Source organism: Neptunomonas sp. ABH4_499 (genome assembly GCF_056160565.1).
The window spans coordinates 1-45315 of sequence record NZ_JBSWXK010000023.1; the positions used below are offsets into that span (position 1 = coordinate 1).

Annotated in this window: 41 protein-coding genes; 14 read left to right on the plus strand and 27 right to left on the minus strand. The window is 49.6% G+C overall.

Annotated elements, in window-relative coordinates; genetic code table 11:
* Window positions 1-400: 400 nt before the first annotated feature.
* The 3 genes from ACXAF9_RS16815 to ACXAF9_RS16825 all read right to left on the minus strand — a co-directional run bounded on the left by ACXAF9_RS16815 (window position 401) and on the right by ACXAF9_RS16825 (window position 2941).
* Window positions 401-796: a hypothetical protein gene (locus ACXAF9_RS16815; RefSeq protein WP_475076194.1), complete on the minus strand. Its 396-nt coding sequence runs from the start codon at window positions 794-796 to the stop codon at window positions 401-403.
* 76 nt (window positions 797-872) lie between these two features.
* Window positions 873-1505, minus strand: a complete 633-nt coding sequence (locus ACXAF9_RS16820; RefSeq protein ID WP_475076197.1) for a response regulator — start codon at window positions 1503-1505, stop codon at window positions 873-875.
* Window positions 1506-1594: 89 nt separating this feature from the next.
* Window positions 1595-2941 carry a cache domain-containing protein gene (locus tag ACXAF9_RS16825; protein WP_475076200.1) on the minus strand — a complete coding sequence of 449 codons (1347 nt, stop codon included), beginning with the start codon at window positions 2939-2941 and terminating at the stop codon, window positions 1595-1597.
* Between the two features lie 155 nt (window positions 2942-3096).
* On the opposite strand from ACXAF9_RS16825, the gene ACXAF9_RS16830 reads away from it, so the two are divergent.
* Complete coding sequence (locus tag ACXAF9_RS16830; RefSeq protein WP_475076203.1) at window positions 3097-3537, plus strand: hypothetical protein; 441 nt, start codon at window positions 3097-3099, stop codon at window positions 3535-3537.
* A 9-nt stretch (window positions 3538-3546) separates the two neighbouring features.
* Here the strand turns inward: ACXAF9_RS16830 and uvrB are convergent, their stop codons facing one another.
* Window positions 3547-5574: an excinuclease ABC subunit UvrB gene (gene uvrB / locus ACXAF9_RS16835; RefSeq protein ID WP_475076205.1), complete on the minus strand. Its 2028-nt coding sequence runs from the start codon at window positions 5572-5574 to the stop codon at window positions 3547-3549.
* 220 nt (window positions 5575-5794) lie between these two features.
* Between uvrB and ACXAF9_RS16840 the strand changes: the two genes are divergently transcribed.
* The gene (locus tag ACXAF9_RS16840; RefSeq protein WP_475076207.1) at window positions 5795-6988 is read left to right on the plus strand and encodes a pyridoxal phosphate-dependent aminotransferase; all 1194 of its coding nucleotides are present in this window, start codon (window positions 5795-5797) and stop codon (window positions 6986-6988) included.
* Between the two features lie 49 nt (window positions 6989-7037).
* A complete protein-coding gene (locus ACXAF9_RS16845; protein WP_475076209.1) occupies window positions 7038-8336 on the plus strand; it encodes a TolC family outer membrane protein in 1299 nt (432 codons plus the stop codon).
* Between the two features lie 58 nt (window positions 8337-8394).
* Here ACXAF9_RS16845 and ACXAF9_RS16850 read toward each other — a convergent pair whose 3' ends face one another.
* From ACXAF9_RS16850 to ACXAF9_RS16890, 9 genes are all read right to left on the minus strand, one after another.
* A complete protein-coding gene (locus ACXAF9_RS16850) occupies window positions 8395-9201 on the minus strand; it encodes a hypothetical protein (protein ID WP_475076211.1) in 807 nt (268 codons plus the stop codon).
* Window positions 9202-9303: 102 nt separating this feature from the next.
* Window positions 9304-9945: a hypothetical protein gene (locus ACXAF9_RS16855; RefSeq protein ID WP_475076214.1), complete on the minus strand. Its 642-nt coding sequence runs from the start codon at window positions 9943-9945 to the stop codon at window positions 9304-9306.
* 2 nt (window positions 9946-9947) lie between these two features.
* Window positions 9948-10514, minus strand: coding sequence for a dCTP deaminase (gene dcd / locus ACXAF9_RS16860; protein WP_475076217.1), 567 nt, complete (start codon window positions 10512-10514; stop codon window positions 9948-9950).
* Window positions 10515-10625: 111 nt separating this feature from the next.
* A complete protein-coding gene (gene apbC / locus ACXAF9_RS16865; RefSeq protein WP_475076219.1) occupies window positions 10626-11474 on the minus strand; it encodes an iron-sulfur cluster carrier protein ApbC in 849 nt (282 codons plus the stop codon).
* A gap of 151 nt (window positions 11475-11625) precedes the next feature.
* Complete coding sequence (locus tag ACXAF9_RS16870; protein WP_475076221.1) at window positions 11626-13122, minus strand: efflux transporter outer membrane subunit; 1497 nt, start codon at window positions 13120-13122, stop codon at window positions 11626-11628.
* 10 nt (window positions 13123-13132) lie between these two features.
* Window positions 13133-14251, minus strand: coding sequence for an ABC transporter permease (locus tag ACXAF9_RS16875; protein WP_475076224.1), 1119 nt, complete (start codon window positions 14249-14251; stop codon window positions 13133-13135).
* A gap of 3 nt (window positions 14252-14254) precedes the next feature.
* Entirely contained in the window at window positions 14255-15400 is a 1146-nt protein-coding gene (locus ACXAF9_RS16880) for an ABC transporter permease (protein WP_475076227.1), read from the minus strand.
* Window positions 15390-17165, minus strand: a complete 1776-nt coding sequence (locus ACXAF9_RS16885) for an ATP-binding cassette domain-containing protein (protein ID WP_475076230.1) — start codon at window positions 17163-17165, stop codon at window positions 15390-15392. Before ACXAF9_RS16885 ends, ACXAF9_RS16880 begins: the two co-directional genes overlap by 11 nt.
* A complete protein-coding gene (locus tag ACXAF9_RS16890; RefSeq protein ID WP_475076232.1) occupies window positions 17158-18156 on the minus strand; it encodes an HlyD family secretion protein in 999 nt (332 codons plus the stop codon). Before ACXAF9_RS16890 ends, ACXAF9_RS16885 begins: the two co-directional genes overlap by 8 nt.
* A 131-nt stretch (window positions 18157-18287) precedes the next feature.
* Between ACXAF9_RS16890 and ACXAF9_RS16895 the strand changes: the two genes are divergently transcribed.
* Window positions 18288-18914: a TetR/AcrR family transcriptional regulator gene (locus tag ACXAF9_RS16895; RefSeq protein ID WP_475076235.1), complete on the plus strand. Its 627-nt coding sequence runs from the start codon at window positions 18288-18290 to the stop codon at window positions 18912-18914.
* A gap of 85 nt (window positions 18915-18999) precedes the next feature.
* On the opposite strand, the gene ACXAF9_RS16900 is transcribed toward ACXAF9_RS16895, so the two are convergent.
* Both ACXAF9_RS16900 and ACXAF9_RS16905 read right to left on the minus strand, forming a co-directional pair.
* Window positions 19000-22470 (minus strand): acyl-[ACP]--phospholipid O-acyltransferase, encoded by a 3471-nt coding sequence (locus ACXAF9_RS16900; protein WP_475076239.1) that lies wholly within the window; start codon window positions 22468-22470, stop codon window positions 19000-19002.
* Window positions 22467-23120 (minus strand): TetR/AcrR family transcriptional regulator, encoded by a 654-nt coding sequence (locus ACXAF9_RS16905; protein WP_475076243.1) that lies wholly within the window; start codon window positions 23118-23120, stop codon window positions 22467-22469. Before ACXAF9_RS16905 ends, ACXAF9_RS16900 begins: the two co-directional genes overlap by 4 nt.
* A gap of 199 nt (window positions 23121-23319) precedes the next feature.
* Between ACXAF9_RS16905 and ACXAF9_RS16910 the strand changes: the two genes are divergently transcribed.
* The 3 genes from ACXAF9_RS16910 to ACXAF9_RS16920 all read left to right on the plus strand — a co-directional run bounded on the left by ACXAF9_RS16910 (window position 23320) and on the right by ACXAF9_RS16920 (window position 27018).
* The gene (locus ACXAF9_RS16910) at window positions 23320-24603 is read left to right on the plus strand and encodes a 2-hydroxycarboxylate transporter family protein (RefSeq protein ID WP_475076246.1); all 1284 of its coding nucleotides are present in this window, start codon (window positions 23320-23322) and stop codon (window positions 24601-24603) included.
* 97 nt (window positions 24604-24700) lie between these two features.
* Window positions 24701-26341: a sensor histidine kinase gene (locus ACXAF9_RS16915; protein ID WP_475076250.1), complete on the plus strand. Its 1641-nt coding sequence runs from the start codon at window positions 24701-24703 to the stop codon at window positions 26339-26341.
* Window positions 26338-27018, plus strand: coding sequence for a response regulator (locus tag ACXAF9_RS16920; RefSeq protein WP_475076252.1), 681 nt, complete (start codon window positions 26338-26340; stop codon window positions 27016-27018). Before ACXAF9_RS16915 ends, ACXAF9_RS16920 begins: the two co-directional genes overlap by 4 nt.
* A gap of 2 nt (window positions 27019-27020) precedes the next feature.
* Here the strand turns inward: ACXAF9_RS16920 and trmA are convergent, their stop codons facing one another.
* Entirely contained in the window at window positions 27021-28112 is a 1092-nt protein-coding gene (trmA, locus tag ACXAF9_RS16925; RefSeq protein WP_475076256.1) for a tRNA (uridine(54)-C5)-methyltransferase TrmA, read from the minus strand.
* Between the two features lie 88 nt (window positions 28113-28200).
* On the minus strand, window positions 28201-29439 hold the full coding sequence (locus ACXAF9_RS16930; RefSeq protein ID WP_475076258.1) for an HDOD domain-containing protein: 1239 nt from the start codon (window positions 29437-29439) through the stop codon (window positions 28201-28203).
* Window positions 29440-29600: 161 nt separating this feature from the next.
* Between ACXAF9_RS16930 and metG the strand changes: the two genes are divergently transcribed.
* The 6 genes from metG (at window position 29601) to ACXAF9_RS16960 (ending at window position 36708) form a co-directional block, all read left to right on the plus strand.
* Complete coding sequence (metG, locus tag ACXAF9_RS16935) at window positions 29601-31631, plus strand: methionine--tRNA ligase (RefSeq protein WP_475076262.1); 2031 nt, start codon at window positions 29601-29603, stop codon at window positions 31629-31631.
* Window positions 31632-32033: 402 nt separating this feature from the next.
* A complete protein-coding gene (locus ACXAF9_RS16940; RefSeq protein WP_475076264.1) occupies window positions 32034-33050 on the plus strand; it encodes an amino acid ABC transporter substrate-binding protein in 1017 nt (338 codons plus the stop codon).
* A gap of 105 nt (window positions 33051-33155) precedes the next feature.
* Window positions 33156-34346, plus strand: a complete 1191-nt coding sequence (locus tag ACXAF9_RS16945; protein ID WP_475076266.1) for an amino acid ABC transporter permease — start codon at window positions 33156-33158, stop codon at window positions 34344-34346.
* 10 nt (window positions 34347-34356) lie between these two features.
* The gene (locus ACXAF9_RS16950) at window positions 34357-35454 is read left to right on the plus strand and encodes an amino acid ABC transporter permease (RefSeq protein ID WP_475076268.1); all 1098 of its coding nucleotides are present in this window, start codon (window positions 34357-34359) and stop codon (window positions 35452-35454) included.
* A 54-nt stretch (window positions 35455-35508) separates the two neighbouring features.
* Window positions 35509-36237, plus strand: coding sequence for an amino acid ABC transporter ATP-binding protein (locus ACXAF9_RS16955; RefSeq protein WP_475076295.1), 729 nt, complete (start codon window positions 35509-35511; stop codon window positions 36235-36237).
* 105 nt (window positions 36238-36342) lie between these two features.
* Entirely contained in the window at window positions 36343-36708 is a 366-nt protein-coding gene (locus ACXAF9_RS16960; protein ID WP_475076270.1) for a HopJ type III effector protein, read from the plus strand.
* A gap of 80 nt (window positions 36709-36788) precedes the next feature.
* Here the strand turns inward: ACXAF9_RS16960 and ACXAF9_RS16965 are convergent, their stop codons facing one another.
* From ACXAF9_RS16965 to ACXAF9_RS16990, 6 genes are all read right to left on the minus strand, one after another.
* Window positions 36789-38348, minus strand: coding sequence for a SulP family inorganic anion transporter (locus ACXAF9_RS16965; protein WP_475076272.1), 1560 nt, complete (start codon window positions 38346-38348; stop codon window positions 36789-36791).
* A gap of 101 nt (window positions 38349-38449) precedes the next feature.
* Window positions 38450-39502 carry a DNA polymerase IV gene (gene dinB, locus ACXAF9_RS16970; protein WP_475076274.1) on the minus strand — a complete coding sequence of 351 codons (1053 nt, stop codon included), beginning with the start codon at window positions 39500-39502 and terminating at the stop codon, window positions 38450-38452.
* A 25-nt stretch (window positions 39503-39527) separates the two neighbouring features.
* Complete coding sequence (locus ACXAF9_RS16975; RefSeq protein WP_475076276.1) at window positions 39528-39890, minus strand: hypothetical protein; 363 nt, start codon at window positions 39888-39890, stop codon at window positions 39528-39530.
* Window positions 39877-40236 carry a hypothetical protein gene (locus ACXAF9_RS16980; protein WP_475076277.1) on the minus strand — a complete coding sequence of 120 codons (360 nt, stop codon included), beginning with the start codon at window positions 40234-40236 and terminating at the stop codon, window positions 39877-39879. The genes ACXAF9_RS16975 and ACXAF9_RS16980 overlap by 14 nt, the downstream gene beginning before the upstream one ends.
* 125 nt (window positions 40237-40361) lie before the next feature.
* Entirely contained in the window at window positions 40362-41081 is a 720-nt protein-coding gene (locus ACXAF9_RS16985; protein ID WP_475076279.1) for a ZIP family metal transporter, read from the minus strand.
* Between the two features lie 50 nt (window positions 41082-41131).
* The gene (locus ACXAF9_RS16990; RefSeq protein ID WP_475076282.1) at window positions 41132-41533 is read right to left on the minus strand and encodes a hypothetical protein; all 402 of its coding nucleotides are present in this window, start codon (window positions 41531-41533) and stop codon (window positions 41132-41134) included.
* A 171-nt stretch (window positions 41534-41704) separates the two neighbouring features.
* Between ACXAF9_RS16990 and ACXAF9_RS16995 the strand changes: the two genes are divergently transcribed.
* Window positions 41705-42952: a DEAD/DEAH box helicase gene (locus ACXAF9_RS16995; RefSeq protein WP_475076283.1), complete on the plus strand. Its 1248-nt coding sequence runs from the start codon at window positions 41705-41707 to the stop codon at window positions 42950-42952.
* A gap of 88 nt (window positions 42953-43040) precedes the next feature.
* Here the strand turns inward: ACXAF9_RS16995 and ACXAF9_RS17000 are convergent, their stop codons facing one another.
* From ACXAF9_RS17000 to ACXAF9_RS17015, 4 genes are all read right to left on the minus strand, one after another.
* Complete coding sequence (locus ACXAF9_RS17000) at window positions 43041-43388, minus strand: hypothetical protein (RefSeq protein ID WP_475076286.1); 348 nt, start codon at window positions 43386-43388, stop codon at window positions 43041-43043.
* An 86-nt stretch (window positions 43389-43474) separates the two neighbouring features.
* Window positions 43475-43879: a hypothetical protein gene (locus ACXAF9_RS17005; RefSeq protein ID WP_475076288.1), complete on the minus strand. Its 405-nt coding sequence runs from the start codon at window positions 43877-43879 to the stop codon at window positions 43475-43477.
* 222 nt (window positions 43880-44101) lie between these two features.
* The gene (locus ACXAF9_RS17010; RefSeq protein WP_475076290.1) at window positions 44102-44260 is read right to left on the minus strand and encodes a hypothetical protein; all 159 of its coding nucleotides are present in this window, start codon (window positions 44258-44260) and stop codon (window positions 44102-44104) included.
* A gap of 307 nt (window positions 44261-44567) precedes the next feature.
* Window positions 44568-45098, minus strand: coding sequence for a hypothetical protein (locus ACXAF9_RS17015; RefSeq protein WP_475076292.1), 531 nt, complete (start codon window positions 45096-45098; stop codon window positions 44568-44570).
* Window positions 45099-45315: the final 217 nt, after the last annotated feature.

A 45315-nucleotide genomic window follows, 5' to 3' on the forward strand; every position in this document is an offset into this window, starting at 1 on the left:
TGTATTTGATCGGGTTATTGGAAAGAAGAGAAATGAACGCACAGAGCCTGAGTTTGGTCCGTGCGTAAAGGGTGTTTTTCAGGGACGACTAGATAAACCATTAAACTTTCTCAGAGAATAATCACTGAGAAAGTTTAATGTCCGAATTTAGTAAAGATACTCAATTGGATGCTGTATTAAAGCGCCGACAAGCTCGGATGCAGCAGATAAGTGCTACTCAACCTACTCCCTCCCAAAATACCCCAAATGCCCTTGATCAGGCGCTTGGGAAGCTGCGAATAAGTCATTTCCGCAAGCATTCAGCAAAAATATCTTATTGAAAGTAAAGGATTTAATTACTCGTGGTTGTCGAGTGGAGGATTTATTCGCAGCTTCCTTAGCTGTAGGGCTATTTTTAGAGTTAATCCCAGCTTTTTTCGAAGTCAGGCTTACCATTGGTACATGCACCAGTAAATTTATAAACCACCTTGATGGTTTGATCGCCTTGATGCAGGACAGCAAGAAACTCATGAAGCTGAATAACTTTGAGTTCAGTCAGATAAAAAAGACTGAGAAACTCATCATGCTTAACATCATCAATGATAGCTTCGTGCCTGTCGTATTTTTGTTCATTATTAGCACAGGTATCATCCTTCACCGAACCGACCGCAAAGGATTTAAAGCTCAACATCATTAAAAAAACACTAAATAGCGCATAAAGCCGACTAACTCCTACCCTAATCTTTGAGAATAGCCTTCCAATCATCAGGCTTATATTTCCTAAGCCAGTATTAAGCCAATATCCATAGGTAAACAATCATTACACCTATTATGATTAGAGATTCTCACACTTCATTAACTGAAAATAATCAACATCAACGGTTATAAACCATCTAAACAATATTGTTCTCAATCGCGTACTTCGCCAAGCCTGCGGCGGTTTGGATATTGAGCTTTTGTTTGATGTTTTGGCGGTGGGTTTCGACCGTGCGTACCGAGATATCCAGTTTGCGGGCAATGTCTTTGTTGCTGTCACCTTCGGCAAGGTGCTTTAGGACGGTGCGCTCGCGTTTGGTCAGCTCTTGTTGTGAGCTGTTACTGTGTGCGCCTGCATCGCTGGTTTTCATCAAGGTTTCGGATGCTTTGGAGCTAAAGTAGGTGCCGCCCTTGTTGACGATCTCGATCGCTTTCACCAGCTCTTCCGAGGGGACATCTTTTAGCACGTAGCCTGCGGCACCGGACTGGATCAGCTGTAAGATGTACTCGCGGTTCTCGTGCATGGACAAAATCAACACGCGGTACTCGGGGAAGCGTTTTTTTAGCTCTCGAGTGGCTTCAAGGCCGTTCATCACCGGCATGGTGACATCCATCAGGACGACATCCGGCTGGAGCAGCTCGGCAAGCTCCAGCGCCTCTAGGCCGTTGTTGGCTTGGCCTACGACTTCAATGTGCGATTCACTGGATAAACACGCATTAATGCCATCCAACACCAGTGGATGATCGTCTACCAGTAATACCCGAATCATAGTTTGCCTTTGTTGATAAACCGTTGTTGTCATTAGCCTATTCAGATAGACCGTACGCGTCTAGCCATTTTTACCAAAGAAAGCCGCAATTACGCCATGGGCAAGCGAACGCGAATACGGGTGCCTTTGTCGATCTCGCTGGTGAGTTCAAACTCGCCACTCAATAACTCGATGCGATCATGCATGTTGCGCACACCTATCCCTTCTACCCCGCTGTTGGCTTCTGGATCAAAACCGCAGCCGTTGTCTTTTAAGCTTAAGTATATACTGCGACGATCAAACCGTGTGGTCAGGCGCACTTCATCTGTGCCGGAGTGTTTTTCCACATTCCACAGCGCCTCTTGGATCACACGGTACAGGGTAATCTCGATATCATCGGGGAGTCGCTCTGGCGGTAGGTGCAGAATAGTCTCGACGATGATGCCGGTTCGGGCTTCGTATTCATCCAACAGGCTTTTTAGCGCGGCTTCTAAACCGAGATCATCCAAAATACTGGGACGTAAATCGTGGGAGACTCGGCGTACCTCCTGCATGGCTTGATTGAGCACCTGCATCCCGGTTTTAAGATCTTCAATAGCCGTGTCATCGCCTTTTTTGAGCTTATTGACCGCAAGCTCCACCCGAAACTTAACCGACACCATCAGTTGATTGATCCCATCGTGCAGTTCACGGGCAAATCGCCGCCGTTGATTTACCTGAAATCGGACGGATTTATGCGCCAAATCCCGAAGGCGACTGTCGGCTAGGCGGCTTTCGTGCAGGTTGATCGCAATCCCGATTACCACAATGATCAGCGCCGTTAAACCGGTGATCACAATCACGGCAAAAAACGTGTTGCGCACGTTTTGGGTGACCTCCTCCCGAACGCGCGCCACCTCGGCGGTGATGTCATCCAGGTATAAGCCTGTGCCGATCATCCAGCCCCATTTGGGCATCTCCAGCACGTAGCCCAATTTGTCTTCCTGCCCACCGACAGACGGCTTACTCCAGCGGTAGCGGTGATACCCACCACCGGCTTTGGCGATACTGACCAAGCTTTTAATCACGTACTCGCCCTTATCATCCTGCAGCTCCCAAAGTGGCTGACCCACAAGCTCCGGTAAAGCGGGGTGTACTAAGTTGACCCCGTTTAGGTCGTACACAAAAAAGTAGCCATCATCGCCAAAGGTCAGGGAGTGCAAAATCCGTTTAACCCGAGCCTGCGCCTCGGCTTCGGGTAAGGCGGGGTCGTTTAAAATCGGCTCTATCGCCGCCATCCCCATCTCTACGTAGTTTTTAAGCTCTTGTCGCTTGGATAGGAGCAAGGTGTGCTCGAAAGTCGTGATCTCAAGGTGCGCTAACTCATGCGCTTGCTTGGCGTTAATCCACGTAATGGTCGCCGTCACAAGCAATAAAGGCAGCAATGCCAGTGCAAGAATTTTCAGTTTTAACGACATACTGCTCACTTTTTAGCTATTATGCACATTGCAGTCAGCTTGCATTCAGGTTTTATTGTTTTGAATGGGGCTTATCCAGTATCGCTCGATGGATAGTGTATGCGATTTGTGTTCCTGTGTGGCAGTCGTGCTCGCACACATATAGGTACTATTGAATGACCTTTGATGTTGAACAAGGTTATATCCGACATCCTGACGAGATTCCCGCCACGGTCAATTCGTGCCGAGACACCCTCAAACCTTGCAAAGAGCTCCAACATTCGGAATTTATGGGCATCAGCTTAGCTTGCGATCGTTTTCATGCGACAGGCTCAGCCTTGGATGTGGTGATCCCGATTAATGGGGCCTTGTTTGAAACGATTGGCTTTGTTTCTTGGTGCAATCCAGAACCGAATGGTCGTTTTCGGGTTGGGGTTCAGTTTGATGATCCGGATATCGCTTATTCCGTTCGAATGATCGAACAGCTGTGCCATATTGAGGCGTATCGCCAGCGGATTGAATCCAAAGAGGGACGATTGATCTCTCAAGAATCAGCTGCGGCTGAGTGGATTCAGATCTTTGCGCACGACTTCCCTGTCTGTGCACGTACCGCTTAAAGGCTTACCTTATAAGCCTGAATGCTTGAGCTTTTCCAGCTCATCGCGATAGTGCGCGGCCAACTCAAACTCGAGGTTTTTGGCCGCCTCGTACATTTTATCCTCTAGCTGGCTCATCACACGGGTCAGCTCCGCGCTGGACATATTCGCTGCATCCACGGTGAGCTCTTCCGCTTTATTCGCCACTTTCTTCGCAGAACGTGCCGCTTTGCGGCCAGGAATCGTGGTCGCACCTTCCATAATGTCGGCAACGGACTTCACAATGCCTTTTGGTGTAATGCCGTGTTCTTCGTTGTACGCCACCTGCTTGACACGTCGACGCTCTGTCTCGTCCATCGCACGCTTCATGGAACCTGTGATGTTATCGGCGTACAAGATAGCGCGGCCGTTGACGTTACGCGCCGCACGACCGATGGTCTGGATTAACGAGGTTTCCGAGCGCAAGAAGCCCTCTTTATCGGCATCCAAGATGGCCACCAAACCCACTTCGGGCATATCGATGCCCTCTCGCAATAGGTTGATCCCCACCAGCACATCAAACTCACCAATACGCAGGTCGCGAATGATCTCGACCCGCTCTACGGTGTCGATGTCCGAGTGAAGATAGCGCACCTTCACGTTATGCTCGGCCAGGTATTCGGTTAAGTCCTCCGCCATGCGTTTGGTTAAAACGGTCACGACGGTTCGCAAATTTTGGCCAGTCACCAAGGTGATCTCACCCAGTAGATCATCCACCTGAGTACTGGCGGGGCGCACTTCAACAATCGGGTCGATCAAGCCCGTTGGGCGCACCACCTGCTCCACCACTTGCTCGCCATGGGCAGCTTCGTATTTGCTAGGCGTTGCTGACACAAAGATCATCTGCGGGGCGAGCTGCTCCCACTCTTCAAACTTTAACGGGCGGTTATCCAGCGCCGATGGCAACCTAAAGCCGTATTCGACCAGCGTCTCTTTACGGGATCGATCCCCTTTATACATGGCACCCAATTGCGGCACCGTCACGTGGGATTCATCAATCACCAAGAGCGCGTTATCCGGCAGGTACTCAAACAAGGTCGGTGGCGGCATACCGGGGCCACGGCCAGATAGGTACCGCGAGTAGTTCTCGATGCCGGAGCAATACCCAAGCTCCATGATCATCTCCATGTCGTACATGGTGCGCTGTTCAAGACGCTGAAGTTCAACCAGCTTGTTGGCCTCTTTCAACTGAGCCAAACGCTCGTGTAGCTCCTCTTTGATCTTATCAACCGCTTCCAACAGAATCTCGCGCGGGGTTACGTAGTGGGTTTTCGGGTAGATGGTCGCCCGTGGGACTTTACGCAGCACCTCCCCCGTGAGCGGGTCGAAATAGCTCAGCTGCTCAATCTCTTCATCGAACAGCTCGATACGGATCGCCTCGCGCTCCGATTCGGCCGGGAACACATCGATCACATCCCCCCGCACGCGATAAGTACCGCGATGCAGCTCCACATCGTTACGGGTGTATTGAAGCTCGGCTAGGCGGCGCAGCAGTTGGCGTTGATCAATCTGATCCCCCCGATCCAGGTGCAGCATCATCGACAGATAAGATTTAGGGTCACCCAAACCGTAGATCGCCGATACCGTCGCGACGATGATCGCATCATCCCGCTCCATCAGCGCTTTGGTCGCCGAGAGTCGCATCTGCTCGATGTGATCGTTAATGGAGGCGTCCTTCTCGATGAAGGTATCGGATGACGGCACGTACGCCTCAGGCTGGTAGTAATCGTAATACGAGACGAAATACTCAACCGAGTTGTCGGGGAAAAACTCTTTAAACTCCCCGTAAAGCTGCGCGGCCAGTGTTTTGTTGTGCGCCAAAATGATGGTGGGGCGTTGCACTTGAGCAATCACGTTCGCAATCGTAAAGGTTTTACCGGAGCCTGTTACCCCAAGCAGAGTTTGCCCGGCAAGGCCTGCATTTAAGCCTTCGACCAGTTTTTTGATGGCCGTCGGCTGATCACCCGATGGCTCAAACGGTGAGTTGACTCTAAAACGATGCTTCTCGGTTGCGCTCATGCTGCTCCTTATGGGGCTGTGTAACTAACGTACTAACAAATACCCTTTATAACTGCCATTACACCCTAAACCACTGACAGAACGTGTCAGTATACCGCGATATTAAAATGGGCTCATCGGGATTCGGTCAAATACCGATTTAGACTCCTAGCATTCTTCGATATACTTTTGACGCTATAAATCAGCGAAATGAGCTTATTTACACACAGAGGACAATCCATTGGACGTTCAACTTTCTGACCGCGTCAATCGTATCAAGCCATCCCCTACTTTGGCGGTGACCAACCGCGCAGCTGAGCTACGCGCAGAAGGCAAAGATATTATTGGCCTAGGCGCTGGCGAACCGGATTTCGATACACCAGAACACATCAAAGATGCTGCGATTAACGCACTCAACAACGGGTTTACAAAATACACCGCTGTTGATGGTACGCCTGCCCTTAAGAAAGCGATCATTCATAAGTTCAAAAATGAGAACGGCCTTGATTACCAAGCCAATCAAATTTTGGTGTCGTGTGGTGGTAAACAAAGCTTTTTTAACCTGTCACTGGCCCTCTTAAACGAAGGCGATGAGGTGATCATTCCAGCACCTTACTGGGTGTCTTACCCCGACATGGTGTTGGTGGCCGATGGTAAGCCTGTGATCATCACAACCACACAGGAACAACGCTTTAAGATCACCCCGCAACAACTTGAAGAGGCGATCACCCACCGCACGCGTTTAGTGGTGCTCAACAGCCCATCCAACCCAACGGGTGTGGCTTACTCGCTAGAGGAGCTAAAAGCCCTTGGAGATGTGCTGGCGAAGTACCCAGAGGTGATGATTGCAACGGATGATATGTATGAGCACATCCGCTTTAACGATCAACCGTTTGTGAACATCCTGAACGCGTGCCCAGAATTGTACGAGCGCACCATCGTGTTGAACGGTGTATCCAAAGCGTACTCGATGACAGGTTGGCGCATCGGCTATGCGGCAGGCCCAGCTAAATTGATCGGCGCTATGAAGAAAGTGCAATCACAAAGCACCTCCAACCCGACATCGATCTCACAAGTGGCCGCTCAAGCCTCGCTTGAAGGCGGTAACGAGTGCGTTGAAAAGATGGTGGTTGCCTTTAAGGAGCGTCATGAATACGTCGTGAACGCCCTTAATGAGATAGAGGGCGTAGAGTGCATCCCAGCCGACGGTACGTTTTATGCGTTCCCAAGTTTTCAGGGTGTCATCGACAATGACTCGCGCTTTAGCAATGACATCGAATTGGCTGAGTTTCTGCTAAACGAAGCGGGCGTGGCGTTAGTGCCAGGATCGGCCTTTGGTGCTCCGGGTAACATGCGTTTATCCTTTGCAACGGGTTTGAGCACATTGCAGGATGCCATTGCTCGCATCAAAACAGCCATCGAAAGCACGTCTTGATCGCTTATTTTATCAGCATCAAGGCCTTCATACGGTATAAGGATTACGAATGAACCGGCTACACTCGGTCCTCTTTGGGCTTACATCATCCCTTCTCTTGACAGCCCAAAGCGCGTCTGCGGCTTCTTTGGAAGAGATCTATCAAAAAGCACTGAAGAACGACCCGCAGCTTAAAATTGCCGAGGCCACCTACCGCGCCAACAAGGAGCTGCTGCCACAAGCACGCTCCGCACTACTGCCAAGCGTGGTGGGTTCGGCCAATACCACCTATTACGACACAACGCTTCTGGACTACAACAACCACGGCTATACCGTAAGCTTAACCCAGCCACTCTTTGCGGCCTCTGACTGGTTTACCTTCCAGCGAGGTCAAGTACTGGATAAGCAAGCGGCACTGACCTTTGATTTGGCCCAGCAACAGCAAATCTTGACGGTTATTCAAAACTATCTGGATGTGCTGAGCGCCCAAAGCAACCTTGAAACCGCCGAAGCGCAAGAGCGCGCGATCAAACGTCGCTTAGATCAGGTAAATGCTCAGTTTGAAGTGGGCTTAATCGCCATTACCGACGTACACGAAGCCAAGGCCTCCTACGATGCGGCGCGGGTTGGTTTGATTGAGGCGCAAGGTGCGTTAGATAACAGCTACGAAGCGCTGGAGCGCTTAATTAACGAGCCAGTGGCCACGGTCGACCCACTCAGCGATGAGTTTCCGATCACCCTTCCCAACCCAGCAACGCCTGACTCTTGGGTAGAAAAAGCCCTCGAGAACAACCTGAACCTTAAGGTGGCAAGCTTAGGGATGGAGTCTGGCCGTCAGGCGGCAAAAGCCGCGCGTGCTGCGCACTTGCCATCGCTGGATTTCCAAGCGACCTACGATTACGACAATGGCTCTACCACCTATCGTGACGATGTGACCTCCAAGGTTGTTGGGTTAACCTTCAGCGTCCCTCTGTATCAAGGGGGTGCTATTAGTTCGAAAAGTCGTGAGGCGTATGCCAACCTGGACGTGGCTAACGAAACCTTCGAAGACACCTACCGCGAGATTAAGCAAAACACCCGTAGCATCATTCGGGATATGCAAACGAGCGTACTCAGTGTAGAAGCACGCCAACAAAGCATTGTCTCTAGCCAAGCGGCACTGGATGCCACCAGCGAAGGCTACAATGTCGGTACCCGTAACGTGGTGGATGTATTAACGGCCGAGCAAGCCTTGTACGCCGCAAAGCGCGACTACTCGGCCGCCCGCTTTGGCTACATCTCTAACTTGTTTGCGTTAAAAATGATGATCGGCTCATTGAGCCCTGCGGACGTTGCCGCACTGGATGAGTGGCTGGTGCCGAACACTTAATGAATCACACCAGAAACAAAAAACCGATCAGCTGATCGGTTTTTTTATGGCGGGTTATTCAGTGGATAACCGGCTTATCTTCTTCAGAGTCCGGCATGATCATGGCTCCGGTGCTGTCGTACGCTAGACAACCGCGCTCCTCGGCCAGCATTAAAAGCTGCTCCAACAACAGACTGGTTAAGTGGCCGCTGATCACGATACCCGCAGGCGGGTCCCCCGCAAACATATCATCATCCATGAGCTCATCTGGGCGCAGTCCCAACAAAAGCGGGTTCTCTTCAATCAATGGCGCGATGTCTTCTGGGGCGAAGATCGCATGATTACCCGAGACCTCAAGCGCAAGGCTGTACGCATCGTGCGCGCCACTTTCGAGCTGATCGATGTATTCCTGCTCGGCCGATTGGAAGATCAGATTCAACCGGCTTGGGGTCGGTTGTGATAGCGCATCCAACGCCATCTGAGAGCGACTGTAATCAGTCGGTACTTTTAGGATTTCGCCATCGGTCGACGTGTCGACCATCAAGCGCCCTTCATCATCAATGTCGAGCCAACCCTGCTCGTACGCAACGCTGAGTAAGTTTTCGAGTGCCGCTTCAATGATGTTGGAGCAGATAATCACCCCAACGCTGGGGTTATCTTGCTCTTCTGGGTCTTTGACAAAATCACCGGCACGGGCCGCGAGAATGGTAGGGTCTTCTTGGATCACGCTGGCCAACACATCTGGCTGGAGGAACAGTTGCTCGTAGCACAAACGTGTTGCAAGACGGTAAGCATCACCCGGTGTGCCCGCTTTATCAGAGGCGTTCAGGTGCTGGAGATATTCATCTTCCAGATCATTCAAGATGTTCGATAAAACCTGACTCATAAATACGCTCTCTGCTCGGTGAGTGCACGCCTGAATGGCTCATGCATGATCTTCTCTATATGGGGAAGCTTAGATGAATTACAAGCGACGGGCAAAGGATAATCAGTGGATGGTTAAGCCAATGATGGGTACGTTTCGCTTGATCAGATCAAATGAATCACGCAGCTCCGACAGCGGCTTTAAGCCAAAATCGACTGGGTCTTTCGGTAGCTCCAACCAATCCAGCGCCCACACTCGGGTCATGATTTCGTATTCGCCGATTAAGGCATCGAGAAAGATCATCACCGCTTCGACGCGCGGATCCATATCCAGAACACGTGGCACATCGTGCATATAGACCGCTAAATGCAGTTTATGATCGATGCAGTTGAGCGAATACCAAAAGTCTTTTAGCTCACAGACTTCATCGGCCACGTTGATGTGGCTTGGGATTGGGTCGTAACGGTGGTTAAAGGCTTTAAAACGAATCCCCTGCAACTCAGGTGCAGCACCGACCAAACTCAGAACCGAATGGATCGATTCTGGGTAGCCATCGCAACCAAAAATCATCTCGATTGGGCCCTCTTCCTCTTCGCGCTCGAAGTGGAAGGTCAGGTTTTCGTCGATGCGCTGAAGCGTTTCGCGATACTCACTCAGAAGACTGTCCGCATCGAACTGGTTTTCTTCCCGAGAGTGCAACAGCTGGTCAATCGTGGTGCTGACTCGCTGCCAAAACGCTTCAATCTGTTGCTGGATCGTCTGCATGATCAGGTACGGGGAACCACAACGCCGGTTTGTCCCTGATACTTACCTTGACGGTCTTTGTACGAGGTTTCACACACTTCATCCGCGCCTAAAAACAGCATTTGCGCTACACCTTCGTTGGCGTAGATTTTGGCAGGTAATGGAGTGGTGTTAGAGAATTCCAAAGTAACGTGACCTTCCCACTCTGGCTCTAGCGGGGTTACGTTAACGATGATGCCGCAACGCGCGTAGGTGCTTTTACCCAAACAGATGGTCAGAACATCACGAGGAATTTTGAAGTATTCAACAGTGCGCGCCAGCGCAAAGGAGTTGGGTGGAATAATACATACGTCGGATTTGATGTCGACAAAGCTACCATCATCAAAATCTTTCGGGTCTACGATGGATGAGTTGATGTTGGTGAACACTTTAAACTCATCCGCACAGCGCACATCATAGCCATAGCTGGACGTTCCGTAAGAAACGATCGGTCCTTTATCCGTGCGGCGAACTTGATTGGCCTCAAAAGGGGCAATCATTTCGTGTTCTTCTGCCATACGGCGGATCCAGCTGTCGGACTTAATACCCATAATGTGCGATTCCACTCACCAAAAATTAAAGCGGCTCATTATAGCGTTATATAAACAAAAATGCCGCATAAAAATTCATCATGCGGCACCTAGGTTTACGGGCTTTTTAACTCAGTCGTCCACGACTTCGATCATCGGCCCGGCACTGCCTTCGGCATTCTCAACGGCCGACATTACGCGCTTGGCAATCTCGCGGTAGCGCTCTGCAACCTCAGATTCTGGGTCATGCATCACCGTTGGTTTGCCTTGGTCAACGTGCTCGCGCACCGACAAGGATAAAGGCACAGCGCCCAGCAGTTCAGTGTCGTAATCACGCGCAATGCGCTCGCCACCACCGGCCCCGAAAATGTGCTCCTCGTGGCCGCAGTTGGTACAAATATGAGTGCTCATGTTTTCCACCACACCCAGCACCGGAATATCCACCTTTCGGAACATTTCGATACCGCGTTTAGCATCAAGCAAAGCAATGTCTTGCGGGGTAGTGACAACCACGGCGCCATCAACAGCGACTTTTTGTGCCAAGGTTAATTGGATATCGCCGGTGCCTGGCGGCATATCGATCACAAGGTAATCCAAGTTATCCCATTGGGTTTGCGTGGCCAGCTGCTGCAAAGCACCGCTTGCCATTGGGCCTCGCCATACCATCGGTGTGGATTCATCAATCAACAAGCTGATCGACATCACCTGCAGCCCTTGGGCCATAACAGGCTTCATGGCGTTCTCACTTGGGGTTTCGGGACGAGTCCCTTGAGCAATACCCAGCATCATGCCTTGGCTTGGGCCGTAAATATCGGCATCCAACACACCAACGCGCGCGCCTTCGGCCGCCAATGCCAACGCAAGGTTAGCGGTGGTGGTCGATTTGCCCACACCGCCTTTACCCGATGCAACTGCAATAACGTGTTTTACGCCGGATAAGCCGGATTTCTGGGGCGCGGCATTCGTGGGTTGTGCTTGCATTGACTACCTCGATCTGTGCAAATAAAAACATCGTAGCATTATTCAAAAAAGCCACAGAGCCGATTTTAGCATTTCAGTTTTCAGTGGCTTATCTATCTAAGACAGTTATGGGGATGAATATGCCTTTTCCAACCGTTTTAGTCGGATTTATCTACTGGGGCTCGTCGACTGCTTTTTCAGCTTCAGCCTTAAGCAAATCACCCCCGCCCAACGCTTTAAATAAACTCAATTGATTCAACGAGAGATTAAGCGAGGTTTGAATCACATCAAGCTCTGCACTTAGCCATTGGTGCTTATTCGATAAGTAAGGGACTTCGCTGGTTAGACCCGCTTCAAAATCGGATTGGGCCAAATCCAACTGCTCTTTTTTAAGCGCTAATCGACATTTACCCTTCGCTAATTGGGCACTTGAGCTGTTCACTTTATTAATGGCCGAATCAACTTCTGTCCACGCGCTCAGTACCTGCTGCTGATATTGAATGATAGCTTGCTGCTGAGTAATGGATGTGATCTCCACTTGCCTGTGCAGCTGATCCCGATTAAACAAGGGTAAATAAAAGCTAGGGCCGATTTGCCAAGTGCGAGATGACCACTCATTAAGCGCCTGACTGCTTAACGCCTCGAAGCCCATATTGCCGGTTAACTGGAATTGCGGGTAAAGCGCCGCCTCGGCGATACCGATGTTTGAAGTGGCCGCGCGGACTTTCGCGTCCAGCATGCGGATGTCAGGCCGTTGGCTAAGAACCGCCGAGGGCAAGGCTAATTCAGGTGTAGGTAGCACGTTAAATGGCTTATTTTGAGAGGCTAAGTGCGCTTTCAAGGCACCTGGCTGCTCACCCAATAAAAGTGAGATCTGATTTTCCAACTGGTGGAGATTACTCAGCTGCTCTTCAATGACGCTGTCGATCTCTTGCAGTTGAGCTCTCAACGTAAGCGATTGTTGCTCGGTGCTAAGGCCGGATTCAACCCAAGCGTGTGCAATCGATAACTGTTCGTTTAAGTTTGCTTTCATCTTCTGTTGGATGGAAAGCGCCGCTTGAGTAGCTCTGATTTGAATGTAACGTCGCATCAGTTCGGTGCGTAACGCCAACCGAACATCCGCAAACTCACTTTTGGCCAACGCTTGTTGTGCTTTTGCTGCCTCCAACTGATTCGCGACTTTACCCCAAAGATCCGGCTCCCAAGAAGCATCAAACCCGGTTGAGTAAAGTGTAAAAGGGGCTGCTAATGCGTCGATAAGCGCGTCTTTCTGCGTCCCAGAAGCCGAGAACTGAACAAAGCGAGTCGCACTGCCATCTTCACTTAAGCGCTGACGTTTAACACTGCCGGCCAATCCAAGCTCAGGCTCGCCTGCCCCTTCTGCGACGGCTCGATACACTCGACTGCTCGCAAAATTGAGTGCTGCCACTTGAAGGGTTTGATTATTTTCCTCCAGTAAGCGCAGCAAATACTGCAACTCTGAATCCGCTAAGAAAGCCGCCTCAAACGTGGAAGTTTGTACACTCTGGTCGGTATTGGATGGTTGATTGAGCGCTGGCCAATGCAGAGGGACATCGACCTCCGGTGTCTGATGCTCAGGGCCTAACCGAGTGCAGCCGGAAACCATCAGCGCACTGATCAAGGCAACGGATATAAGCGGAGCTTTCATAATTCAATCCTTAAGAGGTTCGGTGCCTAAATAACCAACTGGCGATGGGAAGCGTAACTGCAGCCATGATCAAAAGCGGAATCATATTCTGATAAACGTCCATAAAGGTGGCCCCTTCTAAATAGACCCGCCTTACAATATCCACCGAAAATCGCAGCGGGTTAATGTAGGTCAGATCCTGCATCAGATCAGGCATATTGGTGAGCGGAGTCGCAAACCCAGAGAGCAACATCAGAGGCATCAACAACACAAAGGTGTACAACATCGCTTGCTGCATGTTCAACGAAATGGCCGATATGGATAGACCAATCCCCACGCTGGCCAAGGTAAACATGAAGAGTCCTAAATAGAGTGTGATGAGAGAACCGCTGAACGGGATATCAAACCAATACCGGCTGATCAGAAGCACTAAAGAGGATTGAATAAGACCAATGTAGACGGGCGGCAGCGCTTTACTGATTAAGATTTGTGAAGGTAGGCTCGGTGTGACCAGTAATTGATCAAAGGTGCCTTGTTCACGCTCCCTCGCCACCGATAACGCTGTGAGCATCATGGTTTGGATCATACTGAGCGCGGCGATCATACCGGGTAAGATCAACCACCGAGTTTCCATGTTCGGGTTAAACCACGCGCGCGTTTTTACCGAAAGAGGCAATTGCGCGCCTAAGTCTTTTTCCGCGTTATACGCCAACGTAATCGCACTGAAACTGCCGAGCACTGAGTTCGCCGTGGCGGAGTTTCGACCATCCACAATCAACTGTACAGGGCTGGACTCGCCGCGCAGCAGTTTTTGCTCAAAATCTGCGGGGAAATACACCACCATTAAGGCTTTCTGATTACCGATCACATCCGCAATATCGTGACTGCTGTTGAGCGTCGCCACCTGATTAAACAACCCTGCCCCACGCAGTTTTTGTAGCATCTCGACACTGTGTTCGCTTTGGCTTTGATCCAACACGGCATAGGGCACTTCTTTTAAATCAAAGGTGGCTGCATAACCAAACAAGAGCGTTTGCATGATCACGGGCATGATTAAGACCACACGGCTTGAAGGATCTTTCAATACCGATAAAAACTCTTTCTGACACAAGTTTATAACCAACAGGAAATAGTGACGAATACTGTCCATGGCTTAATCCAACGTCTTTTTGGTCAGGATACGTGCCAGTGCTAGCAGCACAACGGCGTAAAGGGTTAACAAAGCGAGGTCTTTAAGGATGATGGGCCAGAAATTCCCCGCTAAGAACACCGTACGAAGGAGCTCAATAAAATAGGTTGCTGGCAGTAAACTGCCGATCACTTGAACACCGCTTGGAAGGTTACCAAGATCAAAGACAAAGCCTGATAACATCATCGCCGGTAAGAAGCTTGCCAGAATCGCAATCTGGCTGGCTAAAAACTGATTACGAGTCAAAGCGGAGATTAACAAACCGATCGCCAACGCAACCAGCATGTAGATGATCGAGCCAAGTGCCAGTATTAAAAACGAACCCTGAATGGGGACTTGAAACAAAAAGGTCGAGGCGGTCACACACAAAACAAGACCGATGATACCCACGCCAAAGTAAGGAATGATCTTAGCTAAGATGATCTCTGTGGGTCTCACTGGCGTCACAAACAGTGCCTCTAACGTGCCCCGCTCCCACTCCCTTGCCATGACAAGCGCGGTAAGAAACGTCCCGACCAAAGTCATGATGAGCACAATCAACCCTGGAACAATAAACCATGTACTGGTATTGGCATCATTGAACCAGAGCCTTGGTACGATCGTGACACCACCGGAGGCGCTTGAGTCCATCCCGCTGCGGTCACTTTGCTTACCGGCCCACACAGTTAACAGCTGGGAAAAATACTGACTGATGGCCGAAGCCCGAGTGGCATCACTACCCAAGACGATAAGCTGCACATCCGCCTGCCCTGCTTTGAGCTTACTGGCAAAGGTATTATCAAAGATCGCGATGGATTCAACTTCCCGATCCCTCATGGCGTTTTCGGCACTTTGCACCGAGGTATAGACGGTGGGTTTGAAGTAGGGTGAGAGTCTCAGCGTCGAGAGCACATCGTGGGTTTCAGGCGTTGGCTGCGTCGTTACCACAGCAAGGCGAATGTCTTTTACATCCAAAGTGACGCCATAACCAAAAATGAATATCAAGGCGATGGGTAAGCCGATGCCAATCAAGAGATTACTTTGATCACGCAGCAGTTGGCGGGTCTCTTTCTTGACCAGAGCCCACAATCGAATTGCAAAGGCTTTCACTGACGAATAGCTAGCCGGCATGCGATGACTCCTGACGGCTGCTTTCTTGGGAATGCCGACTGGTTTCGATGATGCGAATAAAGGTCTCTTCCATGCTCATGGAGTCCCCACCCTCTAAGCCATTTCGAATCTCATCGGGCGTACCCATAGCGAGCTTTTTACCCGCGTCTTGGATGAGGATTTTGTCGCAGTACTCCGCTTCTTCCATAAAATGGGTGGTAATTATGATGGCCGTTCCGGTTTTGGAGAGCGCCGTAATACGACGCCAGAAAGCTCGTCTGGCTAGCGGGTCAGCGCCGCTGGTCGGCTCATCTAAAAAGAGAATGTCCGGCTTATGCATTAAGCTTGCGGCCATCGCTAAGCGCTGTTTATACCCGCCAGGCAAAGCACTGCTTTTTTTATCTAAGTGGGAGGCCAGATCAAATTGATCAACAACGCGCTCGATCGCCTCTTTTCGTTTGTGCCCCCAAAGACCATATGCGCCTGCAAAGAAACGTAAGTTTTCAAAAACCGTTAAATTACCGTAGAGCGCAAACTTTTGTGACACATAACCGATGTGCGCTCTGGCACTGGCGGATGCCGTGCGTAAATTACTGCCAGCCACATCGAGAGTGCCAGAAGTCGCAGGCAGTAACCCACACAACATCCGAAAGGTCGTCGTTTTCCCCGCACCGTTAGGCCCCAATAAGCCAAAAATTTCGCCAGGCAGCACATCGAACGAGGTATTGGAAACCGCCGTAAAATCCCCAAAGCGCTTAATCAAATCCTTAACCGATACAATCGGCTGATCTTTAGGGTGGGCACTTTGTTTATCGTCACTTTGTAAGAGAGACGCATCGATGCTTTGAGATTCATTATGCGATTTCAGATGAATCATGAACGCGTCTTCTAACCGAGGCTCAATGGCACGATACTCTTTGGCACCTAAAGCACTTGTTAACGCTTCTACATCACAGGAGGGTTGCAAAACACAGCGTACTTTACCGCCCTCAGGTACCGCATCAACGACCTCGCTTTCACGATCCAACAAAGCACTTTGCAGATCCCGCGGCTTTTGATCCGCATTGGGCACCAACACAAAGCAACGGTCTTTTGCCAACGCCTCTAATGATTTCGGTGTGCCCTCGGCTAAGAACTCGCCCTCATTCAGCAAATACACCTCATGACAGCGTTCAGCTTCATCAAGGTAGGAGGTACTGACAATCACCGTTAAATCATCGTCTTTGACCAGCTGACTGATGATTTTCCAAAGCTCTTGTCGTGACAGCGGATCCACACCGACCGTTGGTTCATCCAATAACAACAGCTCGGGGGAGCGCACCAATGTGCAGGCCAAACCGAGCTTTTGTTTCATCCCCCCAGACAGCTTACCCGCAGGGCGTTTAGTGAACTTAGTTAAGTCAGTCATGTTCAGTAAGCGCTCAAAACGCGCTTTACGTGTGGCCTTATCCACCCCATGAAGATCAGCGTATAGGTCTAAATTCTCTTGCACGCTCAAATCCTCATAAAGACCAAAACGCTGGGGCATGTAACTGATTCGGTTCTGGACCTCTTGGGACTGCTCGGCAACATTAAACCCAAGTACCCGCAACTGTCCTTCCGTAGGTGACATCAACCCTGCGATTAGACGCAGTAAGGTCGTTTTACCTGCGCCATCGGGCCCAACCAAGGCGGTTAACTGGCCTTTTTTGACCTGAAAATTGATCGCTTTTAAGGCCGTACACTCACTATTCTTTTCTTGAAACGTTTTAACGAGTTGCTCAGCCTTAACCACCATCTCACTCATGGGATAGCTCGTTCACCGGTAATAAAACCGTTGCTGGCATTCCAAGTTTGAGAAGGTTATCGTCATCCTTCACCCTGACGCGCACTTCATACACAAGTGAGGTTCGCAAATCCTCCGTTTGAACATTTTTCGGGGTAAATTCAGCAACTGAGGAGATAAAACTAACCGTGCCGTTAACTGCCTGATTAAGACCATCTACCTGCACCTGAACCTCTGCACCCACCTGAGTGTTAACTAACTGTGTTTCATTGATATACACACGAATCCATTTAGGTGAGGTCAGAGCGAGAGTAATTACGGGACGCTGCGGACTGGCAAGATCACCCGGTTCCATTAAACGCGAGCGAACCTCACCGTTACTTGGAGCAACCAAGACGGTGCGATTAATCTGTTCAGCCAATACAGCTTTTTGGGATTCTAAAACCTGCAGTTGTGCCTCAGCTTGCTCGATGTCTTCCCGACGGGGGCCCTCTTTTACAATCGACAAATTGGCCTTGGATTGAGTCAACGCGGCTTTCAGCGCAAAGACTTGGTCTTTCGCCTCATCAATGTTTTGTTGGCTTACCCCTTTTCCGTTGGTTTTTTGATCCACGGATTTTAAGCGCTGCAAACGCGCTTGGGCGATATTAAGGTTAGCCTGCTGCTGCGCAACCGCCGCTTCAGCTTGTTGAATTTCTTGCTTTCGAGAGCCTGCTTTTAATTTGGCAAGGAGCGCTTGCTGAGCGGCGATTTGAGCCTCACTTTGCGCCAACTGTAGGGACTGAACTTTGCTGTCCAGTTTTGCGATAATTTGGCCCGCCTCGACCCTATCACCCTCTTCAACTAAGAGATCGGTCACCCGTTCGGACTGAGTAAACGATAAGGAAACTTGGCGTATATCCACATTTCCATAGAGCTTTGATTCGGTCTTTTGAGTACTAGGCCAATAGAGAAAACTCGCTGTAGCAATAATGACTACGACGATCAGCAACACAAGATACTTTTTCTTCATAGCGAGTTTCTTTATTGATTCGTTTATTTTTGATTAAGTGTTGAGAGCCCACCTTATTAAATTTAAATTTGAATTTCAACTAATGGATGGGTAAAGTGCCTGATCATTGATGTAAGCCATGTGGTTGTAGAATGAGCACTCGAAAAAATCGCGCGGACGGCGAAGAAACCAAGAAAAGAATTTTAGCAGCAGCGGCCGAGCGGTTCGCGCGAAGCGGCTATCACAACACCTCGGCAAAGGATATTTGCAACGCAGCCGGTGTGAGCACAGCCGCAATCAATTACCACTTTAATGGTAAAGATGGCCTTTATGAGCTGATCATTTTTGAAGCGATTGAGCATTTTCTGAATTTGGATTTTTTGCGCGAGCTTGATGAAAGTCCAAGTACTCACGAAGAGAAACTGGATCGACTGATTCGTCATTTAGTCGCAAACGTAGTGGAAAATCGCAGTTGGCACGGAAAAGTCTGGGCCAGAGAAATCGTAAGCCCCTCCCCTTTGATCACAACGGTTCTGGCAAAACAAGCCCAAGTGCGTGCAGGTTTAATCAAAAAAATTATGATGAAAGCCTGTAATTTGACCGATGAAGATGATGATATCAAAGGCACCTACGCGCTGTTTACCTTGTTGGCGCCCTGCATGATGCTGATGATTGTAAACCCTGACCTACCGACCCCCATTAAGCCTATATTTTCACAACCTCAAGATGAGCTTGTGAACTTCATTAAGCATTTAATCCTCCATCAATCTAAAAACTGATGTATAAAAAAAGCGCGCGGTTAAGTGATTAACCACGCGCTTTAACATGACTTACTTAAAGCGTTTTGCGACGCTGTTTAAAGCGTTAGCTTGCGTCTTTTCCTTCTAGCAATTCAATGGCGCGCTTCTTAGACGTACCGTAATCGGTTTTACCGCTGCCAAGTACTGGGACTTGATCGATCACAAAGATACTCGATGGCATCAATAGCCCCGGCATGCCGCTGTCCACCAGCGCTTGACGGATCTCTTTTGCATCGTGATCACCTTCGACCAGCGCGATCACTTTCTCGCCTTTTTTCTCGTCGGGTAAATTCACCGCGACCAGTGGCGTTTCAGCGCCCAGTACGTCGCGCATGCGCTGCTCGACATCGGCCAAGCTGATCATCTCGCCACCGAGTTTTGCAAAGCGGCTGTAACGATCTACTATCGTCAGGAACCCATCTTCATCCAGATGGCCTTTGTCGCCTGTGTTGTACCAGCGAATGCCCTCTTTCTCGACAATAACAGACGCGGTCTTTTCAGGGTTATTGAGATAGCCCTTCATGATTTGCGTACCGCCAATCAAAATAAGTCCAGCCTCGCCTGTTGGCAGTGTTTCAAAGGTATTGGGGTCCACAATGCGGAACATAGAACCCGGCAGCGCCATACCCACGGTACCGACCTTGTTACCGACCTGCACACGCCACCACTGGGTATCTAGGTGATCGGGCAAGTTAACACCAGCCACCGGAGTGGTTTCGGTACAGCCGTACCCTTCCACTATGTTCGCTTTAAAGCGGTTTTCGAACTGCTCGCGCACTTCGGCTTGAAGCTTCTCGGCACCGGCAATCACGATGCGAAGCGATTGGAACATCTCGGGCACCAGCTTTTTATTGCGTGTGTATAAGCGCAGGAAGGTCGATGTACCAAACAGCAGCGTTGCCTTAAAGCGCGCCACCCCTTTACCCACCGCAAAGCCATCGGTTGGGTCTGGCTGACACACCACCGGCAGACCCGAAATCAACGGCATGTAGCAAGAAGCCGTCAAACCAAAGGCGTGGAATAACGGCAACGAAGCCATCATCACATCGTCATCACGCATGTTGATTACATCGGCAATTTGCTTAAGGTTGGCCATAAAGTTTCGGTGACTTAGCATCACACCTTTTGGCAAGCCTTCGCTACCGGAAGAGAACAGAATCGCGGCGGTATCATCCAATTGACGAGAACGACAATACAGGGCTTTTAGTACCGCCGATGGCAGCGCAACAGCTTTGATCAAGGTGGTTACGCGCTCAAACGGCGTGATCGAATCACGGACCTCTTCGAGCAGCATAATGTCGCAGCCTTGAATCCACTCCTCAATTTTAAAGCCACGTGCTTTCAGCTTAATCAGGAACTGCTTAGAGGTCACAACGCTCTGGATTTCAGCCTGCTTTAACGCCGCTTTAATCGCCGTTTCAGACGCGGTGTAGTTCAGGTTAACCACGGTTTTACCCGCCATTAAACCCGCCATATTGGCGATCATCCCACCGGAGCTGGTCGGCACCAAAACACCCACATTTTGGCCTTTTAACTTCGCAATGCACTTACGGAACAAGAGCACCGCCGTCAGCATACGTTGCGCACTGAGTGGCTGCCCCTCTACATCGCTGATCACCCAAGGCGTATTGCCTGTTTTCATGCCATCTACAAAGGCGGCATCGAGGCAGCTCATGGTGTCGGTATAGCGCTGCCAAGCGGTGATGGACAGCTCAAACACGCGCTGTTTAACCTCGGCCACTTTGGCATCGCAGCTCATTGGCTCGCCGTAGGCAACGATCACATCGCGCTTAACTCCGCCACGGCTAAAGGCTTGAAGCTTACTGCCCGAGCGCGAGAAACGGCTGCCCCACAAACCGCGTAGGTAAAAGGGCACAATCACCGCGCCGCTGTCGGCTGCGGCACGCTCAAAGCCTTTCTTAAACTCGCCTAGCTGACCGGTATGGCTGATCGCACCTTCTGGGAATAAACAAACCACACCGCCCTCTTTGAGAATTTCGTGCACGCTGCCCAGCGCTTTACGGCTGTTGCCGCCCGAAATAGGGATTACCTTGTACAGGTTTAGGAACCAGCGGAAGTACCAACGCTCGTAGATGGAGCGCTCCATCACAAAGTGGATATGGCGTGGACACGCCATCTGGATCATCGCCCAGTCCAGCCAGCTGATGTGGTTACCGAGCAGCAGCATGCCTTGGCCATCTTTCGCCAAGTGCTCTAGCCCTTCGACATTGAGTCGATATTTGCGGCGGATCACAATCGATACCAACACCCGAATCAAGGCCTCGGGCAGTTGGCGAACGGCATGGTACGCACCAACGGTTCCCATTAAGGCAAGACCTACCAACAACCAAAGAGCATCCACCGCCATCAAAGCCGCTACGACGGTAATCGCAAGGCCCGAGATCATCGCAATGTTCTGTACAAAGTTATTGCCCGCCAAGACTTTGCCCAACATACCATCGGGTGCGTGGTACTGGATTAAGGCATTGAGCGGAATGGTCATCAAGGCACCGGACAAACCGATGCACAAGAAGCAGAAGGACGCGCCCCACAACCCCTCGACTGAAGGTAAAAACCACAATCCTAACATGACGCCAATCGCACCCAGCGGGATCAACCCTGTGTTGATGTGCCCAACCGATAAGCGCCCCGCAATCACCGACCCCAGCATAATGCCGACACCGGCCAAAGCCATGGTGCCTTGGATTAAGAAGGTATTACTTTGTTTAAAGGCCTCTTCGGCATAGGTCGGGAAGATGGCTAACATCATCTGGCTTAACGTCCAGAAAGCCGCGAGCCCCAGAATCGATAAGAAGATACGACGGCGTTGTTTTACAACCTTGATGTTGTCTTTTAGCATCTCGCCTTTTAAATAACGTGCGCGATCAAAGGGTTCGGCCACGCCGCTGCTTTGCGTATTGGGTAAGCCCTGTGCAAACAGCGCTTCTAACCCAGCAAACGCCATCAAACACCACCCTAAAGGCGCCACATGCTGGAGAATCTCGCCAGGCGCCATACCACTGGCAGCCAGGCCTGCAAGGTACTGTTCAAAAAACAACGAGAACACAATGATGCCCGATAAGATCGCCACCATAGTCACGCCCTGCATCCAGCCGTTGCCCTCACTGATGTGGTCCTCCCCCACCAGTTCACGGATGTAGCCGTATTTAGCAGGCGAGTACAGCGCACTTTGCAGTGCCAAAACAAAGGTCATGCCAAAGGCAACTTCAAACCAACCTTGGTAATAACTGAGCGTAATCCCCCCTGTGATCAAAAAGGCCAATCGGGCCGACCAACGCATCACGTTGCGCTTTGCAAAGCGATCCGACAGGAAGCCTGCGGGGGAAAACATCAAAATAAAGGGCAGTAAAATCAATCCGTTAACAATCGCGGTCAAGATGATTTGTTGATCACCGTCGTAGGACTTAAACAGCGTGTTTTGAATGATGATCTTATGGCCTAAATCGACAAAGGCGTTAAGAAAAGCCACCAACAGAAATGGAACAAACCCTTTTTGGGCCAACAGCTTGATCATGATGCGATCTCCTTTCCTTGGACTGGGTCATTGGTAACCATCGGCTCTTGCGAGCACCACCCGGTCAGAAAATGGCTTACCAGTTGATTGATCATAGCGGACTCGTGCCCCTCCACAGGTAGAAACAGTTTGTGATGCGCCGAGAGTGTTGTGATTCCGTGCACGCCACTCCATAAGGTTTTTGCCGCCAACGACAACGACGCCGAATCGGCATTGGGCTTTAACGTTTTGAGCGGCTGCTCGACCAGGGCGAACAGCGCATCGATTTGATCGATCATTTGATGAGGCAGCTGCGATTGCACCGACGAGCGATGCTCAAACAACAGTGACCACTCATCAGAGTGCTTTTTCGAAAACGCCAAGTAATCCGTCGCGTAACTGACCAGCAATGCCTTGGGCGATAACGACTGCCCGCTGACGGACGTTTTCAAGGTATTCATTAACTTAGTTTGGGTGCGCAGATTAAGTTCCCAGAACAGTTCGTCTAAGTTACTGAACACCTGATATAAGGAACCGGCCGAATAGCCGATCTCGGCGGCAATTTTACGCGCCGTCACCCCCTCGATGCCCTGCTTGTTTAACAGCACAAACGCGGCATCGATCGCCAAGCGGCGAATCTCATCTTTACTGTGGTCGTTTCTTCTGGCCATAGAGTAAGCTCAAAATTAATTAAACAGTGTTCACAAAGGTTAATTGAACACCGTTTAATAAGCAAGTACCGCGACCTAATCATTTACAAAAGTTACAAAAGGGTCGTTTACTTTCTTAACGCTCTTTGCGCTTCTACCCCAAGAAGAGCTTGGTAGACTGCGCGCCAATAATAATCACAAACTTTAGAGAGCATCCTTCATGATCACTAACGAAGTTGTATCACCCAACGACCAACGTGAGGTCAAAATCGTCCTTTTGATCGCGGCGTTTGTTATTCTGGCAGCAACCTTCTTTAACCAACTACCGGGCGGCATGATTGGCGCATTGGGCGCAATGGTTATTGTCGGTTTTATTTTAAATTACCTTGGTGACCGAACCCCGATTATCAACCAATTCTTTGGTGGCGGTGCGATTGTTGTCATCTTTGGCTCCTCTTACTTATTCCACAGCGGCTTTTTGTCAGGCGACATTGAAAAGCAGATCACCACCTTTACCAAAAGTGGTGGATTCTTATCCTTTTATGTAGCCAGCCTTGTGACAGGGTCTATCCTTGGCATGAGCACCGACACCTTGAAAAAGGCCGCTCTGAAATACATCCCGGTTATTCTGGGCGCTGTGGGTATCTCCTTCCTGTTTGCAGGTGTGATTGGCCTTTTCTTCGGTAAGAATCTGTTTGAATCCTTGATGCTGATTGCACTGCCGATTATGGGCGGCGGCATGGGCGCAGGTGCTGTACCTCTGGTTGAGATTATGTCTGGCCGCACCGGTATGGATGCCTCCAGCCTTATGTCACAGATGGTGCCAGCGCTGGCCATTGGTAACGCCATTGCAATTGTAATTGCTGGCTTGCTGCACAAAGTGGGTCAGATCAAACCAAGCTGGACCGGCAACGGCGAGTTGATTCGTGGCGATGCCCCTGAAATCAAAGAAACCACCAGCAAAGAACCTTTGGATGTCACTAAGCTTGGCATGGGCGCGCTGATTGCGATCAGCATGTTCTTCTTGGGCACCCTGCTTTCGACCGTGATCAGCATGCACACGTATGCGTTGATGATCTTGTCGATTGCTTTGATTAAGGTCTCTGGCCTGATGCCAGAGCGCCTCGAGAAAGTGGCACACGCTTGGTACACCTTTGTGGTTGGTAACCTGACACCGGCCCTTTTGGTGGGTATTGGTGTGGCGTACACCGATCTTAACCAGATCATCGACGCCTTATCCCCTATGTACTTTGCTATGGTCTTTGCCACCGTGTTAGGTGCAGCCGTGGGTGCTGGTATTGTTGGTCGCATGATGGGCTTCTACCCGGTTGAGTCAGCCATTACGGGCGGTCTTTGCATGGCAAACATGGGCGGTACAGGCGATGTAGCGGTACTGGCGGCCAGCAAACGTATGCAGCTAATGCCATTCGCACAGATCTCATCACGTATCGGCGGTGCGTTTATGCTGATTCTGGCGACCTTTGCCATCCAGATGCTGGCTTAAGTGAGCCAGCTATTAGCCGACTGTTAGCCAAGTATGATCGTTAAGGGCCCTCTTTGAGGGCTCTTCTCCCCTACTCTATAATGGGTGGTATTCGCCTATGACCGCCTATACCATGACACTCAAATCCTACCTGACCGCCATTATCCTACTGACCATTACCCTGATTATTGCGATATCGGGCACGCTCTTGGTCTTTGTAACAAAACAAACCTATTTGGATGGCGTGAGTCAGCGCGGTATCGAACTTGCCAGAGTGCTGGCCAGTGATGCGCGCGTCATTAACGCTGTGCACAACCCAAGCTCCGACTCGGAGCGACAGATTCAAGATTACATTGAGGCGATTCGTGCCAAAACCGATGCCTCTTACATTGTGGTCACCGACAAAAACGCGACCCGCCTAAGCCACCCAACGCCTGAGCGCATTGGCAAAACCTTTATCGGTGATGATATCTACCCCACCCTTAACGAAGGCATCACGCGCACCACGGTAGATACTGGCTCGCTGGGGTCGGCGATTCGAAACTTTGCGCCTATCATTGCACCAAGCATGACCCCAAAGTTATCAGGAACTCAAACCGAGAACCCCGAGGTGATCGGCGCGGTCAGCATTGGCTACCTAGAGCAATCCATTACCGACCTTTTATTTAAGTACTACGCTCAAGCAGCGCTCTGGCTTGGGGTGATCTATATCCTGGCCATCGTGCTGACCTTATCGCTCTTGAGTAAACTTAAGCGCACCTTCCTGGCGTACGAGCCCGAAGAGATTGTTCAGCGCTTTAAAGAGCACAGCCTTTTGTTGGACGGAATACGCGAGGGGATCATCGCCCTTGATCGTCACCACCGCATCACCGCCATTAACAGCGCCGCCAGTAATTGGCTTGCCCCGGATCAAAACCACGCAAGCCTGATTGGCTTGCCCCTTAACGAGTGCTCACAAAGCCTATCGTTATTGATTGTCGACTCCTTAGATAATCGTCACCGCCACTCCATCACTTTGGGGCACCATACCTTTGCAGTGACTCTCTATCCGCTCAGTAGCCAAGGAAACTCAGGCTACTTGATTGTGCTTAATCACGAGCAAGATATGTCGGATCTAGAGCAAGCCCTTGCGCGCACCACCGCCTACGCCCATCAGCTTCGCAGTAAAACACACGAGCACTTTAATAAGCTGAACGTCATTTCGGGGTTACTGCAAGCGGGTAAAACGCAATCAGCGGTCGAATACCTGCAAAAAGAAAGCGACCAACACCAGCACATGCTGGGCACCTTAATTAAGCGGATCGAAAACAGCCCAGTGGCCGGCATGCTGCTGGCAAAATACAACTTTGCCCAAGAAAAGCACATCGAGTTTACTCTGGATGAAGACAGCCAACTGAGCGATTACCCGCCCGCGGCCAATGATGATCTGATTACCGTCATCGGCAATTTGGTGGAAAACGCCTTTGAAGCCGCCTTAGCCAACCCAAGCGCCACACCTTCGGTCAATGTTTACGTGAGCGATCGAAACAAACACTTGATGCTGAGCGTCGAAGACAGCGGCTTAGGTGTAAATGAGAAGATCGCCCAGCGTATTTATGACTTAGGCGTCAGCGGCAAAGAGGCCCATACCGAGCACGGTGTTGGGCTCTATTTAGTCAGCCGTATTGTTCACCGCTACAATGGCACCATCGATTGGGAGCGCACCGGGCAATCCACCGTATTCAGCGTGTACTTGGATAAACAAGAGTTACAACCATGACCCACTATTCTGTTTTGATTGTTGAGGATGATCAGCAAGCGAGCTACACCCTTGAACAAACGGTCAATCAACACCCGCTTTTTAAGGTAATCGCGGCCGCCGAAACCTTGGATGAAGCGCGCCGTTATCTGCATCAGGCGCCAGACCTGATCTTACTGGATATCTCTTTGCCAGATGGCGATGGCATGACCTTGCTGCGCGAGATTCGCCAAGCGGACTTTACCGGCTCTGTCATCATGACCACAGCAGAGCGTGAATCCAATACGGTCGCGCAAGCGATTCAGCTGGGTGTGAACGATTATTTGGTGAAGCCACTCAGGCTTTCACGGGTGCACCAAGCGCTTGATGACGTGGTTGCGTTTAAAAATAAGCTTGAAGAGTCGGATCAGATTGATCAGCTAGCGATCGACGATCTGATGCGTAAAAACCAAGGCAGCACCAAAGCGCGCAGCACCCCAAAGGGGATCGATTCGACCACTTTGGCCTTGATGATCGAGCACATTAAGAATCGCAGCGAGCCATTCTCGGCTCAAGAGATTGGCACCGCGCTGGATTTAAGTCGCATCACAGCGCGGCGTTACCTGGAATACCTCGAAGAGCAAGGCATGGTCGCAATGCGGCTGAATTACAACACCGGCGGGCGCCCTAAACAGCTTTACCATACCCTTAAGGCTTAACTTTACGCCTTACGCGTGAGGTATACACCGCACTCAAGGTGGTGCGTGTAAGGGAACTGATCGAACACGGCAAAACGCTGAATGTCGTGCGTTTGCGTAATCGTTTGTAAGTTATCGTGTAAGGTATCAGGGTTACAGCTGATGTAGATGATATTGTCGTACGTGGTGACCTGCTTAACCGTTTCATCATCCAAGCCCGCACGCGGTGGGTCCACCAGCACTGTGGTAAAGTCGCACTCTTCCAGATTAAGCCCCGCCACTTTGCGGGTCTCTAAACGGCCTTGTAGCACGGCGGTGAGGTCCTCCGAGGGCATACGCAGCACATCCAAATTCGTGATGGCGTTTTTCTCGATGTTTTCACGCGCGGCATTCACCGACGTTTTCGAGATTTCGCAGGCCACCACACGGCGGAAGTTTTGCGCCAATGGCAGAGTAAAGTTGCCATTACCACAATAGAACTCGACCAGATCCCCTTTTGCGTTTTCAGTGATGTCGAGTGCCCACTCGATCATCTTTTGGCAGACCACCCCGTTTGGCTGAGTGAAGCTGTTCTCGATCTGTTTGTAGTGATACGGCTTACCTTGGATGGTGAGGGTTTCGTTGACAAAATCCCGATCCAGAATCACTTTTTTCTTGCGCGAGCGCCCCACCACATCGATATCAAACTTAGCCTTGAGCGCCTGAACGGCCTCTTGCCACGCATCATCAATGGGACGGTGGTAAAGTAGGCTCACCAAGATCTCGCCGGTTAATGTGCTTAGGAAATCGACCTGAAACAGCTTAAAGCGCAATGCCTTGTTGGATTTGATCTCCTCGATTAACGGGAACATCAAGTCGTGAATCGGCTTAGCCACCATTGGGCACTCATCCAAGCGGATGGGGTTTTTGTTATCACCCGGCTCGAACATCACATAATAGAGATCATCCCCATCGTGCCAAACACGAAACTCCGCACGCAGGCGGTAATGGGTTTTAGGGGAATCGAAGGATTCGATGGCGGGCAGATCAAAATCGGCGAACTGCTGACGAACACCCTCAACCTTTTCGTTGAGTAACTCGTCGTAACGGTCCGGTTGAATGTTCGAAAGCGCCATGAAAACCTCTAAAATGCGATTAAAAAAAGAGCGCGCATTTTATCAGTCACAGGCGCCAGTGCAACGACTCTAAACGCTTTAACTAGGCTTAGGCCGTTTCCATGCGGTCGCAGTATTCAGCGGCCATCATTTCTAAGTAGTTAAGCTCGCCTTTAAGCCCCAAACGGTCCAGATACTTCATCGATAGCTGGCTGGATAAGCGGCAATCAATAGCGCTGTTTACCGGTGGCAACAAGGCATCGGCGATGTGCACAGCGGTTAAGGGCTCAAACTCCGTCGAGTTAGAACTGGCCGGAAAATGATGGAACAACACCGCCTCGATCACTTTCGGCGGTAGATTCCAGATACCCAATAGATAGGCCCCGGCTTCGGCATGGGACACACCCAGCTCCATTTTCTCGACCGCGTACAAAGGCTGATTCAGCTCTTGCGCTTTTTCCATCACATCGTGATAACGCTCTGGGTTGTTGGAGGCCAACACCACCATGCCAAAGTCGTGCAGCAAACCGCCCAAAAACGCCAAACCCTGTATGTGGCGATCCGCTTTTACCGCACGGCAAATGTTTTGCGCAAAACGCGCCACCGTCAAAGAGCGAGATTGCACCTCATTAAAGGAGAAGCTCGACCACTGATTGGTTTGCGGAAAGGTCTCAAAGAGGTGATACGAGAGCGCCAAATCACGGATCTGGCGTACACCTAAAATCGTGACCGCCTCGTTCAGGCGATAAATGTGCCTCTCTAGACCGAAAAAGGCCGAATTGACCAACTGCAATACCTTGGCCGACATCACCGCATCTTTTTGGATGATGGCAGCAATCTCTTTGGCGTTCGCGTTGCCGTTAACGAGCGCGTCGTTTAACTCGCGGTACACTTCCGGAAGCGAAGGCAACTTTTGAATGCGCCCAACCTCTTCACGCAAGGCAGGCTTGTGGATCAAGGAGACGACTTTTAATGCGTGCTCAATCGCTTGGGACAGCTGTACCTCTTTGGCACCCATCGGTAACGAGGTGTGCGCCAGCTCCGCCACGCGCGCTGAGACCACAGGCGAGACATGACCGCTGATCACAATGCGCACGGTTTTTGGGCTGACTTTGATCAGCTCTGCTAACACCGTCAGCGCTTTTTCGGGGTTTTCGGTTAACCCCATGATCAGCACATCAAAAGATTCTTTGGCCGCCGTTTGCACCAATTGCTCGACAGAACGCACTCTGGACACGTACCAGCCGTTCAGATCCGCGACTAAATTAATGTCGTCATCACTGATCGCCGCCGAGTCGCAGACCAACACGCTTTTGTCTTGGGCAATCCTTGGCGTACTTAATTGCATACCGCTACTCCCTTAACAGAAGATAAACATTCGTTCGATAATAGAGTTTCTAGACCATATATCGCAAACTTTCCATAAAATTCGTTTCTTTTATTCATAAAGCGCTGCGAACGTCTTACACTATCGGCCTCTTTATCAAACCGAATCGAAATTTGAACACCATGTCAGATAAGCAGCGTAATATTCTCGTCACCAGCGCACTGCCCTATGCCAATGGTCCTATTCACCTTGGGCACCTGGTTGAGTACATCCAAACGGACATCTGGGTTCGTTTTCAAAAGTCCCGCGGTCATCAGTGCACCTATGTTTGTGCCGACGACGCACACGGCACACCGATCATGCTGAAAGCAGATCAAATGGGGATCTCACCAAAAGAGCTGATCGACCAAGTGAGCCAAGAGCACCAGCGCGACTTTTCTGGCTTTATGATCGGTTTTGATAACTACTATTCAACGCATTCGCCAGAGAACCAAGAGTTTGCCTCTTTGATCTACACGCGTCTGCGCGATAAAGGCCACATTGCCCGCAAAACCATCACTCAGGCGTACGACCCTGAGAAAGAGATGTTCCTACCCGACCGTTTTGTCAAAGGCAGCTGCCCTAAATGTAACGCCGAAGATCAATACGGCGATTCCTGCGAGAAATGCGGCGCAACCTACAGCCCTGTCGACCTTAAAGATGCTTATTCTGTGGTTTCGGGAGCTAAGCCGATTGAGCGCGAATCGGAGCACTATTTCTTCAAACTGGGTGACTTTGAAGGCTTCCTGCGCAAGTGGGTTAATGAGCACGTTCAGGAGCAGATGATTCACAAGCTGAACGAGTGGTTTGAAGCAGGCTTACAAAACTGGGATATCTCCCGCGATGCACCTTACTGGGGTTTCGAAATCCCAGAAGCACCGGGCAAATACTTCTATGTATGGCTGGACGCCCCAATCGGCTACATGGCCAGCTTCAAAAACTGGTGCAGCAAGAACAACGTCGATTTTGATACCTACTGGGCTGCGGACTCAGAGGCTGAGCTTTACCACTTTATCGGTAAGGACATTGCATACTTCCATACGCTGTTCTGGCCAGCCATGTTGGAAGGCGCAGGGTTCCGTAAGCCAAACGGTGTCTTCTGCCACGGCTTTTTGACCGTTGATGGCCAAAAGATGTCGAAATCACGCGGCACCTTCATCATGGCCGAGACGTACCTGAAACACCTGCGTCCAGAGTACCTGCGTTACTACTTTGCCGCGAAATTGGGTTCTGGCATCGATGATATCGACCTGAACTTGGACGATTTCCGCATGCGCGTAAACGCCGACTTGGTCAACAAGGTCGTCAACATCGCCTCTCGCTGTGCAGGTTTTATCAAAAAATTCAGTGGCGGGACTCTGGCGGCACAGTTGCCTGCTAACGACTTGTACCAAGAAGCGGTCGCGGCTGGTGATGCGATTGCAAACGCCTACGAGCAACGCGAGTACAGCCGTGCGATGCGCGACATCATGGCTCTGGCGGATAAAGCCAACCAGTACATCGATGCCGCCGAGCCGTGGGTTCTGGCCAAGCAAGAAGGCCAAGAGCAAGCCGTAATCGATTGCTGCTCTTTGGGCATCAACCTATTCCGCGTCATTGCAACCTATCTTGCGCCAGTACTGCCTGAAGTGGCCAAAGAGATTGCGGCCTTCTTGAACGTAGAAGACCTTAACTGGGACCGCATTCAAACACCGCTGACGGATCATGAGATCAACAAATTTAAGCCGTTGATGCAACGCATCGAAGCGGACACCGTTGCCAGCATGATTGATGACAGCCGTGCGACCTTGGAAGCGATGGCACAAGCCGCCGCACCAGAAACCGAACTCAGCAAAGAGCCAGTAGCAGAAACCATCAGCTTTGATGAGTTTGCTAAAGTCGACTTGCGCGTTGCCCGCATCGCAAAAGCGGAACACGTTAAGGGGGCCAATAAGCTTCTGCAACTGACGCTGGACCTCGGTGGCGAGACACGAAATGTCTTTGCTGGTATCAAAAGTGCCTACGCACCAGAAGACCTTGAAGGTAAATTAACCGTCATGGTTGCCAACTTAGCACCGCGTAAAATGAAATTTGGTGTGTCGGAAGGCATGGTGTTAGCCGCAGGTCCTGGTGGGTCTGACATCTGGATTTTGGAGCCTCACGAAGGCGCCCAGCCGGGTATGCGTATCAAGTAACCTACTCATTTTTCGAGAAAAAGCCCCGTTATGGGGCTTTTTTTATGCGTAAAATTCATCAAATCGCAGTTGAAACCTGATCATCAAGTGCTAATGTAAAAACATGGTGCACGCGCACCATAATGAAACACTGTTAAAAACAGTGTTATTCCGTAGCAACTTGAGATCAGGGTATACACCTACGTAGTTTCTACATTGAAAACTCTGTTCCTTTTTGGAAACTTAGAGAAAGAGAAACGACAACAAAGTTGATTCTCCTGAAAACCAAAATTTTTCAGAAAAATATAACAAAAATAAGAAGTAGGTACGGCCCTTGCTTTACTCCTCACTGAATGTTGCACAAAAAAGCAACCCCTTGATGACCAAAAGAAAAACATCCCTGATCCCAGGAGGATTGATCTAATGATGAAAAAAAGCGTAATCACTGCAGCTGTTTTGTCCGTAGGTGTTTCAGGCGCTGCCATGGCGGCAGGTACTCTGGAAGCTGTTAAAGAACGCGGCGTTGTGCAGTGTGGTGTTAGTACTGGCTTGCCTGGCTTTTCCGTAGCTGACGATAAAGGTCAGTGGACTGGCTTGGATGTGGATCTTTGTCGTGCGGTTGCTGCTGCAACACTGGGCGACGCATCAAAAGTTAAATACATTCCTTTAACCGCAAAAGAGCGTTTTACAGCGTTGCAATCGGGCGAGATCGATTTACTGTCTCGTAACACAACTTGGACGCAAACGCGTGACGTTACTCTGGGCTTGAACTTCGCCGGCGTGAACTACTACGACGGTCAGGGTTTCATGGTCTCTAAAGAGCTGGGTGTTTCCAGCGCGAAAGAACTGGACGGTGCAGCGGTTTGTATCCAATCCGGTACAACCACTGAACTGAATCTGGCTGACTACTTCCGTCTGCAAGGCATGAGCTACTCTCCTGTTGTATTCGATACTTCCGACCAAACGGTTAAAGGTTTCGAAGCGGGTCGCTGTGACGTTCTGACCTCTGACCAATCTCAGCTGTACGCTCTGCGCATCAAGCTTGAGAAGCCAGATTCAGCAATGGTACTGCCAGAAGTCATCTCTAAAGAGCCTCTGGGCCCTGTTGTTCGTCAAGGTGACGACGTATGGTTCAACATCGTTAAGTGGTCTCACAATGCGATGATCAATGCTGAAGAGCTGGGTCTGACCTCTGCAAACATCGACAGCATGAAAACCTCTAACGACCCTAACATCAGCCGCTTCATCGGTATGGACGGCCCTAAAGGTTCGGGTATGGACTTGTCAGACGATTGGGCTTACCAAATCGTTAAGCAAGTGGGTAACTACGGCGAATCTTTCGACCGTAACGTAGGTGCAAGCTCACCGCTGAACATCAGCCGTGGTCTTAACGCACTGTGGAACCAAGGTGGTCTGCAGTTCGCACCACCAATGCGTTAATCCTATCTGACCTGCGTATCCCACCACCCGGGATGCGCATTTAAGGTCCGGTGGCTCTGGCAGGATGCTCGAGCCACCTCTATCTGGTACTTCCTGGAGATTTAGATGTCGACTTCAGATCGATTAGCGTCCGATCGCCCATCATCCGGCAATTTCTGGAATGATCCTGCAAAACGGGCATTAATTTTTCAGCTTTTGCTGGTCGCAGGTATTGCATCGTTCCTATACATCATTATCAACAACACCCTTGGCAATCTGGAACAGCGTGGTATCACCACAGGTTTCGCATTCTTAAGTAACGAAGCTGGGTTTGGTATTCTCCAATCGCTGATCCCCTACTCCGAAACGGACACGTACGGTCGCACCTTTGTGGTGGGCTTACTGAATACGGTTCTGGTATCGGTACTGGGTATCATTGCGGCAACCTTCTTGGGCTTCTTGATCGGTGTTGGTCGTTTATCCAACAACTGGCTAGTGTCTAAGTTGTGTGCCGTCTATGTAGAGACGTTCCGTAACATCCCACTGCTTCTGCAAATTTTCTTCTGGTACTTTGCGGTGCTGCGCGCTTTACCAAGCCCGCGCCAAAGTATCGAGTTTATGGGTACCTTCCTCAACGTACGTGGCCTCTACCTACCAAAATTGGTCGGTGAAGATGGCTCTGGCGTTGTGTGGAGCGCTTTAATCATCGGCATTATCGCAGCGATCTTCCTGCGGAATTGGGCGAACAAGCGTCGCGAAGAAACCGGACAAGGATTCCCGGTTCTTAGGGCAACGCTCGCGCTGGTAATTGGTTTACCTTTGGTGATGTACTTCGTGATGGGTCAGCCTTTCACCGTAGATCATCCCGAACTTAAAGGCTTTAACTTCCGTGGCGGTCTTACGCTGGTGCCTGAATTAATGGCGCTTTGGGTAGCACTGACCATTTACACCGCCTCCTTCATTGCAGAGATCGTCCGAGGTGGTATCTTGGCGGTTCCTCGTGGTCAGCTAGAAGCCGCAAGCGCTCTGGGTCTGCCACGTGGTCGTACTTTGCGCTTTATCATCATCCCTCAGGCGATGCGTGTGATCATCCCACCGCTGACCAGCCAATACCTGAACCTGACGAAAAACTCGTCTCTGGCCACCGCCATCGGTTACCCAGACTTGGTTTCTGTATTCGCCGGCACAACGCTGAACCAGACCGGTCAGGCGATTGAGGTGATCTTTATGACCATGGCCGTTTACCTCGTACTGAGTATCCTTACCTCGATATTCATGAACTGGTACAACGATCGTAAATCACTGATTGAGCGATAGGAGCACAGCAATGAAGTACGAAACTCAACCTGCGCTGCCCGCTCCTTCCAACTCCGTTGGTGTGGTTGGCTGGCTGAAACGCAACCTCTTTAGTGGCCCAATCAACTCGATTGCGACCTTAGTGATTGCCGCTGCTTTGATCTACTTTATGGGCCCCTTCCTGAAATGGGCCTTCATCGATGCGGATTGGATCGGTACCTCCCGCGAAGCCTGCTCTTCGGGCGGTGCTTGCTGGGTGTTTGTCACCAACCGTATTGATCAGTTTATGTACGGTTTCTACCCAGAAACCGAATACTGGCGTATCAATGTAGCTGTGATTCTGTTTGCAGCGTGCATCGTTTACTTGCTGATCGATAAGACCCCACGTAAAGGTCTGGTCGCAGCGTTTACGCTGTTTATCTACCCGGTCATCGCGTTCTTCCTGATTTATGGCGGATCCTTTGGTCTGGAGGTTGTCGAAACCCACAAATGGGGTGGATTGAGCTTAACGCTGATCTTAGCGGTTGTCGGTATCGTGGCTGCACTGCCGATCGGTGTTGTGCTGGCACTGGGCCGTCGCTCGGAGATGCCGATCATCAAATCCTTCTGTGTGGTCTACATCGAGTTTTGGCGTGGTGTCCCTTTGATCACCGTGCTGTTCATGGCATCGGTTATGCTGCCGCTGTTTGTGCCAGAAGACATCAGCTTCGACAAACTGTTGCGCGCCCTGATCGGCATCATCATGTTCCAATCGGCCTACATGGCAGAGGTTGTGCGTGGTGGTCTTCAAGCCATCCCTAAAGGCCAGTACGAAGCGGCAGATGCTTTAGGCCTTGGCTACTGGAAGAAGATGATTCTGATCATCTTGCCACAGGCACTGAAACTGATGATTCCAGGTATCGTAAATACCTTTATCGCCCTCTTTAAAGACACCAGTCTGGTATTGATCATTGGTCTGTTTGACCTACTGGCGATTGTTCAATCGGCGCTGAACGATGCAGCGTGGTTGGGCTTCTCGACAGAAGGCTATGTGTTTGTAGCATTTGTGTTCTGGGTATTCTGTTTCGGCATGTCGCAGTACAGCCAACGCCTAGAAAAACGTTTACAAACTGGCCACAACACACGCTGATCGCCACGGAGAATTAAGAATATGAGCACTCAAGCAAACCCAACTGAACAATTAATGGTTGAACTGCGTGACGTCAACAAATGGTATGGCGAGTTCCACGTACTGAAAAACATCAACCTGCAAGTGAAACGTGGCGAGCGTATCGTTATCTGTGGCCCATCGGGCTCAGGTAAATCGACGATGATTCGCTGCATCAACCGCCTAGAAGAACACCAGAAAGGCGACATCATCGTTAAGGACATCACCTTAACGAACGACCTAAAAAACATCGAAACCATCCGTAAGGATGTGGGCATGGTGTTCCAGCACTTTAACCTCTTCCCACACTTAACGGTGTTGGAAAACTGCTGCTTGGCCCCTATCTGGGTTAAAAAGGTACCGCGTGCCGAAGCCGAAGCAACTGCAATGAAGTTTCTGGAGCGCGTTAAGATCCCGGATCAGGCTAAAAAGTACCCAGGCCAACTCTCGGGTGGTCAGCAGCAGCGTGTGGCGATTGCTCGCTCTCTGTGCATGAACCCAGACGTTATGCTGTTTGATGAGCCAACCTCGGCACTTGACCCAGAGATGATCAAAGAGGTGCTGGATGTGATGGTCGAGCTGGCCGAAGAAGGCATGACCATGCTGTGTGTAACGCACGAGATGGGCTTTGCGAAAACCGTAGCTGACCGCGTGATCTTTATGGACGGCGGCCAGATCATCGAAGAGAACGATCCGCACGAGTTCTTTAACAACCCGCAACACGAACGTACTCAGTTGTTCTTGAGCCAAATTTTGCAGCACTGATTCTGCAATGTGCACACACAAGCGACCTTCGGGTCGCTTTTTTTTTGGCTAAAAACCAGGATTCGCTTCGTGCTACAATCCACCCAAATTTAAGAGGAGATCACAATGGAAATCGCGGATTTTAAAGCCAAACTGTCTACCCCTGGCGCCATCGATTTTGAAGACACCATGGCCATTGTTGAAAAGCATTACATCTATCAACCCACCGCTTTTAGTAACGGCGTCGAAGACGCTCAGTTCAAGAACGAAGCGGGTCAAAACGAAGGTTCGTGCAAGGTGTTTGCCTTTGCTCACCTAAACGGCTTTACCCAAGACGAAACCCTGCTGTGCTTTGGCCGTTTTTATCAAGACGTGCTTAACACACCAGAAGGCAACGACCACGCGAACATTCGCACCTTTATGAAGTTCGGTTGGGAAGGCATCCAGTTTTTCGGTACACCACTTGAGCCACGCGGCAAGCGCTTCGGCTAAGACAGCCACAGCGGATAGATACTAAAAAGGAGGCTCATACGCCTCCTTTTTAGTGTGCTGCTAATACAGCTCTATCACGCTTAACCTAAACGGTCATCCGCGACCTTGTAACTTGGGTCACCGATCAGATCGATCTCGACTAAGCTACCGGCTTTCTCCAGCAACTGAGCACACTCTGGGCTTAAATGACGCAAGCTCACTTGCTTACCCAACTGTTGGTACTTCTCGGCCACACCATCGATGGCTTCGATCCCTGAGTGATCCATCACACGCGAGTTTTTGAAATCGATGATGATGTGATCTGGGTCGTCTTTGGCTTTAAAGCTGTCACGGAACCCTTTAGCGGAGGCAAAGAACAGCGGGCCCTCGGTCATGTACACCTTGGTTTTGCCTTCGTTTTCCGTCCAGGTTTGTACCTCAACGTGTTTGGCGTGTTTCCAAGCAAACATCAACGCCGACATGATCACACCAACAAATACCGCAATCGCAAGGTCAGTGATCACCGTCACAAAGGTAACTGTGAAGACCACCAAAATGTCGCTTTTAGGGACTTTGCTCCAGAGCTTAAAGCTGGCCCACTCAAAGGTTGCGATAACAACCACAAACATCACACCGACTAAGGCAGCAACGGGGATCTTCTCGATTAAGCTTGCACCCACCAAGATGAACGCCAACAAGAACAAAGCGGCCGAAATGCCCGATGCACGGCCACGGCCGCCGGAGTTAATGTTGATCATACTCTGACCAATCATCGCGCAGCCGCCCATACCACCAAAGAAACCAGTGATGATGTTAGCAACGCCCTGCCCCACACACTCTTTGTTACCACGACCACGCGTTTCGGTCATCTCGTCAATTAAGGTGAGGGTTAGCAGAGATTCGATCAGACCGATCGCCGCCAAGATAAAGGCGTACGGCAAAATGATGTACAACGTCTCGAACGAGAACGGCACTTCAGGAATCAAAAACTTAGGTAAACCACCGGCAATCGTAGCCGCTGGGTTGCCAGTCATATCGGCCAAGACATCCTGCACCGTGCGGGCATCAAGACCTGAGAAGATCACCAACAAAGAGACCGTAACAATCGCGGCCAGCGTAGAGGGAATAGCACGTGTCAATTTAGGCAGAAGGTAGATGATCGCCATGGTCAGCGCCACCAGCCCCAGCATGATCGCCATCTGGGAGCCTTCCAGCCACGCCAGCTCACCCGCTTCGTTGGTGAACTTAAACTGCTTCATCTGCGCCAAAAAGATCACAATCGCAAGGCCGTTTACAAAGCCCAGCATCACGGGGTGCGGCACCATGCGGATAAATTTACCCAAGCGAAGCGCCCCTGCCCCAATTTGGATAATCCCCATCAGGATGACTGTCGCAAACAGATATTGCACACCGTGTTGAGCCACCAAGCTCACCATGACCACCGCCAATGCGCCGGTAGCACCCGAGATCATCCCCGGACGGCCACCAATGGCCGCGGTGACCAAACCGATCAAGAAGGCCGCGTATAAACCGACCAATGGCTCGACACCTGCCACAAAGGCAAATGCAACCGCTTCCGGTACCAGCGCCAATGCGACGGTTAAACCCGAAAGGATATCATTTTTCATGCTTTGCTGTTTAGCAAGAAGCAACTGAGACATGCCAATCCCCATGTTGTCTGTGGGCCTTGGGCCACAGTGATTTGAAAAGCCGGTAATTTTAGCAGAACACCATTACAGTGTCAGGACAGTATGCAAAGGGCTTACCAAAGATTCAGCTGTGTCATGGAGTGGGTGTCGGCCTCTTCCAGCCGGTACCCAACCCCTAACAAGCGCACAGGTTTAGCGCCCCGCAACCAAGCCGCGCGCATCAGTGGCTCGAAGTGTTCGATCGCGCCGTTTTGGGACTGCTGCTCCATCGTGGTTTGGGTAAAGTCATGAAACTTCACCTTTACAAAACAGCCGGCAATCCCCAGCACTGTGCGATGCTTTTCATAGCGGGTTTGGAGGGATGCGTACAAGGCGGGGATCTGCTCGATACACGCTTCTACACTTTGCAAATCGTGAGAAAACGTATGCTCGACACTGACCGACTTACGAACCCGCTCGACCGTCACCGGCCTTTCATCCACCCCACGGGCCAGCTCATAAAGGCGCTCGCCAAATCGACCGAACTGCTCTTTAAGCTCAGATAAGGGACGACCACGCAGGTCTAAACAGGTGTGAATCCCACGTTGCTGTAGGCGCTCGGCGGTTTTTTTACCCACGCCGTGTAATCGATCCACCGGTAGGGTTTCTAAAAATCGCTCGATTTGATGTGGCTTAATCACAAACAAGCCATTAGGCTTTCGCCAATCACTGGCGATTTTGGCCAAAAACTTATTAGGGGCTACACCCGCTGAGATCGTTATGCCAGTGGCGGCTTCGACCTCCTGCCTAAGGTATTTTGCAATCTCGGTCGCATTACCATCGCACACACTGGATGCGGACACATCCAGATACGCCTCGTCGATTGAGAGCGGCTCGATTAACGACGTAACGCTTTGGTAGATCTCCATAATCTGCTGGGAGACCTCCTTGTATTTGGCCATATTGCCGGGGATCACTTTAAGGTGCGGGCATAACCGCAGCGCTGTTTTGGTTGGCATCGCAGAGCGTACGCCAAACTTGCGCGCTTCGTAATTGCAGGTAGCAATCACCCCACGACGATCCGAACTGCCACCCACGGCCAAAGGGATACCCCGATATTCGGGGTTATCGCGCATTTCAACGGCCGCAAAGAAACAGTCGCAATCGCAGTGGATGATCTTTCGCATAGTTAAGTAACATTTCCAAAACTTTTTAATCTGATACAGTACATTTATCTACTCTAAACTCCCAGGTCTCCTGATTCTTATGAGCAATGGAAATCAAGCCTCCTTTCATAAAAACAACTTTTTCCCCATTAGCAGACTCTTGGCAATAAGAATTTGAAAAGTAATCTAGTTCAACTACAATACTTTTTTGAACATCTCTCATATCTTTGTAAAACTCATCATACTCTTCTAACACAAAAACTATAGTAAACATAGCTGCACCACTGCCTAGAAGCCTAGAGAAATTTCTTATAAAAACTTTATCTTTACTTCCTCCACCTTTGGTAAAATTTTCTTTATTTTTATTTAGTTTAAATCCATTAAAAAAATACTCCTTAAAGCCAAACATAAAAAATATTGAGAAAGAAGCAACAAAAAAGTAAAGCTACTAAGGAAATCACCATTAACAAGAAATAAGGCGCTAAGAAAAAAGTAAAAAGCTTTGATGAATAGTTTAAGTACTCTGGATCAATCCCAGTTAAATCATTAAGCTCATGATCAGAAATTGATTTTACAAAGAAAACAAAAATAGATAAAGAAACCCCCAATAAAAACTTACCTACTTTCTTTGAGACCATTTTTGAGATAACTGAATAAAGCTCTCCACATACACCCAAAAAAGAAAAAACCAACCCAACTATAAAAAAACTATCTGAAACCCATTCAACACCTCTATAACCATAAGCAAAAAACAAAAAAAACACCACCCCCAAGCAAACCATCAAGAACGACAGGTTATAAAAAAATTATCCCTAATAAAAAAGATAATTTTTTTCAAACACACAAAAAAAAAGTCAAATCTAATAAACATACATTCCCCTTATACTAAAAAACTAGCTAACAACCCCAACATAAAGCCAGCAACACCGCCCAAAGCGGGTAAACCGGAATCATCTACTTTGGAATCCGGCGCCACATCATCGAACACTAAGTAAAGGATACCGGCGCTTGCAAACAGCATGATGCCCGCCACCACCTGTGTTAAATGACTGAACCAAAAATAGCCCGATAAGCCTGCAACCGGCCCCGCCAAGGCCAGTGCAGCGAACATCCAAAGAATGCGTTTTGGCGAAGTCGTGTTTTTGGCCGCCAGCTCCTCGTAGGCGTTAAAGCCCTCGGGTAGGTTTTGCAGCACCATCAAGAGCGCCAACAAGAAGCCCGTGTGCTCACCCACAGCAAACGCCGTACCCAGCGCAATGGCCTCCGGGATAAAATCCGATAACATCGCAACCAACTGACCGGCTGTACTTTTAAGCTTTCGTAACTGACGTTGTAGCAAGTAAAAGAACGCACCGCCTGCACTAAAGCACAGTGTTGCGGTTAACGGGTCTAACTTACGCACACCGTCCGGCACCAGCACCAAGGCCACCGCCGAAATCAGCGCACCGCCACCAAACGCCACAATAAAATGGCGCGTTTTGAGGCCCAAAAAAGCTGGATGCATTAAGTCGAATCGCGCCGCCATCGCCCCTATCGGCATAGCGGCACCGGCAAGCAACGCCAAACATGCGACGTTGATGTAATCAGGCCAGGGTAGCAAACAGCGCCTCCTTACAGGGAAGAGATACCTTAAAATACGTTGGTTTCTATCTAGAACGCCCAAATAATCTCGTTTCTAAGCCGCTCAACAAGCTTCACTTTTGGCCCTGCAACGATCGCATAGACCAAGGTTTGTCCATTAACATCCGTGCATTTAATAGCAGCCCGATTGTTCAAGTAATTACCGTAGACATTCGTATCTTTGATAATGGTTTGCTTAAAATCCAACGTAACGAGTATATCGACCGCCTTCTCGGCACATTGCTCCGTGGTGATCGACAATAGCTTGTGATCCGACCACACCTGTGGCGTTGGTGTGCGCTCCAGCGTAATCACCTCTGTTTCTGGGTGCTCTAGGAAAGGGGTTGGATCGGGCGATGGTTGGTGTGTGACAACCGGTGGCTTAGTGAGTGTGTTGATGAGCGTTGCTAAAAGCAAAAATGATGTGATCATACCGTTCCTTAGTCATGACGATGGGCATCAAGCGTTGAGTATCGCTTATTTTCCCATCAAGCCAAACCCGTTTGGGTATTCACCCTGATATCGTGAGCCGTATTCACAAGCGCGGTTTCGGCCTATCTGTTAGAATGCGCCTCTTATTTATCTTTAGGCTTGCTGCAGTTTATGTCGTTTTCTTCCCTCGGTTTATCGGACTTTCTCCTTAACACCTTGCACCATATCGGTTACACAGCCCCAACCGAGATTCAGCAGCAGGCCATACCTGCCGTTTTGGAAGGCCGCGACCTATTAGCCGCCGCCGAGACAGGTTCCGGCAAAACCGCGGCATTTGCTTTGCCGTTATTGGAAAAGCTAACCGAGCACCCACCCCTTAGCAGCAACCAAGTCGCCGCTTTAATTTTGGTACCCACGCGCGAGCTTGCCGTTCAAATTGAAACCGCCATTAACGCGTTTAGTGCGGATTACCCCCGCCGCTTTAGCAGGCGCGCTGTCTATGGTGGTGTATCCATTAATGCCCAGATGCAGGCAATGCGAAGCGGCTGTGATGTGATGGTCGCAACCCCGGGTCGATTGATCGACTTGATGGACAAAAACGCGGTACAGCTCGATCGTGTTAAGTATTTGGTACTGGATGAAGCCGACCGCATGCTCGATCTTGGCTTTGCCGAAGAATTGGATGAGATTCTAGCCTCCCTACCCAAAAAGCAGCAGAACCTGCTGTTTTCTGCGACCTTCCCCAAGGGGGTAAACTCGCTGGTTAGCCAACTGTTGCACAACCCCATCCACATCGAGATTGAGCGCGATACCAAGCTACCAGACACCCTAGTTCAACGCCCCATCCTGGTGGATAAAGAGCAGCGCACCACGCTATTGCGCCACCTGTTGGCAGAGCACAAAAAGGATCAATTCCTTGTGTTTGTTGCCAGTAAGCGCAGCGCCGATAACGTCACCGGTAAACTGAAAAAATACGGATTTAATGCCGAAACCTTACACGGCGACAAAGCCCAAAACGAACGTACCCGAGCACTTCACGACTTTAAAGCAGGTAAAGTGCAGGTACTGATTGCCACGGATTTGGCCGCACGTGGCATTGATATACCGCAACTGCCGTTTGTCGTGAATTACGACCTACCCCGCTCGCCAGAGGATTACATCCACCGCATAGGCCGCACCGCCCGTGCAGGCGAAACTGGCACCGCCTTTAGCTTTATCGACCACGAGAGTGACAACCACTTTAACGTGATAGTAAAACGCCACCAGTTACAGATAACACCCGAGCAGATCAGTGGATTTGAACGAAGCCAAGAAGCCCCAGCAGACGCAAAGCCTGCAAAAGGCCAACCACCGGTGAAGGGTAAAAGAAAGAGTAAGAAGGATAAGTTGCGGGAGATGGCGGCCGCTCAGCAGCAATAAAAGCTGCTATGTGCAGCCAACATCTGGCTTGTTTCGCTCCTGATCAGGGTCGGTATCAATGGCGTACTGAACATCAATGATGTGTTTATTATGTATTGATGTTCAATCGTGTGATTTTGTAAGTGCCGCTTTCGTAATGCCAACGCTCTGAATAAGTGATCGTCGCACCTGTCGCCTTGCCCGCGACAACGTCTGCAGTGCCCTCGACTAGGTAACCATTTTCAATTTGGCGCGTCACTTCTTTACGAGTAAGTTTGGGCTGAAACCAAGCGCCAGATTGTACCTTGAGGTCAATTGCATCATAGCGATCGCCCAAATCAACTTGGCCATTTACAATCACTTGCAAATTGTCTGACTCGTACGATTTCAGCTCTGTAGTATTCCCCTTCACGTAGGCCGAATACCACTGTTCTCTTAACTTTGAAAAATCATCCATGTTTACGTCCTTGTTGATGTTGATCCGATCCAATGCACTTGCCGCTGAAAACACTGCTTACGTCGTCCTGTGCCGCATTCTATTGGTCACTTCGTTGCGTTTGTATCTTTTGACGAATTCCTAATTTTATTATTCAACTCAGCCAACCCAACCATATCTGATTGGATTTCAAGTAAGTATTTTAAGCCTCGTTTTATGCGTCTATTACTTGCTTCACTGCTCTCTGAATATCGTTTAAAGTCACTCGTTGCTTTTTTCACATTGTTCTGAAATTTAGAGGAATCGTCTTTTGAAAGTGCCTTATAAGAACCACACTCGGCAGAGTCCCAACCGTTTTCTTTAGAAATTTTTATCTCAATCAAGCATTCTATGGCAATTTCACGAAACTCTTCTGACTCGCTTTTCAAATCGCCTAGAAAATCAATAACTTCATCCGCCAATAATGGCGGTGTAAACAACATAAAAATCATAGCCAAATATTCTTTACGCATACCGAGCTGCACCCCCCTTTTTTTAATTCGAAAAATAATGCATCCAGCAAAAGCGCGTGTCAGCGCGTCCAGCTCGAAGGGCGATTTCGCCTTGCTATAAAGCCTTTGCACCATTACTAATTTTTTATATTCATTTCTTTTACACGGTCGTAACAAGCACCACACAATAATGTTACGCCTGCGAATTCTTCAGACTCATCATTCCATTCACCACCAGTGCGTTTACTTTTTCTTCACAAGCACTACACCATGAATCTGGTCGTTCATTACCTGGTTCTGGTTCAGCAGACCAAAAGCCTCTAAGCTTTCCATCTCGAAGACTCTGTACGACATGCTGGCAAACATACGTTGCTTGATGCTTTCCATGTGTACAACATTCAACGAATTGTTCTTCTTGACTCATATCTCTAAAGTCTTATAACGCTTTTGTAAAAGGTGCGACGTCAGGAGCATCCTTTTGACAAACTTGTTATGATTTTTTTTGACATGCATGCTAAAACTAAAAACACTGTGAATATAGCAATAAACCATGTAGACCAGATACCTAGAGCATACAAGTAATCTATTTTGCACGGCTCAACATTCGGGTCAATACAAAATTCACCCATTGAATTGTGCCTAATGCCAATAATGAGAATGAAGCTAGCCAAAAGCATAGATGAAGCAATTATTGCTAGTATGATCTTTTTCATGCGGCACAACCTACTTTTGACCAAGGCTTTTCCCTGATTATTCTGCCAACCTGCGCACCATATTCTGTCACTTTTTCCGCGCCAAGGAAATTGTATATTGAAGCGATCTTTCTAATAGTTGGATTTTCAATTCTTGCTTGTATCCTTGCAAGCAAAATAACCCCAAATTCAATATTGTAAAAAGGACAATTAAGATATTCCTTTTTTACACCCAAATTCTTCCAGTACTTGTAATGAATATTCATTGGAAGAATAGTCTTTTTAAAAGGATAAAGTTTGTCATACCATCCGTGAGTGGTTTCCATATATATTATGGCTTTAGCCAGCTCTGGATCAACCTTATGCTTTTTTGCTATCTGGACAATTAAACCGCACCATTTATTAACTTGGCTTGCAATTTCAAGTTCATAGAATGGCGCTTTACCTAAAAGCCCGGGATTGTCCTTTATATTGAAGATTGCGGGCGTATTTTTTACGATGCTTCTTTTTCTAGCCGCGCTATCTTTTAGTATTGGAATGTTTTTCATTGAGCCTCCTTTTTTACGGAATCATAACGAGACTGTCGGATTAGACATTTAACACCATAAGACTTCATCCCACAGTCCTCCTTCATATTCTTTAACGCCTAAAAAAAGTTTTTTTTCGGGCTCACTTTTGATGTATTCAAACACATTTTATATCGCCGCACGAGCGCTCTCATGAGGCTGCTTTCCTTAAAGTTAGCCTCGTCCCAGCGCATTAATG

Excerpts from the sequence above, each read along its gene's own strand:
- ACXAF9_RS16895 (WP_475076235.1), top strand. The coding sequence starts at position 18,288 with ATGAGCACTCGAAAAAATCGCGCGGACGGCGAAGAAACCAAGAAAAGA.
- ACXAF9_RS16910 (WP_475076246.1), top strand. The coding sequence starts at position 23,320 with ATGATCACTAACGAAGTTGTATCACCCAACGACCAACGTGAGGTCAAA.
- ACXAF9_RS16975 (WP_475076276.1), bottom strand. The coding sequence starts at position 39,890 with ATGTTTGGCTTTAAGGAGTATTTTTTTAATGGATTTAAACTAAATAAA.
- ACXAF9_RS16960 (WP_475076270.1), top strand. The coding sequence starts at position 36,343 with ATGGAAATCGCGGATTTTAAAGCCAAACTGTCTACCCCTGGCGCCATC.
- ACXAF9_RS16965 (WP_475076272.1), bottom strand. The coding sequence starts at position 38,348 with ATGTCTCAGTTGCTTCTTGCTAAACAGCAAAGCATGAAAAATGATATC.
- ACXAF9_RS16855 (WP_475076214.1), bottom strand. The coding sequence starts at position 9,945 with ATGCAGACGATCCAGCAACAGATTGAAGCGTTTTGGCAGCGAGTCAGC.
- ACXAF9_RS16820 (WP_475076197.1), bottom strand. The coding sequence starts at position 1,505 with ATGATTCGGGTATTACTGGTAGACGATCATCCACTGGTGTTGGATGGC.
- ACXAF9_RS16955 (WP_475076295.1), top strand. The coding sequence starts at position 35,509 with ATGGTTGAACTGCGTGACGTCAACAAATGGTATGGCGAGTTCCACGTA.
- ACXAF9_RS16905 (WP_475076243.1), bottom strand. The coding sequence starts at position 23,120 with ATGGCCAGAAGAAACGACCACAGTAAAGATGAGATTCGCCGCTTGGCG.
- trmA (WP_475076256.1), bottom strand. The coding sequence starts at position 28,112 with ATGGCGCTTTCGAACATTCAACCGGACCGTTACGACGAGTTACTCAAC.
- ACXAF9_RS17015 (WP_475076292.1), bottom strand. The coding sequence starts at position 45,098 with ATGAAAAACATTCCAATACTAAAAGATAGCGCGGCTAGAAAAAGAAGC.
- ACXAF9_RS16850 (WP_475076211.1), bottom strand. The coding sequence starts at position 9,201 with ATGAGTCAGGTTTTATCGAACATCTTGAATGATCTGGAAGATGAATAT.
- ACXAF9_RS16995 (WP_475076283.1), top strand. The coding sequence starts at position 41,705 with ATGTCGTTTTCTTCCCTCGGTTTATCGGACTTTCTCCTTAACACCTTG.
- ACXAF9_RS16885 (WP_475076230.1), bottom strand. The coding sequence starts at position 17,165 with ATGAGTGAGATGGTGGTTAAGGCTGAGCAACTCGTTAAAACGTTTCAA.
- ACXAF9_RS16940 (WP_475076264.1), top strand. The coding sequence starts at position 32,034 with ATGATGAAAAAAAGCGTAATCACTGCAGCTGTTTTGTCCGTAGGTGTT.
- ACXAF9_RS16830 (WP_475076203.1), top strand. The coding sequence starts at position 3,097 with ATGACCTTTGATGTTGAACAAGGTTATATCCGACATCCTGACGAGATT.
- ACXAF9_RS16870 (WP_475076221.1), bottom strand. The coding sequence starts at position 13,122 with ATGAAAGCTCCGCTTATATCCGTTGCCTTGATCAGTGCGCTGATGGTT.
- uvrB (WP_475076205.1), bottom strand. The coding sequence starts at position 5,574 with ATGAGCGCAACCGAGAAGCATCGTTTTAGAGTCAACTCACCGTTTGAG.
- ACXAF9_RS17005 (WP_475076288.1), bottom strand. The coding sequence starts at position 43,879 with ATGCGTAAAGAATATTTGGCTATGATTTTTATGTTGTTTACACCGCCA.
- ACXAF9_RS16950 (WP_475076268.1), top strand. The coding sequence starts at position 34,357 with ATGAAGTACGAAACTCAACCTGCGCTGCCCGCTCCTTCCAACTCCGTT.
- metG (WP_475076262.1), top strand. The coding sequence starts at position 29,601 with ATGTCAGATAAGCAGCGTAATATTCTCGTCACCAGCGCACTGCCCTAT.
- dinB (WP_475076274.1), bottom strand. The coding sequence starts at position 39,502 with ATGCGAAAGATCATCCACTGCGATTGCGACTGTTTCTTTGCGGCCGTT.
- ACXAF9_RS16915 (WP_475076250.1), top strand. The coding sequence starts at position 24,701 with ATGACCGCCTATACCATGACACTCAAATCCTACCTGACCGCCATTATC.
- ACXAF9_RS16920 (WP_475076252.1), top strand. The coding sequence starts at position 26,338 with ATGACCCACTATTCTGTTTTGATTGTTGAGGATGATCAGCAAGCGAGC.
- ACXAF9_RS16930 (WP_475076258.1), bottom strand. The coding sequence starts at position 29,439 with ATGCAATTAAGTACGCCAAGGATTGCCCAAGACAAAAGCGTGTTGGTC.
- ACXAF9_RS16900 (WP_475076239.1), bottom strand. The coding sequence starts at position 22,470 with ATGATCAAGCTGTTGGCCCAAAAAGGGTTTGTTCCATTTCTGTTGGTG.
- ACXAF9_RS16890 (WP_475076232.1), bottom strand. The coding sequence starts at position 18,156 with ATGAAGAAAAAGTATCTTGTGTTGCTGATCGTCGTAGTCATTATTGCT.
- dcd (WP_475076217.1), bottom strand. The coding sequence starts at position 10,514 with ATGGGTATTAAGTCCGACAGCTGGATCCGCCGTATGGCAGAAGAACAC.
- ACXAF9_RS17000 (WP_475076286.1), bottom strand. The coding sequence starts at position 43,388 with ATGGATGATTTTTCAAAGTTAAGAGAACAGTGGTATTCGGCCTACGTG.
- ACXAF9_RS16880 (WP_475076227.1), bottom strand. The coding sequence starts at position 15,400 with ATGCCGGCTAGCTATTCGTCAGTGAAAGCCTTTGCAATTCGATTGTGG.
- ACXAF9_RS16845 (WP_475076209.1), top strand. The coding sequence starts at position 7,038 with ATGAACCGGCTACACTCGGTCCTCTTTGGGCTTACATCATCCCTTCTC.
- ACXAF9_RS16875 (WP_475076224.1), bottom strand. The coding sequence starts at position 14,251 with ATGGACAGTATTCGTCACTATTTCCTGTTGGTTATAAACTTGTGTCAG.
- ACXAF9_RS16990 (WP_475076282.1), bottom strand. The coding sequence starts at position 41,533 with ATGATCACATCATTTTTGCTTTTAGCAACGCTCATCAACACACTCACT.
- ACXAF9_RS16825 (WP_475076200.1), bottom strand. The coding sequence starts at position 2,941 with ATGTCGTTAAAACTGAAAATTCTTGCACTGGCATTGCTGCCTTTATTG.
- ACXAF9_RS16945 (WP_475076266.1), top strand. The coding sequence starts at position 33,156 with ATGTCGACTTCAGATCGATTAGCGTCCGATCGCCCATCATCCGGCAAT.
- apbC (WP_475076219.1), bottom strand. The coding sequence starts at position 11,474 with ATGCAAGCACAACCCACGAATGCCGCGCCCCAGAAATCCGGCTTATCC.